At 56.1% G+C, this 57,671-nt stretch carries 41 protein-coding genes and 3 tRNA genes (2 of these 44 cut by a window edge); 19 read left to right on the top strand and 25 right to left on the bottom strand.

The window, feature by feature from the left end; translation table 11 throughout:
* Window positions 1-855 carry the 3' portion of a BBP7 family outer membrane beta-barrel protein gene (locus H0921_RS13100; protein WP_194538851.1) on the top strand. 300 nt of this gene lie to the left of the window's left edge, so the window shows 855 of its 1,155 coding nt (coding positions 301-1,155); its start codon lies off the left edge, out of view; it ends in the stop codon at window positions 853-855.
* Window positions 856-930: 75 nt separating this feature from the next.
* On the opposite strand, the gene H0921_RS13095 is transcribed toward H0921_RS13100, so the two are convergent.
* The 7 genes from H0921_RS13095 to H0921_RS13065 form a co-directional block, all read right to left on the bottom strand.
* On the bottom strand, window positions 931-2,127 hold the full coding sequence (locus tag H0921_RS13095) for a pyridoxal-phosphate-dependent aminotransferase family protein (RefSeq protein WP_194538850.1): 1,197 nt from the start codon (window positions 2,125-2,127) through the stop codon (window positions 931-933).
* A gap of 90 nt (window positions 2,128-2,217) precedes the next feature.
* Window positions 2,218-2,787, bottom strand: coding sequence for a hydrolase (locus H0921_RS13090; protein ID WP_194538849.1), 570 nt, complete (start codon window positions 2,785-2,787; stop codon window positions 2,218-2,220).
* 187 nt (window positions 2,788-2,974) lie between these two features.
* Window positions 2,975-5,248 (bottom strand): transglutaminase-like domain-containing protein, encoded by a 2,274-nt coding sequence (locus H0921_RS13085; RefSeq protein ID WP_194538848.1) that lies wholly within the window; start codon window positions 5,246-5,248, stop codon window positions 2,975-2,977.
* A 36-nt stretch (window positions 5,249-5,284) separates the two neighbouring features.
* A complete protein-coding gene (locus tag H0921_RS13080) occupies window positions 5,285-6,514 on the bottom strand; it encodes a DUF58 domain-containing protein (RefSeq protein WP_194538846.1) in 1,230 nt (409 codons plus the stop codon).
* 140 nt (window positions 6,515-6,654) lie between these two features.
* A complete protein-coding gene (locus tag H0921_RS13075) occupies window positions 6,655-7,611 on the bottom strand; it encodes an AAA family ATPase (protein ID WP_194538844.1) in 957 nt (318 codons plus the stop codon).
* 108 nt (window positions 7,612-7,719) lie between these two features.
* The gene (locus tag H0921_RS13070) at window positions 7,720-9,375 is read right to left on the bottom strand and encodes a 30S ribosomal protein S1 (protein ID WP_194538842.1); all 1,656 of its coding nucleotides are present in this window, start codon (window positions 9,373-9,375) and stop codon (window positions 7,720-7,722) included.
* Window positions 9,376-9,520: 145 nt separating this feature from the next.
* Window positions 9,521-10,276 (bottom strand): class I SAM-dependent methyltransferase, encoded by a 756-nt coding sequence (locus tag H0921_RS13065; RefSeq protein ID WP_194538840.1) that lies wholly within the window; start codon window positions 10,274-10,276, stop codon window positions 9,521-9,523.
* 216 nt (window positions 10,277-10,492) lie between these two features.
* On the opposite strand from H0921_RS13065, the gene lysS reads away from it, so the two are divergent.
* A complete protein-coding gene (lysS, locus tag H0921_RS13060) occupies window positions 10,493-11,971 on the top strand; it encodes a lysine--tRNA ligase (protein ID WP_315851896.1) in 1,479 nt (492 codons plus the stop codon).
* A 38-nt stretch (window positions 11,972-12,009) separates the two neighbouring features.
* Here the strand turns inward: lysS and H0921_RS13055 are convergent, their stop codons facing one another.
* Window positions 12,010-12,528: a PEGA domain-containing protein gene (locus H0921_RS13055; protein ID WP_194538836.1), complete on the bottom strand. Its 519-nt coding sequence runs from the start codon at window positions 12,526-12,528 to the stop codon at window positions 12,010-12,012.
* A 338-nt stretch (window positions 12,529-12,866) separates the two neighbouring features.
* Here H0921_RS13055 and H0921_RS13050 point away from each other — a divergent pair, with 338 nt between their 5' ends.
* Entirely contained in the window at window positions 12,867-14,192 is a 1,326-nt protein-coding gene (locus H0921_RS13050) for a PP2C family protein-serine/threonine phosphatase (protein WP_194538835.1), read from the top strand.
* Between the two features lie 201 nt (window positions 14,193-14,393).
* Here H0921_RS13050 and H0921_RS13045 read toward each other — a convergent pair whose 3' ends face one another.
* The 3 genes from H0921_RS13045 to H0921_RS13035 all read right to left on the bottom strand — a co-directional run bounded on the left by H0921_RS13045 (window position 14,394) and on the right by H0921_RS13035 (window position 16,684).
* Window positions 14,394-15,752 (bottom strand): C39 family peptidase, encoded by a 1,359-nt coding sequence (locus H0921_RS13045; RefSeq protein WP_194538833.1) that lies wholly within the window; start codon window positions 15,750-15,752, stop codon window positions 14,394-14,396.
* A 381-nt stretch (window positions 15,753-16,133) separates the two neighbouring features.
* Window positions 16,134-16,206: transfer RNA gene (locus tag H0921_RS13040), tRNA-Thr, on the bottom strand.
* 274 nt (window positions 16,207-16,480) lie between these two features.
* Window positions 16,481-16,684 (bottom strand): DUF4177 domain-containing protein, encoded by a 204-nt coding sequence (locus tag H0921_RS13035; protein ID WP_194538831.1) that lies wholly within the window; start codon window positions 16,682-16,684, stop codon window positions 16,481-16,483.
* Between the two features lie 2,054 nt (window positions 16,685-18,738).
* Here H0921_RS13035 and H0921_RS13030 point away from each other — a divergent pair.
* The 10 genes from H0921_RS13030 (at window position 18,739) to H0921_RS12990 (ending at window position 27,799) form a co-directional block, all read left to right on the top strand.
* Window positions 18,739-19,278: a hypothetical protein gene (locus H0921_RS13030; protein WP_194538829.1), complete on the top strand. Its 540-nt coding sequence runs from the start codon at window positions 18,739-18,741 to the stop codon at window positions 19,276-19,278.
* Between the two features lie 143 nt (window positions 19,279-19,421).
* A complete protein-coding gene (locus H0921_RS17980; protein WP_315851895.1) occupies window positions 19,422-20,273 on the top strand; it encodes a hypothetical protein in 852 nt (283 codons plus the stop codon).
* Window positions 20,245-20,919, top strand: a complete 675-nt coding sequence (locus tag H0921_RS17975; RefSeq protein ID WP_228499624.1) for an RHS repeat-associated core domain-containing protein — start codon at window positions 20,245-20,247, stop codon at window positions 20,917-20,919. The genes H0921_RS17980 and H0921_RS17975 overlap by 29 nt, the downstream gene beginning before the upstream one ends.
* A 407-nt stretch (window positions 20,920-21,326) precedes the next feature.
* On the top strand, window positions 21,327-21,974 hold the full coding sequence (locus tag H0921_RS13020; protein ID WP_194538828.1) for a hypothetical protein: 648 nt from the start codon (window positions 21,327-21,329) through the stop codon (window positions 21,972-21,974).
* 73 nt (window positions 21,975-22,047) lie between these two features.
* Complete coding sequence (locus tag H0921_RS13015; RefSeq protein WP_194538826.1) at window positions 22,048-22,707, top strand: hypothetical protein; 660 nt, start codon at window positions 22,048-22,050, stop codon at window positions 22,705-22,707.
* Window positions 22,708-22,712: 5 nt separating this feature from the next.
* Window positions 22,713-23,255, top strand: a complete 543-nt coding sequence (locus tag H0921_RS13010; RefSeq protein ID WP_194538824.1) for a hypothetical protein — start codon at window positions 22,713-22,715, stop codon at window positions 23,253-23,255.
* Between the two features lie 989 nt (window positions 23,256-24,244).
* On the top strand, window positions 24,245-24,847 hold the full coding sequence (locus tag H0921_RS13005) for a hypothetical protein (RefSeq protein WP_194538822.1): 603 nt from the start codon (window positions 24,245-24,247) through the stop codon (window positions 24,845-24,847).
* An 812-nt stretch (window positions 24,848-25,659) separates the two neighbouring features.
* On the top strand, window positions 25,660-26,064 hold the full coding sequence (locus tag H0921_RS13000) for a Hint domain-containing protein (protein WP_194538820.1): 405 nt from the start codon (window positions 25,660-25,662) through the stop codon (window positions 26,062-26,064).
* Between the two features lie 540 nt (window positions 26,065-26,604).
* Window positions 26,605-27,024, top strand: a complete 420-nt coding sequence (locus H0921_RS12995) for a hypothetical protein (RefSeq protein WP_194538818.1) — start codon at window positions 26,605-26,607, stop codon at window positions 27,022-27,024.
* Between the two features lie 109 nt (window positions 27,025-27,133).
* A complete protein-coding gene (locus tag H0921_RS12990) occupies window positions 27,134-27,799 on the top strand; it encodes a class I SAM-dependent methyltransferase (RefSeq protein WP_194538816.1) in 666 nt (221 codons plus the stop codon).
* 91 nt (window positions 27,800-27,890) lie between these two features.
* Here H0921_RS12990 and H0921_RS12985 read toward each other — a convergent pair whose 3' ends face one another.
* Entirely contained in the window at window positions 27,891-29,243 is a 1,353-nt protein-coding gene (locus H0921_RS12985; RefSeq protein ID WP_194538814.1) for a Gfo/Idh/MocA family protein, read from the bottom strand.
* Between the two features lie 888 nt (window positions 29,244-30,131).
* On the opposite strand from H0921_RS12985, the gene H0921_RS12980 reads away from it, so the two are divergent.
* Complete coding sequence (locus H0921_RS12980; RefSeq protein ID WP_194538813.1) at window positions 30,132-30,977, top strand: sugar phosphate isomerase/epimerase family protein; 846 nt, start codon at window positions 30,132-30,134, stop codon at window positions 30,975-30,977.
* A 65-nt stretch (window positions 30,978-31,042) separates the two neighbouring features.
* On the top strand, window positions 31,043-31,855 hold the full coding sequence (locus tag H0921_RS12975; protein WP_194538812.1) for an SDR family NAD(P)-dependent oxidoreductase: 813 nt from the start codon (window positions 31,043-31,045) through the stop codon (window positions 31,853-31,855).
* Between the two features lie 63 nt (window positions 31,856-31,918).
* Here the strand turns inward: H0921_RS12975 and H0921_RS12970 are convergent, their stop codons facing one another.
* Window positions 31,919-34,357: a spermine/spermidine synthase domain-containing protein gene (locus H0921_RS12970; RefSeq protein ID WP_194538811.1), complete on the bottom strand. Its 2,439-nt coding sequence runs from the start codon at window positions 34,355-34,357 to the stop codon at window positions 31,919-31,921.
* A 117-nt stretch (window positions 34,358-34,474) separates the two neighbouring features.
* Window positions 34,475-35,719 carry a sulfatase family protein gene (locus H0921_RS12965; RefSeq protein WP_194538810.1) on the bottom strand — a complete coding sequence of 415 codons (1,245 nt, stop codon included), beginning with the start codon at window positions 35,717-35,719 and terminating at the stop codon, window positions 34,475-34,477.
* A 104-nt stretch (window positions 35,720-35,823) separates the two neighbouring features.
* Between H0921_RS12965 and H0921_RS12960 the strand changes: the two genes are divergently transcribed.
* Together H0921_RS12960 and H0921_RS12955 are read left to right on the top strand one after the other, a co-directional pair.
* Window positions 35,824-37,659, top strand: a complete 1,836-nt coding sequence (locus tag H0921_RS12960) for an ABC transporter permease family protein (protein WP_194538808.1) — start codon at window positions 35,824-35,826, stop codon at window positions 37,657-37,659.
* Window positions 37,660-38,092: 433 nt separating this feature from the next.
* Window positions 38,093-38,182 (top strand) — tRNA-Ser (locus H0921_RS12955).
* A 240-nt stretch (window positions 38,183-38,422) separates the two neighbouring features.
* Here H0921_RS12955 and H0921_RS12950 read toward each other — a convergent pair.
* The 3 genes from H0921_RS12950 to H0921_RS12940 form a co-directional block, all read right to left on the bottom strand.
* Window positions 38,423-38,509 (bottom strand) — tRNA-Ser (locus tag H0921_RS12950).
* Window positions 38,510-38,675: 166 nt separating this feature from the next.
* Window positions 38,676-44,666 (bottom strand): tetratricopeptide repeat protein, encoded by a 5,991-nt coding sequence (locus H0921_RS12945; protein WP_194538806.1) that lies wholly within the window; start codon window positions 44,664-44,666, stop codon window positions 38,676-38,678.
* Window positions 44,667-44,949: 283 nt separating this feature from the next.
* Window positions 44,950-45,390, bottom strand: coding sequence for a hypothetical protein (locus H0921_RS12940; RefSeq protein ID WP_194538805.1), 441 nt, complete (start codon window positions 45,388-45,390; stop codon window positions 44,950-44,952).
* A 541-nt stretch (window positions 45,391-45,931) separates the two neighbouring features.
* Between H0921_RS12940 and H0921_RS12935 the strand changes: the two genes are divergently transcribed.
* Window positions 45,932-46,825: a UbiA-like polyprenyltransferase gene (locus H0921_RS12935; protein WP_194538804.1), complete on the top strand. Its 894-nt coding sequence runs from the start codon at window positions 45,932-45,934 to the stop codon at window positions 46,823-46,825.
* 78 nt (window positions 46,826-46,903) lie between these two features.
* Here H0921_RS12935 and H0921_RS12930 read toward each other — a convergent pair whose 3' ends face one another.
* Complete coding sequence (locus H0921_RS12930; RefSeq protein ID WP_194538803.1) at window positions 46,904-48,250, bottom strand: ABC transporter permease subunit; 1,347 nt, start codon at window positions 48,248-48,250, stop codon at window positions 46,904-46,906.
* Window positions 48,251-48,421: 171 nt separating this feature from the next.
* Window positions 48,422-49,945: a histidine ammonia-lyase gene (hutH, locus tag H0921_RS12925; protein ID WP_194538802.1), complete on the bottom strand. Its 1,524-nt coding sequence runs from the start codon at window positions 49,943-49,945 to the stop codon at window positions 48,422-48,424.
* A 318-nt stretch (window positions 49,946-50,263) separates the two neighbouring features.
* Between hutH and H0921_RS12920 the strand changes: the two genes are divergently transcribed.
* Window positions 50,264-51,775, top strand: coding sequence for a N,N-dimethylformamidase beta subunit family domain-containing protein (locus tag H0921_RS12920; RefSeq protein ID WP_194538801.1), 1,512 nt, complete (start codon window positions 50,264-50,266; stop codon window positions 51,773-51,775).
* 18 nt (window positions 51,776-51,793) lie between these two features.
* Here H0921_RS12920 and H0921_RS12915 read toward each other — a convergent pair whose 3' ends face one another.
* The 6 genes from H0921_RS12915 to H0921_RS12890 form a co-directional block, all read right to left on the bottom strand.
* Window positions 51,794-53,239: a sulfatase family protein gene (locus H0921_RS12915; RefSeq protein WP_194538800.1), complete on the bottom strand. Its 1,446-nt coding sequence runs from the start codon at window positions 53,237-53,239 to the stop codon at window positions 51,794-51,796.
* A 31-nt stretch (window positions 53,240-53,270) separates the two neighbouring features.
* A complete protein-coding gene (locus tag H0921_RS12910; RefSeq protein WP_194538798.1) occupies window positions 53,271-53,741 on the bottom strand; it encodes a hypothetical protein in 471 nt (156 codons plus the stop codon).
* Window positions 53,742-53,930: 189 nt separating this feature from the next.
* Entirely contained in the window at window positions 53,931-55,331 is a 1,401-nt protein-coding gene (locus tag H0921_RS12905; protein WP_194538796.1) for a TIGR01777 family oxidoreductase, read from the bottom strand.
* 64 nt (window positions 55,332-55,395) lie between these two features.
* The gene (locus H0921_RS12900) at window positions 55,396-56,346 is read right to left on the bottom strand and encodes an SPFH domain-containing protein (protein ID WP_194538794.1); all 951 of its coding nucleotides are present in this window, start codon (window positions 56,344-56,346) and stop codon (window positions 55,396-55,398) included.
* A gap of 9 nt (window positions 56,347-56,355) precedes the next feature.
* Window positions 56,356-57,432 carry a protease modulator HflC gene (gene hflC / locus H0921_RS12895; RefSeq protein ID WP_194538792.1) on the bottom strand — a complete coding sequence of 359 codons (1,077 nt, stop codon included), beginning with the start codon at window positions 57,430-57,432 and terminating at the stop codon, window positions 56,356-56,358.
* A gap of 102 nt (window positions 57,433-57,534) precedes the next feature.
* A protein-coding gene (locus H0921_RS12890) for an alpha/beta hydrolase family protein (protein ID WP_228499621.1) crosses the window boundary here: on the bottom strand, window positions 57,535-57,671 show its final stretch. It continues 2,065 nt past the right edge of the window; only the last 137 of its 2,202 coding nucleotides appear in the window; the start codon falls outside the window, past its right edge; the stop codon is at window positions 57,535-57,537.

Genomic DNA, 57,671 nt, shown 5'->3' with positions numbered 1-57,671 from the left:
GAGAAACACCACTGGGGCCTGGCGGCACGATACTATTCCCTCTACTCCACGAGTGACCCGCTCACAGTGCTGGGTGATGGTACCAATGTGGTGGTGGTGCCGCAGGTGGTAGATTTGACGGCTCCAAGCTTAGACACCCTCGGCGCCTTGTTCCCCCTCGTGTTCCAGACTGCGGCGTTTCCAGGAACAAATTTGATCAATACAGCCACCAACATCCAATTGCCGTTTTTTGTGAGTTTTCCGGGAGTGGCGGTCGGTTCTGCCGCGGCCTCTGTGCGCACAAGTTTTGTGGGAGGGGATATTCAACTACGACGAGTGTGGATATCAACAGATGATATACGCTGGGAAACATTTGTAGGTTATCGGCAACTCCGTTTGGGAGATGAATTGAGACTGAACTATGTTAGTACTTCCGTACAAACCGCTTTTACAGCAACGGGGGAAGATAATGTCCGTACCAGCAACAACTTCTACGGTGCTCAGATCGGCTCACTCATGTCCTTGGCGGAGGGACCTTGGTCCTTGCAGCTCAGCGGCGCAGTGGCACTGGGTAACAACGCTTGTGACACGGACTTCAGCCGAATCCGCTTGCTCAGTGCCGCGGGAGTAACCCTGCCGCTCGTGTTGAGTGACAGTGGGAATCGCATCAACTACTTTTCCGTCGTGAGCGAAGCCAACGCTCGCGTGGGGTTGCGTGTTTCCCGGCATGTGAAGTTCACCTTTGGCTATACAGGATTGTACTGGTGGAATGTGCAACGAGCACAGCATCAATATAATCTCAGTCAGAGTCTCACGGGGAGGACAACGCAAGTTTACGTATCCATGCTCAACTGGGGCGCAGAGATACGCTACTGATGATTGGCTCATGGGAAGGGTCTAGAGTACCGACTCGCCGGCCGGCCAACACCTGCCTACGCCTGCTCGATCTGTTCAACTGCTGGCATAGAAGGCTTCGGCCGCAGCCACCCCGCTGCCGCGACTGCAATGCACGCCGCAATCGATGAGAACTTTCTCCAAGGCTGCTAAAACCTGGAAGACACAGTTGGTCCGACTGTTGTACCCCATCAGCCCGATACGCCAGACACGACCCTTATATTCGCCCAGTCCGCCGCCGACTTCGATGCCAAACTCTTCCAGGAGCCGTTTGCGCCCCTGAACATCGTTGACGCCATCAGGCAAGAGAACAGCATGAAGTTGGGGAAGCTGGCAAGATTCCTCAGCAAGGGTACGCAAACCTAGAGCCTCCAGTCCCGCTCGCAGGGCACGGGCATGCCGCTGATGACGCTCAAAACGGGCTTCCAGTCCTTCCTCCAGAACCAGACGAAGTCCTTCGCGTAGGGCGTAAATCATGGTGATCGGGGCTGTGTGGTGATAGACCCGCTCTGTGCCCCAATAGCTCCGCAAGGCAGTCAGGTCGAAATACCAGCTCCGGACGGGGCTTTTGCGGCGGTAGAGAGCTTCCAGCGCTCGTGGGCCGAATGTCAGCGGAGCCAAACCAGGAGGACAGCTCAAACCTTTCTGAGAGCAACTGAACGCCGCATCGATTTGCCACGTATCTATGGCGACAGGGGTACAACCCAGGGACGTGACACAATCGACGACCGCAAGAGCGTCAAATTCCCGGCAAAGGGCACCCAGGAAAGAAATATCCTGCCAGGCCCCGGTCGATGTTTCGGCATTGACAATTCCCAGGACTTTCGGTCGGACTCGGCGGAGTGCTTCCCGGAGCCGATCTGGCGAAAAAGTCTTGCCCCAGCTTTCTTGTTCTACGTGGACCTCCGCGCCGCACCGCCGGGCCATCTCGGCCATCCGCTCGCCAAAGTAGCCAGCGACGCAAATCAAGGCCCGATCCCCCGGTTCCAATAGATTGACCAAACAGGCCTCCATACCGCCAGAACCAGTGGCGGAAATCGGCAAGGTCAATTCATTGCGGGTCTGGAATACGGCCCGGAGCATCTCCTGGGTTTCCGACATCAGCAGAAGAAACTGCGGGTCCAGATGACCCAGGAGGGGAGTGGTCATGGCTGCGACCACGCGGGGGTGCAAATCACTGGGTCCAGGCCCTAGCAGCAAACGGGGCGTCGGATTGAGCTGACCAGGTAACGAGGGTGTTGAGGCCGAGGTCATAAGTTTTCGCACACTCCGGAGGATGTTCCCTTAAGCAACGGGATTGCAAAGGGAAATCGTGATGATTTTCCCCCACCGATGAAGATTGGCTTAGGATGCGCTGCGGGCAATGACCAGTTGACGAAACGAAGCGAATTGCGGATGGGCGGCATCTCGGAGCCACTCAAAGGCGATCGCCTCGACTGTCGTCAGGATGGCTCCTGCCCGTTCCAGCCGGCGCAGGGCGGTTTCATGATCGATGGCAAAGCGCGCGCCGAGGGCATCCACCGGTAAATAAACCTGAAGGCCGGCCTGGAGCAGATCGAAAGCGGTCTGGCTGACACACACGTGGGTTTCCATGCCTGTCAGCACGATCTGCGGGCGGCGCAATATCTCCAGCTCTTCGAGAAATGTCCCGGCTCCGCAACAACTGAAAGCAGTCTTGGCCACCGGTGGACGTGGCAAGCGGCGGGCTAACTCCGCAGTCGTAGTTCCCAAACCCTGGGGATATTGTTCCGTGGCCCGCACCGGTACGTCCAGCAGTTGGGCCACGTCCAGGAGAAAAGCGATGTTCTTCACCAAACTAGGCGCTGTTGGGATACGGGACAGCAGCTTATCTTGCACGTCGATGACCACGAGAACGCTGTCGTGGCTTTGTAAACATCGAACCTGGCTGCTCATGGGGTTTGCACCTCGGACGAGCCGGTCGATTGGGAAAACATCCTTTTGGGCTTGAAATCTCCTGTTCCTGCCTACCTCTCGTCCGCCTCCCTTGCGCTTGGCTTCAATAAATCTTCCGGGAAATCACAAAAAGAACGAGAATGCGGCACAGAGTCAGCAACGCCCTGTCGAAGGTCACACGGTTAATCTAGGAGGTGGGCGAGTTCGCGGTGATGGCAGGCCGTTGCCGGAGCTGGTGGCTCAGGTCCTGGAGGCGTTGCCGCAGGGCAGTCCAGTGTTCGATGCTGAAGCTCCGTCCGCCAAAACGTTCGGCGTAGTAAGTGTGGACCCAAGTCAAGGGCAAGTCGGCATAAGGGGCGAGGCAGTTGTCCTGGAGCATGCGAGCGGTGATACGTTCGGCCCACGCGGCTATCGTCTCGCCGGGAAGAGGTACGATACCCAAAGGTTTCAGACATGCCAACAATTCAGCACAGGGTTGGCGGGATGGGGGCGTTGCAGGCCGCCTTCGGTGTTGCCAGAGACGGTAGAGAGTGGAACCGGCCAGAGCCATTCCAAGTGCTACGCCGATCCAAGGCGCCAGCCAGCCCAGATACGATCTCAAGACGATCCAGGCCTGCCGCTGTTGCTCAGGCGTGAACTCGACCAGGTAGTCGCGGAGCCATTGCTGAACCTCCCGATGTGTGCGCTGGAGCCAGTAATTGCCGGGTGGGGAAACAGAGGGATCAGCAGAAGGTGTGGGGTCCAGGCTGAGCCATCGGCTGACGGGTCGCATACCGGGTCGCAAAGGGGGTTGAAATTCCTCCAACAGGCATTCGACCCAAGCATGAGCATGCTCATGGCGGACCAGATAACGTCCCGGTTGGTCCAAGGGTTCCCATCCTTTACAACCGAGGATCAGTTGAGCCGGAATGCCCTGAGAGCGTAACAGGAGCACCAGAGCGCTGGCAAAGCGTTCGCAGTGACCGGCCTGGCTGTGGAACAGGAAATCCTCGATCGGATCCAGGTCTGAACGAGTGATCCGCAAGTTGGTAGTGTATTGAAGCCCCGCTTCGCTGCGGAGATATTCACACAAGAGTCGAGCGAGTTGGCCATGATACTGCCGGCGCGGCCGCTGGAGGACAGGGTCGATCAGGTCCGCGGGTAGACGCCCTGTTCGGATCCACTGGCGGATGAGGTCATCCGCGTACTCCTGCAAGCGGGGCAGAGGGTTTTGGGTCAAGGCGCGCAGCAAGGGAGCTGGGTCTGGCTCCACGATGACAAAAGGAGGACTCAAATCAGGTAAATCGGCGGGGTGCCAGTACTGCTGATAAGGGAACCGTTCCGCTTCCTCCAAATCAGCATAAAAAGTGCCATCGCCGAGCCATTGCCACGGTAGAGGGGGGCGGCCTTGCTGCAAGCTGACAATAGGGGTGGGCTGATTGGCTCGCCAGGCCACAGGATCGGCCAGGAAAAAGGAACGGTTCCCAGGCCGGAGATGAAAGGTTAAAAGCAGTTGCTGCGGTCCAAGCTGCGGGGACTGCCAGGGCAGAGATGTCTGGGTGCTAGGCACAATGGTGGGCAGGCGGGTATTGCCGGCTTCCCAGCGACCGGAGTTGTACAAACGCAACTCTCTCCCCCGCCACCTTTGTTCCGGTGAGAGTTGGCCCGGTGAACCGTCCGGCCGTTGCACAGTGACTTCAAACAACGGCGTCCGATTGCTGTGCAGATAGCCTGTTTGTGTCAGGTCTAGCATCTGGTCTGCGGCGTAACCGATCTCAATGCGGGGCTTTCCAAACGTGGCAGGCGGTATGGGAGAACGAGGGGTCAGCAAATAGAGGGGAAGGGCTAGGAAGAGGGCTGCTATCACGAGGAGGAGGCCGTGGGCCACTCCCCAACGGATGCTCGGAGTCGTCATCATATACCGGACTCGATGGAAGGGCTGCCCTGGCAGCGGCGGCAGCCAACCTATCCGGTGCGCCACATGAAGCAAACGCAAGTTGCTAACAGCGAGAGTCACATATAGCAGGAGGAAAACGAAACCGAAAACATCTTCCGTCATCGCGGCGGCTAGAGTGGCAGCAGCCAAAGCCAAGCCGTGCAACCACCAGTAATCCCCAACGTGCTTGTCCCGCCGCAGAAGTTTGGCAGGCAGCAATACCATCGTAAGCGGACCGAGCAATGCCACAAGCAGTAAGGACCAATCGGTGTTGAGCAACTGAGGTTGAGTCCATTCGCGTCCCATACGCCAGGCGGCCCAGAACAGGGTGAGCACGCCGACCAGCGCACCCAGGCGATTAGCTGCCGGGATGGATAAAACCGCCCATCGGGATTCCCGAAAGTACAAACCCACCAGTGACACAAGGACCATCGCGGCGACGAGAGAGGATTCCGGGAGGAGGGCGTACTCGGCGTAACCCAAAGCTAGACAGGCACTGCCTAACGTGGCGTAGAAACTTCGGCGAAAGGCAGTGTACCAGAACATGACAACTCTCCCCTCGTGGTTTGGGCCTAAACCTAACTACCCCTCTATTGCTGGAGCTAACGTTCCTGGCGGAGTGTACCAGGACGGGAGTTGCTCCAGGGTCAGCGGGATGAGCAATTGTCCTGGGGGGACGAAGGGCAACTCTTCCGGAGACGGATCAGGGAGCATTGTGTTGGGGGTGAGCACCAGATGAACGCAACGGCCGATACGACGAAGAAGTGTCGGTGGCGGCGGATCTGGAGTGAACGCTGTGGGGTCAGCCAGCGGACGGAGGATGTGCCTTATTCCTTGACCAGAGGGAGGCAAATAGAGGATATGGGGGGAAGCTCCAGCAATCACGAGGACGAACGGGGTGTGTTCTGCTGTCTGCGGCCAGTAGTAGGCCATGGTTGCGGCAAATGATAGGGTAGCTTCCCATCGCTCAGTCACTTCCTTGGGGCCAGGAGAGGCCGGAGGCAAAAGTGTCAGCACGACGGGCATACCGCAGGCGGTGTCGTATTCGCGAACCATCAGGCGCCGCCTCCGGGCCGTGGTGCGCCAATGGATGGCTCGGAGCGAATCCCCCGGACGATAGGGACGTATGCCCCGGACTTCGATCGGCTCCAGAGTGATCCGCCGCTGAGAGGGCCGCGTGATCATGGCGCCGGGAATCTGGTGATCCAACCAGCGGCGCAGCTTCGGTATGTCAATATCCCCCACCGCAGGAAGGACAATCACCTCGCCGCCGGGAATCGCGGTGCGCCTGTGGAACCAGCCGAATCCGTCACTCTCGCTGAGATGCAGTTGTATGGGGAAACGGCCTCGCTGCCGCAGAATAGCCGTCCAGGAAATGCTCTGCTGTTGGCCTGGTGGGGCTGCCTCCAAGTACCAGCGGAAGGTTTGCGGTCCGATCTGTATCTCGGCAACACAATCAGCACGCATGTGGGCCGAATTTGTGACCACGATCTGTCCTAGAACACGTTCCCCAGCAAAGAGGGTGGGAAGTGCCGACATATGGGCCTGCCAACCCTGCCGGCGGCGCCACAGCGTATAAAGCTGCCCTCCGAGCAATCCTGTCATGACATAGGCCAGCAGCAATACGGCATTGAAACTTTTCCACCACCCAACTAGTCCCACGACCAGACAAATGCCGATCCAAGTGGCACCTTCCGCACTCAGTCGCCAACGCGGTTGTTGTCCTCGAACGGGGGAGGAGGGCGTATAATCACCGCTCCCCGGTGATGCATCCCTGTTAGGAGGGAGTTCCTGAGCTAGGAGGATAGACATAGCAGTTTACCCTATCGAAGTTGGGAGATTATATTCTCCCTGAAGCTATTGTAACCGGGCTTTTCCGTTGAGGTGGCACCATCGCCGGGGAGAGAGTGCCGTGGGAAATAGGGATCGGTTTTGAACCGGCTCGTCGCTTCTCACGACGGAACGGGCAAGGTGCGGAGAATTTGTTGTACCAGTGTTTCGGCGGTGGTGGCCGAGACTCCGGTACTGCTACGAAGGATGAGGCGGTGGGCGAGCACAGGCACGGCCAGGCGCTGAACATCATCGGGGATCACGTAGTCTCTTTGGTGGATGACGGCCCAGGCTTGAGCGGCACGGTATAAGGCCAGTGCCGCCCGTGTGCTCGCTCCGAGAATGATTTCCCGATGCTGTCGCGTGGCCTCGACAATGTCCAGAATGTACTCGACGATATCGTGTTCCACCTGTACCGCACGGGTCACCGCTTGCAAGTGCCGTACCTGCTCGGCTGTCAGAACAGCGGGGAGGTCCTCGCCCGGTTCTCCACTCCGGTGCTGGTGCAGGATCGCTCGTTCTGTAGCGCGGTCATGGTAGCCGATGCGCAGTCGCAGTAAAAAGCGATCCAGTTGGCTTTCTGGAAGAAGGAAGGTCCCTTCGAATTCGTAAGGGTTCTGGGTCGCAATGACTAGAAAAGGAGGACCGAGGCGGTGAGTTACCCCATCGACCGTGACTTGGCGTTCATTCATGGCTTCCAACAAAGCGGATTGGGTGCGGGGAGTGGCACGATTGATTTCGTCTGCCAAGAGCACCTCGGTGAACAAGGGGCCGGGCTGAAAGACAAATTCGCCGTTATGTTCTCGATAAAGCGTGACTCCGATGAGATCGCTAGGGAGCAGGTCCGGAGTGAATTGGATGCGGCGGAAGCGGCATCCTAGGCTGCGAGCCAGGCTTTTTGCGAGCAAGGTTTTACCCACCCCTGGCACATCTTCCAGGAGCACGTGGCCATCCGCCAAGAGAGCCGCCACGGTCAGCCGGACTATCTCGGGCTTGCCGAGAAAAACTGTGCCTACATTGGCAAACAGGCGGTCCAGAAGATGGGCGACTGATAGGGATGTGTCCCCAGTTTCACCCATGCCTACCTCGTTGCTGCAGTCGATCCTGCAACGACACGTTCCCTGTTTCTACGCTCGTCGACATCCTGGAGTTCTGCGTGCGCGGGGGGAATAAGTATCCGGCGAGTTTCATTCCAGAGGAGGCAATGGTTCCGAACCGATGCCGCCTCGCAGACCAGGCCGGCTGGGCTTACGTTGGGCCAGGCGTTCCATCGCCTCCTGGAGATTTACCCGCTCCTCTTCGGCCTGGGCTGCTGCTGTGGCTTCTGCTTGTCGTTGGGCGATACTCCGCATACTCAGGGAGAGACGGCGATTTTCCGGTTCGATAGTCAGCACTTCGACATTGACCTTTTGACCCGGCTGAACTACTTCGCTGACCCGCCGTACCCGGTGGGGAGCCAGTTCGGAGATGTGGACCAAACCCTCAATGCCCGGCGCCACTTCCACGAATGCGCCAAAATCGGTCAAGCGAGTCACCACCCCGCTGAGCACGGTGCCAGGCCGGATCGTGGAAGCGAATTCGGCCCAGGGGTCTGTGGTCAGGCGCTTCAGACTCAAGGTCAATTTGCGTTGTTCCCGATCCAGGCGCACTACTGCGACTTCCACTTCCTGCCCTACCCGCAAAACGTCCTCGATCTTCTCCACCCGCTGCCAGGCCAGCTCCGAGGCGGGCAACAATCCATCTGCCCCTCCCAGGTCGATGAATGCGCCAAACGGCCGGATCGCCCGGACCGTTCCTCGAAGAATCTGCCCTTCTTGAATCTGGGACCAGAACTGCTCGGCTTGTTGCTGCCGCTCCCGTTCCAGGACCGCGCGCCGGCTCACGACCAGGTTGCGTTCCGCAGGGCGTACCTCGATGATCTCTACCTTGAGACGCTGATTGACCCACGCCTCCAGGTCCTCGACGCGGTGCAGATCGATTTGGCTGGCCGGTAGAAACCCGCGAACTCCCGCAACTTCTACCAGCAATCCACTCCGTTGTTTGTTGACGCCGACAACCCGCGCCTCCACTACCATATGAGGTTGTAACTGGGACCAGTCGCTAACTTGTTGAGCAGCTCCCTGGCGGGACAGTTGCCACAAGCCCTGAATAGAATCGTAATTTTCCAGCCGGCACAGGACGGTCTCGCCCACTCGAGGGACTTGTCCTTCAAACTGTTCCAAAGGAAGCACGCCCTGGCTCCGTTCGCCGGGAATATCCACGAACACATCCCGGCCGTGAATGGCGACGATACGTCCTTCAATGCGTTGACCGGGTTTGAGGCTGGCTTCAGTCGATACACGGGATGGGCCGGCCTGAGTGCTTCCTGGAGCGCTCAAGCTCTTTTCCAGGTCCACTCCGGCTAGAGCAGCTTGTAGTTCGGCTTCGATGAGTGCATCCAATTCCCGGCGATTGAGCGGTGTGGTGGTGGGGGAAGTGGTTCCGGGGAAGGACACCTGCTTCGCTGAACGGGGCGCCTCGGATATCCCTGGGGATGGCGATGAGGTTTCGTCTCCACTCTCGCCGATTGTTGTTCTTTGCCGGTGAGGCAGAGAGGGGCGGGTCACATGACGCCGCGGCGGACCAGGCTTCGGTGGCGGCAGCTTTTTCACCCGTTCTACGGCACGGGAGCTGTTGGCCGTTGTTTCAGGAGTCGGAGTTGCTGACGGCCTCGTACCACCGCTTCCTTCTTCTGTCGGGTCGGTGGGAGCTGGGGTTGGCGGTCCAGCTTGATGGCTCCCCATTTCTCGAGGATTGGATGAAACCGTTCCCTGTAACGCTTGTCCTGCTTCGGCTTCGTTCATAACACTGCTCCTCTGGCAGTGAGACTAGAAGTTCTGTCGAACTCCGACAATGTTCGGAGGCCCCCAGTCCACCGGTCCGAGTTCTTGGGGTGGAAGCTGTCTCGAGCACACGCCAATCGTTCGTCCCGTAACTGTTCTACTGCGGCTAGTTGGCCTTGCGGCATGTGATGACTACGTAACGACACCATTGCCATAGCGCGGGCCAATGCCGAAGCAATCCTTGTTCTAGACGTTGCAGCCATTCTATGCCCTTGCGCCAACCCAGTCGCCGGACCAAGGCCAGCAATTGGAATCCCTCGACGTGGATGTTCGCGAAGTAGGGGCGCAGGTGGGCCAAGCGGCCCGATGTCAAGGGGCGCTCCTCGGGGGTCCGTTCCTTGCCGGGGTAGGGCAGGTAGCGCCGGGCGATTTCCAATAACGGATTCCCACCCCAGGGTTCGCAGAATACCGCCACGCCTCCAGGGCGCAAGATGCGTGCCACCTCGGCAGCGGCGCGCTTCACGCAGAGGTGATGCACGATGGCGTGCCCCCAGACGCGGTCAAAACTGGCACTGGGGAACGGTAGGACCTCGCCATCGGCTTGCAAGCATCGTACCACGACACCATTGAAGGCGGCGCGGCGACTCGCCTCCGATATGTAGCCCGCCGAAATGTCCACAGCAAACACTTCCGCGCCCCGCCGGGCTAATATCACAGCGGCCATCCCGTGGCCACAGCCATAATCCAGGACTTTGTGTCCCGCCTTCGGTTCGAGACGTGCCCAGGCCGAACGCAGCCAAGTCTCATGGTCGAAGTAGGCATCCTCGTCTACCCACCACTTTCGGGAATCATCTCCCAGCGCCGCTGCTCGGCGGGCCGCTTGCCGATCATGGAATTGCTGCTCTTCCCATCCCCGATCCATTTCGTCCCTTTGCTTCCTAAGATTTTTCCCATCAACTTCCCTTTTAGGACGGTCTGATGAACCTGGCTGTAAAACTTCGATCGAAGTTCTATCCTCCCACTCCGCTTTCATACCCTAAAATGATCAGTCCCGAAAAGAGAGAATGCTGTTTGAGGGGAATTCGTACTGGGGTCAACAACACAGGGATGATACCCCAGATCTATGGGAAGACCAGCCGTGACCGAGACAAACCCGGAATTGCTCCAAGCGCGCCTGGACAAACTTCGCCAGTTGCAAGCCCTGGGTATCGATCCGTGGGGCGGTCGTTTCGACAACACCCAGCCCATTGCTGAGATTCGCCGACTGCCTGCGGATTATTTCCGGGAGGACCAGCCGGGACCCACTGTTCGTGCTGCCGGACGTGTCCTGCGGTACCGCAGTGCGGGGCGACTCCTGTTCCTGGAGTTGTGGGATCAAACAGGCCGCATCCAATTGATGATCCGGGTCAATAAAGTCAGCGAAACCGAGTGGAAGGTCGCCCAACTGATTGATCTGGGTGACATCATCGGCGTGGATGGCGAGCTGGGCAAGACGAAAACCGATGAACTCACCATTCAGGTCACCCGTCTGACCTATCTCACCAAGTCTCTGGAGCCGCATCCTAAGGATGTTTTCGGTTTGGAGGATATCGAATACCGCCTCCGCCATCGTTACTTAGATATGATCTACACGCCGGATACGCTGCGGCGTGCCCAACAACGTGTCACAATCATCCGGACCATCCGCAGCTATCTGGATCGCTTGGGATACATGGAAGTGGAAACGCCGACTCTCCAGGCTGTGGCCGGGGGAGCAGCCGCCCGGCCTTTTATCACGCATCATAACGCCCTCAATATCGATCTGTATCTCCGCATCGCTTTGGAATTGCATCTCAAGCGCCTTCTGGTGGGAGGATTAGAAAAAATCTACGAAATCGGTCGTGTCTTCCGGAATGAAGGGATCAGCCCCCGGCACAACCCCGAATTCACCATGCTGGAACTGTACCATGCCTACAGCGACTATCGCGGCATGATGGACTTAACGGAAGGACTAATCCTAGCGTGTGTGGATGCCCTCTATCCCACTCGGATCATCCCTTATGGCGACAAGACTCTCGACCTGACTCCTCCTTGGAAGCGGGTCAGCTATGCTGAGCTATTCCGTGAATATGTGGGCTGCGATATGGCCGATGAGGTGAAGGTGGCCGCTGCTGCCCGGGCGGAAGGAATTGACACCACCGGCAAGGAACACGCCGTTCTGGTTCACGAATTGTTTGAGGATGTTGTCGAAGAGAAACTGGTCGGTCCGGTCTTCGTTTACGACTACCCGGCTCCTCTCTGTCCTCTGACCAAACGCAAACGGGACAACCCCGCGATTGCCGAACGTTTCGAGCTGTACATTCACGGCATGGAGCTTGCTAATGCCTACACCGAACTGAATGATCCTATCACGCAGGAGGAAACGTTTAGCAAACAGCTCGCTGGTCTGAGTGAGGAGGAATCCATGGCTCGGATGGATCGCGACTTCATCCGGGCCTTACGCTTCGGGATGCCTCCGGCAGGGGGGCTGGGTATCGGCATCGATCGCCTCGTGATGCTTCTGACTAATACGCCGACCATCCGTGATGTCATCCTCTTTCCCCTCCTACGTCCTGAAGGTGCTCCACCTGGCCGATAGGTACGCGCGTGGGGCGTCTGTATTGCTAGTCGCCCAAGTCAGGAAGAGGGGGGCACTGGACCCACCGGGGGGATCAGGGGATCGGTACTTGGAGAAGGTGGCGGCGTGTGAGGCGGAGCATCGGGGCTGACATCGCGAGGTGTAGCCGGTCGGGCAGGAGGAGGCAGATTCTGACCCCGCTGACGCAATTCTTCCGCACGTTGCAATAACTCCTCCCGATTGGGTTGCCGGGCAGGTTGTAACTCGAAGTAATACCTTCGCACATCACGAATGGGGAAGGGCCAGAGCACCTCGGTTAGAAAATCGAAAGGGGGATAGGCATACCAGGGGGCGACGACGTGGACGCGTTGGCGTAAGGTTTCATAGCCGGGATGAGACAGGGTGATCGTATAGTATCCGTAATATTCAAACAGCATGTGAGCGGGGGCGGCTCCAATCGGCTGTTCGTTAATGTAGACTTGCGCATTAGGAACGTTGGCTTCGATAACAAATCGCCGCTCGACGCAGCCGCAGAGGGCTAGACTCAAACCGAGCATCGTGGCCGTTCTGCGACGCATCTGCTCTAGCTCTCCCCTGGTTCCGTATTCGTGGAGGTGCCCCCACTGGACGCCGCTTTACCAGGGAAACCATGCAGAATCAAGCCAGTTTTTCCATGTGGCCATTGACGCAGAGCAGGAAGGCAGGTAGGTTGCCATACTATGGGTAGTAGGTGGCCATGAGTGTTTGGGATAAGCTAGAGAAAAATGGAGGCATCAGGTCCGGAGCGATGCACTCCTCCCATCTGTAACGTTAAGATTTTCCGCGGAGGAGGTTTTTCGGGTATTTTGCTCACGCAGACCGCGGCTTCATAGCGTATGATGACAACAACAGGGAATTGGAAGATCGAGGGTTGTCCGTGTCGGCTTTCGAACCGCCTCGTTATGCGACTCTGACGGATGTGGGGGTGAAGCGCAGCCACAATCAGGACGCCTGCGCCGCCAAGCCGGCCGTCGATGCCGCCACGTTTGCCAGTTGTGGGCACATTTTCATTGTCGCGGATGGAATGGGAGGCCATGCGGTTGGTGAGAAGGCTAGTGTCAAGGCTGTGCGGGACATTCCCCATCTGTACCAAAAGCATGTCCACGAAGGGGTGATTGCTGCTCTGCGCCGGGCTTTTGCCGAAACGAACACTGGAATCCATGAGATCGGCCAGCAGAACCCCGAATTCCGCGGTATGGGTACTACCAGTACCGCTCTCATTCTTCGCCCGGAGGGAGCTTGGATCGGCCACGTCGGCGACAGCCGGGCATATCGAATCCGGGGCAACACCGTCGAACAACTCACCTTCGACCACTCTTGGGTCTGGGAAATTGCCCGGCGCACAGGTGTCGATCCGGACGAACTGGGCGATTTCAAGAAAAATGTGATCATTCGCTCTCTGGGACCGGACCCCGAAGTCGAAGTGGATATCGAAGGTCCTCATCCGGTCCAGCCTGGGGATATCTTCTTGCTGTGTAGCGACGGCCTGACCGGTCTAGTCAAACCTGAGGAAATCGGGGCTATCGTAAATGTTTTGTCCTTGGAGTCCGCCGTCCGCCTTCTGGTTCATCTGGCCAATCTCCGCGGCGGACCAGACAATATCACGGTGATCCTAGTTCGTGTTCCGGGGGGACCTCACGATCCCGGTGCACCACGCTACTCCTCTTCGTCCTTCACGCGCCTACGAGAGACCCTCTCCCGCCACTGGCCGGTCTGGACTATCCTTACGGGATCGGTGTGTGCGCTACTTTCCCTCTTCCTCCACCTCCAGGAACTCAAAACGCTGTCGCTTCCCCTCTTTCTCTTGGGAGCACTCATTATCCTGGTAGGCATCATCGGTTTGGTCCATTCCCTACTCCGTACCCCCTCCGACACCGGTGAGGCGAACGTTCCGCTCACGGACCCAGAACTGGAACAGCCCCGCTCCCTTAACATCTACCGCCAACATGATTGCACGATCACGCCGGAACGCCTCAGCCAATTCGCCGAGACCGAACAACAGCTCATAACCGCTCTCAAGGAACATAACATACCGGTGGATTGGGAGGCCCATGCGCAGCTCGCTGGAGCTGAGGATGGCGACCTTCGGGATGCCTTCCGCCTCCGCTGCGAAGCCATTCTGCTCCTGGCGGATGCCTTCCACAAAGCCCGGCACAAACAAGAATCCTTCCAACCCTCTTGGACCTCGCCCCAACAACGTTGAAAGCTCAGACAACGGTTTTCACCGATGTCTGAGCAAGGGGACTGTTCCCAAGGCTTTGTCAGGGTGCTGCAGGTTCCTCAGCCATTCTCAGGCACAACGCGATTGGCATGCACGTTTCTCTCTGCTGTCGCTCCGCCATCATCACGCCTAGGCAAAGACCTAAACTGGGAAGCATCTTCGGGGGCTTGGTTTCCTCCTGTCTCAGAAGATGATCGTGCGCTCATGCACACCGAGGCTGTTGAGGAACCCCTGAGCTGCATCTCCCGCTAGGCCCGTAAACCAACTGCCGCCCCAATTCCAGCGGTCTTGGAACTCCGCATAGGACCAACTCCTTTGCACGCCATCCGTATCCATGTAGTAGAGTGTTTGCGTGGCTTCATCGATACCGTTGAGGACCACGTAGTGGAGAATGCCAACTTTGCCCAAGAAGTCGCTTAGGATGCCAGAAGCCACCAGAGCGATGACGGGTCGGCCTTGACGGAGCAGATTCACAACAGTCTCAAAACTTGCCCCTGTGGCCAGTTGGGTTTCAGGGCGGTAGTTAGCGATCATATCTCGCAACGATCCAGGCCGCGTGCCAAGGTTGGATTGGGAAACCAGGTCCGGCCAGCTTGCGGCCACCGATCGCAGAGTTTCGTAGGAAACTTCGATGCCATAGGCTCGCAGGAAACGCGAGGCGGAGTTCGGACCGCAACTCCAGTTATCGGTTTGAGGGCTTCCTCCAGGCACGGAAATCCAAACGACTTCGCAGTGTCTCACGAAGGTGTTAGCTAGCAGATTAGCGCTGTCGTGACCTGCGTTGCCGAATAGGAAGTCATTCCGGCTCCGGGAAACCAAGCGGTCGTTTCCTGAGCCACCACTCAGAACGCTGCCCAACAGGTTGGAGTTCGGCCCACTTTGCAGGAAATCGTTTCCGTTTTCTCCGCGGAGCACGTCGCTACCGCCTCCGCCGTAGAGCCGATCGTCGCCGTCCCCGCCGTATAATTCGTCGTTTCCTTCGCCGCCGAAGAGTACATCGTTACCTTCTCTCCCATATATATCATCCATGTCACGTCCACCCACGATCAGATCATTCCCGGCCTGACCGTCCAGCACATTATCACCATTTTCGCCCGATATGATGTCGTTTCCAGCACCACCTAAGATGTAGTCGTCGCCATTTCCACCGTTGAGAACGTCGTTATTGCGTGTGCCAATCAATTGGTCGTTCCCATCGCCCCCGTTCACAGTACCGCGTAATGAACGGAGAAGGTTGAGTCGGATCTCATCGTGGCCGGCATATCCCTCAATTTGAACTCGGCCCGCTGTGACTCGAGACTTGCTGAATCTGCGGTTGTAATATTCTTCGTTGTTCCAAATGATAACTTGGTAGTCTGCCTCAGTTTCAATGACTCGGATGATATCATTCGCAGCGGTTCCGTGTACATGTAGAATCCCATCTCGTATGAAGGCGGATGGAACCGTGCGGTCTTCCAGAGCTTCGACCTTAAGCATAGGCGTGGCTGGACTTGACTGATTCGGATTGCTTTGTTTCAGCCATTGGCGCAGTGCTCGAAACATGGCTCTGCCTCCTTATTAGGGTGTTAGGATTTGGTGAGAAAGTCTCCTTTTTGTATTGCCTCCTCTGCCTTGCCTTTCGCTGGGGTGTCCGTTCACTCCTCTCATGCAAAGGCAGCGATGTTGCCGGACAACATTTCGAAAAAAAGCAAGAGAGACCGGCGACGATACGATCGTGGACGGATGACGACAGGAAGGTGTGTCGGATTTGGGGCGTCAAGAAGCAGCGTTGGTGAGAGAATCACACACCCAGAACGGGTAGGGAGATAACGAGGGCGCCGTTATGAGAAAGAGGCGAGACGATATTAGAGATCGGTCTAAACAGGAGTGGTTGATGACTCGATTCAGTCGGACTGAGTGCTAAACCTGATGAAGGGGGGTGAGAGCCGACTGTGGGATTCGAACCCACGACCTGCGCTTTACGAAAGCGCCGCTCTACCGGCTGAGCTAAGTCGGCCTGCGACGAGGAGGGATCCATCGAGTTAAGCAAGTCGATGCGAGCGGTTCCCCTTAGAAAATTCCGCTTACCAATCCGTGAACCCGTCCACACCTCCGTCGCAAGGGGTCCATTCTTCCCAGCTATTGCAGGACTTAGAGAAACCAGTGTTGTTGGATTTTACTACTTCATCCGGGAGGGGACAAGATACGGGAGACCCTCCCAATGGGGGACCTGACGCTAATGAGCAACCCAGGGGAGGATTTTTTAGGAGAATCCAGGGGATACTCTGGACTTAGAGGGAACGAGGGCGTTCCAGTATCACCACGACTTGCCGCGTTCCACTATAGTGTTGTTGGGTGGTGAATATGGATAATACCCGCCAACCTTCTTCGGCCCATTCGTTGAGAACTTGTTCCATCTTGTCTGTATCCAACTTACTCCCCAGCAGTAAGCCGCGAGGATAAAAGGTGAGAACCTTGTACTCGTAACGGAGCATGGTTGCTCTCCTAATGGCGGTGGATTCTGCGGCGATCCACTCACGCCCCCTGTCTTGCCCTCTCGACTGATTCCCAGCGACTCCTCTTGCGCAGGAACGAACCGGCGCTAGGCTACCTCTGTATCAAACACTCCCGTATCCCCACCGTTGGGAGCGGTCCCACTGCTTGTCCCCAAAGAGGGAGACAGGCGGCGATTTCCTGCCTCGCTGCATTATCATTCCCGATGCGTAGGTCTGCGAGTTGACGTCACTAGCTATAGGTAATGTCCTAGTGCCCGGCAGCAGCGTACCCTTATAAGCTGCCACGCCGTCAGTGGTCGCCAGACACCTCGTGCCAGCAGGGAATGGCGGCAGGACTGGCCTCCCTCTCTCTAGCCCCTTGCGGGAAGGCCCATGAGCGACTGACTCCCTCCCTGACGCTGAGTTATCAGAAAGAGACTTCCTACGTCGAAGCCGGCGGAAACGCTGGCTGGCAGTGTCGGGCCGCAGGTTACGTCACCGAACAGCCCCGCTGCCCGGATTCGACGGCGACCCCGCGACCATCACCTTCGGTGCCTATAACGCCAATGGCACTGCCAGAACCTTTTTCAAGCCAAAACCAGGTTAGCGTACTGGGAACGACAGCCTGCTGTGCCACCCATTTTGTGCTTGGGAGGTAAAGAGCATGGCTCACGGCTTACCAGACTTCGGAGCATTTACGTGCCCCGTTTGTGGCTTTCCGGGGTTGTGTGAACCGCCGCGCAGTGCGAAGACGGGTGGCCCTTCCTATGAAATCTGCCCGTCGTGCTGGTTTCAGTTCGACGTTACAGACGATGATCTTGGATATACTTACGAGCAATGGCGAGCCAAGTGGATTGCAGAAGGCATGCCGTGGAGCGATGGAAGCACGCCACCGCCACCAGGATGGAACCCTGTCGAGCAGTTGAAAAAGCTCACTGAACGATCAGCTTGATACGATGGCCCACAGCGATAGCTTCCCCGCCTGCCAAGTTGAACCTGCACGATTTTTACCAATCGAAGAAAGACAGTCTGCTTTTTGGGGCGGGTTGTTTCGATTACCGTTGGTAGGCGCTCGACGATATGTCTCCAAAGCCTCGGCCGCTGGACGAGCCTTGATCCCCTTGGGTTTGACGCGGGCGATCCCAACCTCTATCGGTTCGTCTTCAACGTCCCGACGGTTTATGCTGATCCGAGCGGACTGATCCTTCCCTACGTCATCGGTGGACTCCTGAGCTGTGCAGGGCTGTACATCGGCGGAAAGTCCTACCAGAGCACTGGGACTCCCTTCAGCAGCGAGATCTGGGGTGCAGCGGCAGAGGGGGTTGTATGTGTCGATCCGCGAGTCATCGTGAACAGCGTCTCCGATACGGTCGTCTCGGCTGTGGCGCTGGGTGGCGTCGATAGATTGGAATTGTGGCCGGTGCCTCCTGAGTATCGTGATGCCTATGAATGGGGTTATGCTGGGTCCCGTCCGTTATGGGAAGTGGAGGCGGCACTGCTGACGCGGAAGCTGCCGACCAAGCTGCAACCTTATGGGCTGGCCTTGGACACAATCCAAAACGGAGTGTTAGTGAGCCGGGGTTTGCTGGACGTTCCACAGATCCCGCGGCATCGCGGCAGGCCAGTACGCTGGGAATGGTCGGAAGGTATGCTGCTGCACGGCCCGACTTGGACCAACAGCAACGGACCTTGCCGGTGGCCTGCTCGGCCTGGGCGGTGGTTGGGTCGTGCGCCGACGGCCGGGGGTCGCTCCACGAACCGTGGAAGATATCCTAGCTGGTGCAACCCCAGGCCGCGTGACGTAGGGTAAGACGACCCTGTACATTAAACCGGGAGGATTTGATCAAGCCAATGCCGACTTTGATGCTCTTGACCTTACAAATGTGAGAAACATCAATACAAGGTATGGTCCTGGGCGAACAGGAACTTTACCCGATGGTCGCTCCATCACAGTTCGGCCAGGGAGTACTGATGGGCGACCGACACTTGAAATCCGCAGGCCGGAGGGTCGAGGCATTGATATCCGGTACGATGACTGACATGGGGATAATTCGATGGACTTTGGTAAGAGCGATTGGAAAGACTGGGGACGTGAGCTTATACGTCGATGGCTAGACTCAGATCACCAAGTCTCTCTGGAGACTCTAAAAGCAAAAAAATGGCTGGCTCTACCAGTGGCCGACATCTTGAATCCGATGGAAGCCGAGTGGTTGGCTGATGCCATTCACAGCCTGGGTGTCGAGGAGGCCATTGGTGTAGCTTTTGAATACAATGGAGATCCAAACGTCGAGACCGTCCCAGTCAGCAGAGATCACATCCTGACCTACAATGGAAGCAACAGTTGGCGGTATGTAATCATTACCTCATCTGCGGAATTGTTTCTCTATTTCAAGGATGAAGCGAATCGGTTCTATCTTGTCTGCGGTCCTGCAGACTTTGTTTCTCAAGCATATAAAGCCCGTTGGGAGACGGCCAAGATCATGTATTTTGAATGGGTCAACCTTGACCATCACAATGACCAAGAAAAACGCTTCCTAACAGAGGTATGGAACAAATACGCCACTTTGACACCGGACTCCCAATCAAGCACATAGGCTGGGGTAGTTAGCGCGCCGGCCTGACCACCTTTCCTGGCAGCTTTTTTCACTTGCAATTCCCAGTTCTTAATTCTGCAACATGACCTGCGCCGGGATCGTCTGCCCGATGGCCGTAGCTGGCGGCGACCTGCTTCACGGGCGTGGACCTGACCTACGTCAAACGGGCTGGCGAGGCGAACGGCGACGCCGGCGACCCGTATGTCGGACTGGACCGCTTCGGCCGCATCGTCGATCAACGCTGGCTGCGGAGCGGCGACGGCTCGGCGGTGGAGCACCTGCAGTACACCTACGACCGCAATGGCAATCGGCTGTCACGAGTGAACCTGCTCAACTCTGAACTGAGCGAAAGCCACAGTCATGACAATTTGAACCAGTTGATCGGTTTCGCGCGGGGTGAGCACAGCCGATCTTGGGACTATGACGCTCAGGGGAACTGGCAGAGCGTGGTCACCGATGGGAGTGTGCAGACACGGACGCACAATGCCCAGAATGAGATCACCGGCATCAGTGGGGCGATGATACCGACCTATGATGCGAATGGCAATCTGACGCGGGATGAAGTGGGGCGGCAGTTTGTCTACGATGCCTGGAATCGGTTGGTGGAGGTGCGGGATGACAGCGGTGAGACGGTGAAGCGGTATGCCTACGATGGCATGCAGCGGCGGGTGCAGGAGACTGCGGCCGGGACGACCACCGAGCTGTACTACTCCGATTCCTGGCAGGTGTTGGAGGAAGGGGTGGGTGGTCAGACCACGGTGCAGTATGTGTGGAGTCCGGTGTACGTCGATGCGATGGTGCTGCGGGATCGGGACAGTGACGGTGATGGGACACTGGACGATCGCCTGTGGGTGGTGCAGGATGCCAACTTCAACGTGACGGCGGTGGTGGATGACAGTGGGGAGGTAGTCGAACGCTACATTTACGACCCGTTCGGCCAGGCGACGGTGTTGGATGCGGAGTGGAATGTTCGCTCAGGTGGCAGTGGCCTATGATTGGCTCCATCTGCATCAGGGTGGACGGTACGATGTCACGAGTGGTCTGTACCACTTCCGTCACCGCGACTATTCCCCCACCCTCGGCCGCTGGACGAGCCTTGATCCGCTCTCCTACGCCGCCGGAGATGTCAACCTCTACCGCACCGTCGGCAACAACCCCTTCAACTCCCTCGATCCCAACGGGCTACAAGATCTAGGGGAGCGAGCCTATCATGCGGGAAAAGCGTTCGCGGGAATTACAGACAAGGAAAAGAAAATTCCAGGTAAGGATACAGTAATAAGAGACTTCAAAGCAGCAGCTGCGAGGAACAAGATCGACCCAAAAATCGTGCAACAAATTCTCGACGCGACCACTAGTACACCTAAACCCCGGTGGTATAATCCATGCAAGATATGGGCTGAAACTGCTTTCGCGAAGATGCCACCCATGAAACCTACGGGGGAGGTCATAGGTGCTGAAAAAGTTTATGTTAGTATAGTTGCATGGACTTTTGTACCTTGTTCTGAAAATCTATGGTGTTTACTTGCTGACGGACATTTTGCTATTCAAGTTAAGTTCCCTGATGGCAGTGTATTCTATTTTGATGATGGTGATTGGGGAGGCGTATTCACTAAAAGAGATATACCCAAGTACGCAAAATGAGATGATATTTTATCAACGATATATTAATTTATTTCACTACAATTATCGCAGTTATATTATATGTCTTTAGAGTATAACTTATGATGATATTATTTCGCAAATTGATCATGGTATCAAAACTTTTAGTCATTTGTATCAGCATTGGGTCTTTAGTTAGTATAGTATATTGGTTGATATGGCTTATCCATGATGGTAAGAGCTTCAGAGATGCAGTGAAGGGAGAAGTAGAAGATGCTGTAGGAGTCCTGCAAGGGACGATACTCATAGGATGCCTTATTGGTTGCTTTGTCGGAATTTTGTTTGGTCTTAGAGAGTCCATGAAAAAGTAAACACGGCTAACCTCTCCTGTACTGTCGATATAACCCCCCAACTCCCTTGATCCGAGTGGACTTGCAGGGGATGACCCTTTGACTCAAGGACCTTATGGGATCATTGGGAGACTCGCACTTTGGTGGTATTCTAAAGGTGATGAGGACAAACCAATTCCACGAAACTTTGATCCTAATCAACCAATGCCAGGTCTGCGAATAGGTGACGGCATCGATCGTGACAACAAGATGTGGTACGACCGAACACTAAATGCGGCCCCTAAGGTGTTGATGGTGGCCGGCTTTGTTTTGCTAGGCATGGTAGTCCCTGGCCCTGAAGACGTCTTTATCGGATGGTCAGTGAGTCGAGGTTATACTGTTGTCAAAAGTGGTACACAATTTATAATCAAAATTAAAGGTGAAAACAGGGTACTCTCTGAAACAGAAGTAATGAGATTAATAGGACAGTATCGAGAATGGGTGGGTAGAGTGAGGGAGCTTGAAGTCGAAAAACTGTCCGGTGGCAAAGTGACGCCACATCTCGTAAGAAAGACACGGTGGGGTTCTGTGCAAATTGATGTGGAAGTTCCTGGAACGGCATATATCAGCGTTGGAGGGCCCGCTAAAGCTGCAGATCTTGCTGGACTTGGATTTCATCTAAAAAAACTCAAAGCTGCGGCCGACGAGCAGAATGTTCGCGCAATGATGTATTCGAAGAGGGCACTCCTGAAGCCGTGGTTAATTTAGCGAAAAAATGGCTAGGTAAAGAGAATGTCATTATGTTCCAAGTTAACTACAGAGCTTATTATGGAGTCGTTCCATGAAAATCTTTTTTAGTCGTTCAAGCCGATACGCTGCACTATACCTGAAGGCCGATGCTAGTTCTCAAGTGTTCGATCTGTTGTCACGCTTCGCTTCGACGGCCAACATATCCCTTGTTGACCCAAGGACAGGGCTTGTGAACGTAATTGATGAAACAGGGGAACCCATTCCGCTTTCCGTGACTGAGTTTGAAACCCGCATTCGCAGAAATGATGAAAAGATGACTTTTCAGATTTGGTGGAATCCATTTGACTATAGTGATCTTATCATTTTTGTTAAACCAATACTGGCTGCAGTAAAAATACATTTATACATGGACAATCAATCCGATAATCAAATGCAAAAAATTGCAGACACTCTTAAGTCGATATTTGTTCCACTAGCTCGAGAGAAAGCAGTGTGGGCGCTAATTATAGATCAGTTGGGGATCTCTGCGGAGAATCCTTGGTGGGACGAGATTGTCATCGGTCGAGTAAAGCTTCAATTCCCTTTCCCACAAGAACTTTGGCTACCCGTGGATTCTCCGTGTCTTAAATCAGTGGATAAGCGTTTGTGTTGGGTGACACGACCTGATCCAGCGGTAGTCAGGCTTTGTTATCTATACTTGAATCTGCCTGATGGATCTGGAGTCTACCTTGTTGAATGGAATAACATATAGGCGGAGTGGCAATTTGTGTACAATGCCTCGACCGGTTGGTGGAGGTGCGGGATGACAGCGGTGAGACGGTGAAGCGGTACGCCTACGACGGTTTGCATCGGCGAATCAGCGAGATAGCAGATGGTGTGACGACGGACTTCTACTACTCCTCCTCGTGGCAGGTGTTGGAGGAGCGGGTCGGCGGCCAGACCACGGTGCAGTACGTCTGGAGTCCGGTCTACGTCGATGCCCTGATCCTGCGGGATCGGGACAGTGACGGTGATTGGACACTGGAGGAGCGCTTGTGGGTGGTGCAGGATGCGAATTTCAACGTGACGGCATTGATGGATAACAGTGGGGAGGTGGTCGAGCGTTACGTCTACGACCCGTTCGGTCTGGCGACGGTGCTCGACGCCAGCTGGAACATCCTGGCCGGCAGCGCCTTCGCCTGGGTCTACCTGCACCAGGGCGGCCGGTTCGACGCCACGAGTCGTCGCGATATCCATGATACCGCTTTTGCCCCTGCCCCATCATGTTCCCCCAGTGCCCGGCCTCAGCAGCTACAATAGGCCACCACGCCGAACCCCTTGGTACGATGTCGTTGCAAACTGGATCGGTCCAGAAAACATCCTGGCGATGGACTCGGTCCTCGGCCACCCCCGCACCGGCTGGTTCGCCCAAGTCAGTAACGGCTTTGCGGGGTTCAGTGATGCCGCCACAGGAGGAATGGCTGGCTACTTCCGCCGTGGCTTAGGCTACGACGATGTCATCGATCGCAGTTCGTGGGCTTATCAGGAACGTATTTTCAGAGGCGCAATTGTCAGCATCGCCACAAGTGCTGGTCTAGGCAGCGGGTTGAATGGCGTACCCATTGTGGCTGCTGTCACTCCTCTGTTGGCTCAGGCCGGCCTACCTCCCCCTTCCGGTCCCGCCCCTGGACCACCAAGGGGCAACCGCATTCCCATTATAGCTGGTGTCGCTCCCCTCCTTCCCCTGTTAGCTCAGGCCCAGCTACCTCCTGGCCCTGGTCCCGCCCCTGGACCACCACCTCCCGCTCTTCCTTGGGGGATCCCCGGGTACATTGATATTAACGTGGGTTTTATTATTGGCGGTGGCGTTCAAATTGGAGCCGGCCCACCGGGTCCATTTGGCTTTGCTCCGTCTGTTCATCCTTATGTAGGCCTCCAAGATCCCGGGGTTAGTGTGAACTGGGCGCCCACCGGCACCATCTGCCCGGGTATTAACGTAGGAACAAGTGCTTACTTACCAATAAAATTACCTTTGGGCTTCCAGATCGGTGTGTGCGGGGCCGGTCCATTTTGGGAGGTGGGCGTCGGGTCGCCCGGCGTGAGTGGGGGGGTGGTGGGTCTGGTGAGAGACCTGGCATAGATTGAAGTTGGTGATAAGCTCCGGATCACTATATGATTCTCTGTCATACATACTTTGATGCCGAACAACTTGGTGCCTTGTCCCTTGTGTTGCTGGCCAAGGGCGTTGTACAATGCTCCTACAAGACCGCCCACATCGTGCCGAGTGTTTGTTAACGGGAGAGTCTTCCATGCCAGGGTGGCGTGATACGTTAGATCTCATTGCAGGAATCGGTTTCTTGATCATTTCCCTTCGCGTGGTAATTACGTATAAGCGCGTGGCACGCTGTACCGCCGATTATTGGAGGCGGTCGGCCACCTGGCTGGAAAAGCAACCGTGGATTGCCCTGCTTCTAGGGTTCCTAATGGGTGGGATTAGCTCCTTAGTAGCGACTAGTGCCACCCTTGAGATTACGGGAAAATTCTTCATATTGGGGTGGCGTGATATGTTAATAAACCTCATTGCAGGAGTCGTTAGCATATTCATATTTCTTTACATGGTCATGATGATCGTTCAGTATAAGCAATTCGCACGTTATTTAGCCGACTCGTGTAGGTATTGGGCTACCTGGCGGGAAAAGCAACCGTGGCTTACCCTAACTTTAGGTCTTCTGGCGTGCGTCATGAGTGTCTTGCTGGCGGTTAGCGTAGCTTTTAATATGGGAAAGTTTTTCATGGTGGCATGGGTTGATACATTACTAAATCTCTTTGTAGTTATCTTTTTCTTGATCATCTCACTTTCCATTTTCATTAAGTATAAACAAGTTCGCAAGGAAGCCAGCCGAGATGGATAAGCTTTGCCATGCTTGGCTGGAACAGCGACCGTGGATTTTACTAGTCGTAGGGCTTGTGTTTTCTGTTATATGTGTTATATGTGTGATTAGTACATCCTTTGAGATTATAAGAAAGGTAACTACCTCGAAGATTTAGTAGAACAGGATGCTACCCATTCTTGTAATTCTTTCCTCAGTCATGCATTTTGCTCCGTGAATGTTAGGATTCTTGTTCAGGATATTGATAATGTTTATCCTTGGAGGTACGTGATCATGATTAAAAGACACAATCTTCATCATGGGAATATCAAAAAGATTATACTAATATCTATCTTGGTTTTAGTGCCTTTGTGTGGATGGCTTATCGTTCAGATTGTGCGAATAGTCAGTTATGAAATGCTTTCTGCTCAGGAAGCCGCTGAGGCGTTCCTCGACGATCTCGCAAGTAACCGTATGAAGTCGGCGTACGCACGCACGTCGGCAACCTTACAAACAAAATACGGTTTTGAAGAGTGGTCCCAACGGGTCGAGCTTTGCCCCATTTTGAAGACCCACACAAGCAGGTCCGTGAGGGGCGTACGCTTGACCTATCAACCCGATGGCCTCGTAGCATCAGTTCAGTTGGTGGTGAACGATCCAACCATTTCATTGTCATGCACGGTGATCCTTCGGAAAGAAGAACAAGAATGGAAAGTGGAACACCTAACTGTACCTTGAAAACGCATGGGTGTTCAATGAGGTTCAAATGAGAGGGGGTCAGCCGTTTTTTAGAGGCGAAGGCAAGGGTCCAAAGCTTTTCGACCAACTTGGCCGCCCAAGGTGTCAGCGGGCTGTTGAGTGCCCAGGAGCAATGGGAGCAGGGGAATTATCTCGCAGCGGCGTTGGATGCCACCGGTTCGGTCCTTAACTTCACTCAGCTTTTCAAGGCCTGTTTCACCGGGGATGTCAGGCTGTTGGCGCGGGGGTCGTGGGGTGAGGGGTGGCGGCGGATTGATGAGATCACGATTGATGACGAGGTGTTGTCACGAGATGAGCATGATCCGAGCGGGCCGTTGGCGTGGAAGAAAGTGGAGGAGACGTTCGAGCGGGTGGGGTTGGTGCTGGAACTGGAGGCGGGCGGCCGGACCATCGATAGAATACCCTCAATCACATCATATTGTTTGCGTTGGTTCCCGAACGATGACATCATTGCGCGAAACTGTACCTGTGACTCAAAAAATGTGGTTCCCATCCCGTAATTGTTCGATGGTTCACTTCGTTTCAGCACAAGAGGGCGCGCCGATAACTTGGAGACGAGGAAGGGCGATGAACAGGCCTAAATGAGTACGAGGAGAGCATGGTATTTGCTAGGTTTTATCTTTTTGAATTGTACTGGGATAGTGTTCTCCTATACTTTTCGCGTCATTTTTTGTTCTGTGAATCTAGCGAGGGGCTAAGATAAAGTTGCTACAAAGTTGTGTTCAGTGAGAATGCCGTAAGTTATTTTACGGTAAGAAACTATGAGCATATCGTTCGGTGCAACTTGGAAGAGAGGGCAGGTGTACTGAGCGATCCCCTTGACGATTTGCATTGGGGACACCTAGGATTTCCCCGCATTCGGATCGCCGCCGTTGGCCGCCCTGTCATAGCCGGTGGAGTTCGTCACGGCGGGTTCATCGCAGCGGTAGCAAGTACGCTTCTTTTAGTACGGAGAGCACGAACCGATTTCGCGGCTATTGATCCGTTGGCCTCCAGGGTCGGTTACGCTTGTTTCGGCAGGATGGGGGAGGATGCAACTCATGACCCGCCATGAGGCCCGTGACGAATTTGTCCGCCATTGGCTGCCCCATGTCACAGACGCAGGTTTACTGCACCTGATTACCCTATTGGAGCAAGGCAGTCCGCTGTTGATTCATGGACAGTTCACCGCCGACTTTCCACGCGGCTGCTTGGCCAGCCAGATTGCCTGGCATCATCCACGAACTGCCAACCTTGATACGGAAGATGCAGGAGTTGTCTGGCTCACGAAAGTTGCGGGTCTCAATCCGGCCACCTCGATCCTTCTGACATGGTGGGATCAGAATGGATTGGCTGACAGAGAACTGTGTCATTTGCTCCTGGAAGCGTGCTATCAGGAGTGTGGACGACGACAGCTAGTGAAGGGGGGTTCGGGGGAAATTACGTCAACGCCGGCGCGATGTTCGAGTTTCCGGCTCTAGTCTCAGAGGGTTCCCCCTTCTGCATGTGCTTCAGTGCAGCAGAACCACCCACTTCGGGAGTACGGTGTGTTTGGCTGATGAAGGATTTCTCGTGACGGAGATAGTTGCGATGCTACCTCGCGTGCTCGAAGAGGAAGTCATGGATACGCCCGAAGAGGCCCGCGATTACGACGCCATGGATCACAAGGCGGTCAACACCCTATTTGTGGATGATTTTCTCCATCACTGGGACGGTCGATCGCCGGTGTTGGATGTGGGGACGGGGACAGCGCAGATTCCGATCGAGTTAGCCCGCCGTTGTCCGCAAGTTCGCATCGTGGCTGTGGACCTTGCTCAGCAGATGCTGTTGCTGGCCGATCGCAATGTGGCTCAGGCCCAGCTCCAAGAGTGTATTCGATTGGAGCGAATCGATGCCAAGAAAATGCCCTATGCGGAAAACACTTTTGCCGCCGTGATGTCCAATAGCATCATTCACCATCTGCCGCAGCCGGAAAGGGGGTTTGCTGAGATGCATCGGGTGTGTCAGAGGGGTGGATTGTTATTTGTACGTGATTTGCTGCGTCCATCATCCTGGGCAGCTTTGCAAGAGTTGGTCGATCTTTACGCGGGGGGAGCCAACGCGCATCAACGGGCGATGTTTGCTGCCTCCTTGCATGCTGCACTGACGGTGGAGGAAGTACGGGATTGTGTGAAGCAATTAGGCTATTCACCGGAAACTGTCCAGCAAACCAGTGACCGCCACTGGACTTGGGTGGCTTACAAACAACACCTCTAGCGTCCTGGAGCCAGCACTGAACGCCGGAGACAGCGGAGCGAATCCAGATGTCAGGGCATTGTCGTCGATCTTGAGATCGATCCCAAATGTGTTATCCCACCTTCGGCAGTTCCCAGCCTTTGCGATAGTTTCGTCCCAACAGGCCATCCGCGGTGGAATCGCCCGTCGTTCCTTTCTCGTGATTCCAGGAAATGGCTTTTCCTGCCCGATAGGCGACATTGCCCAGCAGGACTGTCTCCGTAAGCGGTCCTGCATAACCAAAATGGCAACTCGGAAGAGAGCCTTGGCGAATGGCGTCACACCATTCTCGATGGTGGCCAACGGATGGAGGAATAGAGCGGGGTGGGGGAGTTGCGGAGCGGGCCAGTTCATCCGGCAACAACTGATGCTTGCTGTAGTCGGCCACGAGACGTCCTTTCTCGCCGACAAACAACACACCGGCCGGATAACCTTTGTACGTTTCTTTGCCTTCCAGGTCCGGTCCGGGGACGCCGTGGTACCACGTGAGATGCACTGCGGGCTGCTGGCCTCGAGGGGGAAAATAATAATCCACCTGCATGACATCGGGTACGTTGTTGTCGCCGGAATAGGTTTTGCGTCCGCAGGCTTCAATGCGGGTCGGGGCTGAAAGATCCAGTGCCCAGAAGGGCAGGTCCAGGTAATGGCAACCTAAATCCGCCAGAGTTCCCCCGCCATATTCCCACCACCAGCGCCAGTGGAAGTGCGGCCAAGGGAATTTCCAGCCAGAGGGGAGCATCTCGGCCTCAAAAAAGGCATTTTCATTAGGTCCCAACCACAAATCGCGGTTCACTTTTGTTACCGGTGGTTTGTTCACGCGACGGCCCCCGACAGGCTTGCTGGAGTTCCAGACCAGGACGCGCTGGACCGGACCGAGCACCCCGCTGCGGACCCATTCGACTACCCGACGGTAATTCTCTCCGGCGTGGATTTGTGTTCCCATTTGGGTTATGCATTTCTTCACTGCCGCGAGTTGGCGAAGATGCCGCGCTTCTTGAACTGTGAGTGTCAGGGGTTTTTCACAGTACACATGCTTGCCGAGAGATAACGCGATCGCTGCCGGCAAAGCATGCTGGTGATCGGGAGTACTGATGATGACAGCATCGATCTTCTGATGAAGCTGATCGAACATGCGACGGTAGTCCGTGAAAAAGGCAGCTTGAGGGAAGCGGGAACGTTGCTGGGCCGACCATTCCTCGTCCACATCGCATAGCGCCACGATGTTTTCTTGGGCAACGGCGGCGAGATTAGCTGCTCCGCGATTGTTCACACCGATAATCGCGAGATTCAGTTTGTTGGTCGAGTCCCGACTTCGCAATACACTGGGTGCTCCTTGCACGGCATTGTGGAACCCCCGCCATCCTGCCGCTAATGCCAGCGCCGCTTGTAGCACTTCTCGACGATTCCAGCCCAGATCGTGGCTCATGTCAGTCCCTCCACCTCGCACTGAATATCGACCAAGTTTAGGCACTCTTCCTCTATCACCACTTTTCGCATTTCTGGCATTATCGACGGTTACTGGAACACGCCAAGAGCGAACCCCCTGTTTCCCACTTATAACTCCAGGAACCCATGACCGACGATCTTTTCAGGAATCGCAAGACAAATGGGCGCAGCAAGAGAGGCGGAATTGGTACTGAATGGACACCAGAAGACAAGAGCGGAGTAATACTGTCCGACTGCCTCATCTGAAGTTGAGGACAGCCTATCCTTGGATATGAGAGGACACCGCAATTATTCTGGCGGGGGAGGACAACTGGCTCCCGGGCGTCAGTTGCCCTCAACCTCGCGCCGCGCTCCTTGGGCGAAAGCGGAGCATGATTTGGGTATCATCTCCTTGACAATTGATATTTCCGTCTGTTCCAGGAGAACCGTGTCGTTCCGCGCCTATCCTGCTGTAACGGCATTGCCTACGTATCCGCCATCACGTTTGGGTGGGAAGCTGTTCCCAGCCTATGGAGGCTCTCACTCCCTTGCACAACGTCCCCGCCAGCATTGACTCCTCGCAGTGTGATAGAAGACAGAGTGGGATATAGCACTCGGCATGCCAATCGCTGTTTCCATTCTTTCAAGCCGGTTTTTCCCGCGGAAAATAGGGGGAAAACACTGTTGAACCGAAAGGTAACCCGGAACTGCTAATGACTCTGGACGCGAAAAGTATCGACATTTTCCGTGGAACTCCGACGGTACTTTCCGACAGTAGCCAGAATCGACAGGGTGTCACCGTTTTTGGCACCTCGCTTTCAGTTACAGGGTTGGTTACAATTTTCCTGCGGCATCCTGGAGCGTTGCTTGGATGAAGGAGGGGCTGCTCATGAGCATCGAACCGTTGGCCATCGGTGTGTGTAGCTGGTCGTTGCAGGTGTCGAGCATTCCGGAGCTGAAGGGTTTTCTAGATCGTTTGGGAGTAGATGTGGTGCAGATTGCCTGTGGCGACCCGCACCATGCGAGCTGGGTAGAAGGGGACAATATGCCCACAGTGGCACGTGCGGCGGGGTTCCGGATGTGGGGCACCATGTTGGGGTTTCCGGGAGAAGATTACACCACTCCCCAAACCATCGAAAAAACCGGCGGCTTTGGTGATCCAGCTCTTCGACCGGAGCGGATCGAGCGCTTCCGCTGGGGACTAGCTCGCACCCGCGAATTGGGACTATCCGACATGATGCTCCATGCGGGTTTTATCCCCGAAGTGGGCGACCCTGGCCGCAAGTCCTTCCTGGATACTCTTGCTCAGGTGGCGGATCTAGCACGACAGGCTGGTGTCACCATCGCGTTTGAAACAGGTCAGGAAACGGCTGCCTTGCTACGCCGCACTCTCGACGAGTTGCAATGTCCTAATCTCAGGGTAAACTTTGATCCGGCAAATATGCTCCTGTATGACAAAGATGATCCCCTCCAGGCTTTAGACCTGATCGCTCCCTATCTCCGCAGCGTGCACATGAAAGATGCCTGCCGGCCGACCGTTCCGCGGACCTGGGGAACCGAGGTGCCTCTCGGACAAGGTCAAACCAATACGCGGGCCATCGTCCGTAAACTCTGGCAGTTGGGATACACCGGTCCTTTGTTGATTGAACGCGAGGTCGGAACACAAGAGGAGCGTTTCCGGGACATAGAATATGGTGTCCGCTATCTGCGCCAATGCTTAGCGGAGTTGAATTAAGCGCCAGGACGTTGGGTGAGTAAAAGCCGCTGGGTACAACGTGGCGATCCACAGCGGAGGGGACGATGAAAGACAGCCCGTCTGTGGCTCTGGTGACAGGGGCGTCCAGTGGTATCGGTTGGGAGCTGGCGCGCCAACTTGCTCTGCAAGGTTGGAAGGTGGCTTTGGTGGCTCGCCGGAAGGAGCGGCTCGAAGAGTTGGCCCAGAAGATCGCCGCGGCGGGGGGGCAAACGCTGGTTGTACCTGCTGACGTTGGACAGCGCGAACAAGCCGAGCGAGCCTATCGCATGGCGCGCGAAGAACTTGGTATGCCTGAGCTGATTATCGCCAATGCCGGCGTTGGACGGCCCACGTTAGTGGAGCCGGCTGTCAACCTCGATGATGTAGAGGAAATGATCCGCACTAACCTCCTCGGCGTCATTTACACACTCTCTGTCGCTATACCTGACATGGTAGCCCGCCGCCGTGGGCATCTCGTAGCTATCTCTAGTCTCGCAGGTTACCGCGGTTTGCCGGGTGAGTCGGCTTACTGCGCGAGTAAAGCCGCGGTCAATGTTTATCTCGACGGCTTACGCATCCATCTCCGTGGTACCGGAGTACGCGTCACAACGGTCTGCCCCGGCTTCATCAAGACGCCGATGACGGAGAACAACACATTTTACATGCCTGGCTTGCTCGATGCTTCGGAAGCGGCCCGGAGGATCCTCCGCGCTATCGAGAGAGGAAAGAAGGTTTACAACTTTCCCTGGCATGTTCATCTCATGGTCAAACTCAGCCGGTGGGTTCCCGATAGGCTCATGCAACGTTTTCTCAGCAAATACAATGAGGACGCACGACTTTCAGCCACGAGAACAAACTTGTCAAACGATGCCAAATAACGAAATATCCCGCAAAAAGCACCTCAACCTATTATCACGAAATACCATTATGTCCGTTCAATATCATGGCTGCTCTATTTTTGATCGAGTATACTTTCCCAACATAGAGATCATATAGAATCCACAAGCTACTATGAGTAATCCAGAAAAGCCCCAGATCACGGAGGTGTTTTCACTCAAGCCGCCGAGAATCGCTCCGGCGATGTTGGCGCCGATGAGGCGATCCGGCTGCTCCGTGCGTCGGAGCGTAGTAGCAAAGATGACACCTGCAAAAGCAATCGGCAGGAAAGCTAACAGACATGCCGCTAGTACTTGGACACCTCCCGGCCAGCCTAAAAATACTGCCGGTGTGATCCATAAACCTGCTAACAAACTCAGCATTAATCCGCCATAGTATATTTCCAAGCGTTTTGGCTGAGCCCAGATAACATATAGGTTACTGAGTAAGCTCATCAGCAATATCGCTGCGAAGACAGCCGTGTTGACCATCCACGTCCCGCCAAAGAGTAGGGCCATCTGGACCACAGCTTTCGTTTCGAGGAGCATGAAACCGGCGCCGAGAAAAAATGAGCGAGCGAGTAATCCCCATTCAACACGCATAGCGTCTTGAATTCTGGAGTCGGGGCTTTCCGACCGCCACATTTGCCAGCCACCATAGAGCCACCACAAGACAACAGAAAGCCCAGCGATTAATATCATGCTGCGTAATGTCAGGTTAGGAATTGCTGGAAAACGTGTATAAAGAAAAGGCCAGTCATCTGTAGCAAGCCTCAATGATCCATTACTATCTTCTACAATGGCAGGATAAAGACCAATCCATGTCGGGCTTTTATTAGATTTGTCGTCTAGTTGAGAGTCGGCGATTTCTTCCCCTATTGGTGGCATCGAGGGAGGCGTTGCTCCGAATTGCGCTTTGCGGGTGCGAGGCACATTGGGATCAACTTCTGCCTGAATTCCCACATTCCAAGGATACCAGAAACGTACCGCTTGGTTTGGGCCGGGAGCAAAGGCCTCCCGCAAAGGAGCTAGGACCTCTTCTCGCCCGGCGAAGAAGCTGATGCCTGTATGAGGCAGGAAATGGCTCAGACGGATTTCGCTTCGCGGAGGTGTGGCGATAACCACCGGCTCGGACCCATCAAAGGCTAACCGCAACTGTTCCCGTAAGCGGGCTGCAATCCAGCCTTGACGAAATACATTGTATATTACAGCTATACCTTGAGGTTTTAGTACCCTTCTTACATCTCGAAAGCTTTCTAATGTAAATAGATAACTTTCCAGTCTCAAACTAGTATAACCCGATTGTAATACCAAGGAGTCTACTAATGCAAATATAACTAGATCGTAAGTTGCATCGGGTGCTTGACGCAAGAAATTCCGACCGTCATTGATTGTGACATGTACACGCGGATCGCTGTAGGGTTTATCTGTATGATACCGCACTCCAAGTTGTTGAATGACGGGATCAATCTCAACCGCATCGATGTGTAGATCAGTATGATTAGAGGTGAAGAGCAAGGCTCTAGCCACATCATTGCCACAGCCTGCTCCTATGATGAGGATGCGGTGAAAGTCTGGCCAAGCCGGTGTGCCGTTTTGGTGACGCAATTCTCGTTGCAGTAAATATGGCAGAGCATAGGGAATGGCAGCCTCGGGAGGTCTGGATTGCGGTTCGATCAATTGATGTGCAATCAAATTGGTCACAATCATTTGATTGGCAGGGATGTAATCAACTCTATAATATTCACTCCATGTAGTCAACCTTTCCTGATTGTTCAGTATACCAGATGTGGGAATAGTCAGCAGAACCGAAAAGACAAGAAATAATGTTCTGATAATCCGACGCGGTAAATAATTTTTTGTTATCTGTATATTATTTGATAAATTTTTCTCTGAACTACAACATTGTATCCATATCCAACGAAGAATAATGATGGAAGCTATGCCAAACCACGCAGGAGGCGGAATGCGGAAGTAGGAACAAACAGCAAATGCGATAATTCCCGCCAAACTGCCGAGTAGATTAGCGGAGTATGCCGTTGTTCGTTCAGGAATACGGTTGAAAGCACGCCCCATCTCCTGCCCAGGTCCTACGAAAATTGCCACAATCAAAGCGAAGTACACCGCCGCAAATGCTTCGATGGGTATTGCAAAAGGCAAGCGATTCCTGGGTGAGGCTGCTGCTTCGGCACCAAAATATACAACATCGGTCTGGCTTTGATCACCCATCAATATGTTAAATATGAGCAGACCGGAATATCTATCAATCACCAAAGCAAGAATCAATGACAATGTCAACCAGTATGGTGTACTATAAATGTGATTGATGGAAGATTTTGCCAATAGACATCCGATTGACATGCCAACAAAGCATGCAATGAGTACTAGATTCACGAAGAAAGTCAAAAATAACACATGTGCTGGAAACCAACGAATACATACTAGTTCCAAAAATAGAACTAAAAATGAGATAATAAATAACTCCCATGTATGACGCTTGAACATAATCATTATCACCCCATAGGGTTACTTTTGGTGGTATATTCCAGCAATTCACAAGATGATATTTTTGACCACTATAGCATACAATTGACAAATTGCCAATTGTACGACAATTTTGCGCTATGCCAAGTGCGGCATGTGTTCCTGAATCCATTCTCGTAATCGGGCTTCGTAAATCTCAGCCTGAGTCAGTTGCCGGGATCGTAAGTCGTTGACTTCCCAGCGATCTTCTGGTTTGGCGTATAATTGAGGCCAGCGCTCTTCTCCCGCAGGCGTCCTGATTGGCCATAGAAAGGACCATGTATCTGTACGCAGGGCCACCTCAGCGGCGCATTCCATTTCCCAATAACTGATCACTTCTTGTCGGCCCGAGAACGCCTGACGCTGCAACAGAGGAAGCAAGGACTGTCCTTCAAGGGACGGCTGCACCAAACCCAGAAAGGCATCTGCTAAAGTGGCTAACAGGTCCGCTGATTGCGTCAATGCGGAGACACGGCGACCTCCCTGATCCGCTCCAGGAAGGCGTATGATCAGCGGCAGGTGGACAACCTCTTCGTAAAGCCAGGGACGATCCCAACCCACCCGTCCATGCTCTCCTAGAGGAAAACCGAGGTCGGAGGTAAGAATCCAAAGAGCTTCTTGCTGGAGCGGATGCTGGCGCAGATAGTCCCAAGCTGCTCCGATTTCGGCATCCCAAGTGGTTACCACGGCGGCAAAAGAGGCATGCAGCCACTGCCAAGCTGCTTCATCCGTGGTGTCAAACGGACCTACTGGGGGTTCCGTACACGGTGAAATATCTTCCACTCTTGCAGCATCGTCATGTTCTTGAGGGGGAGAAGTGGATGAAGGAACATCTTCTCCGGCTGCAGCTTGCTCGGCCTCATCTCGCACGTCCGCGGCTGCAGCTTCTTCCAGATCTAGATATGCCGTGAAGACGTCGAGGGGGACTTCCCAAGGAGGCAGTAATCGCCCTAGATCGACACAAAGAAAGAAGTGACGGTCATTGGCCAGTTGGTTTAAAATGCTGGGCCAGTGTTCTACAAAGGGCCGTAAGGGGGAATGGCCAACCTCCGGCCGAGCATCGAACAGATACTCCCACGGTTCGTAGAATGAGGCAGGGAAGTCATGGACCGGGGCATGTGCGCGGACGAGTGCTGTAGTAACTCCGCCGGTTCGCAAGGTTCGGACCAAGGAGATCAATCGCTGTCGCTGGTGCAAAGGGTCTACCTGATCGGCATAGTAACGATCCCACACGATACCCTCATAAGCCAAGCGGTCGCAGTGGGGAGTACCAACCCACTCGTTTCCGTAAGTGCCCAGCCAGCCGGCATGGCAGCCCCGCAGTAGGAAAAGAATGACTTTCATAAAGGCCCATTATACATTCTGCAGGTATTTCGGGGTGGGATACATCGCTCGAATGAACGATATCGGGAAGCGGAGTGGGAACAAACGGGGAGGGAAGAACTAGCGTGCTGGGACCTATCTTTCGTCGTGAAGTGGTAACGGTGCCTCGCCGCAGTGGTCACTATGCCAGCCGAGCGGCTATGATCGGGCTGCTAGTTGTGCTTGGTATTACCACTTGGCAGGCGAGTATCGGTTTTACCCGGGAAGCCTCGCTCGGCGAGACGGCTGCCTTCGGATTGCTGCTGTATCAGATCGTATCTTACGTTTTGCTGTTGTTGACTCTTTTTTTTGCCACGCTGTCGGCTGCGGGGGCTGTGGCTCAGGAAAAAGATCGTCGGACCTTCGTCCTGCTCCTGATCACCGACATGCGAGACTACGAAATTGTGTTAGGAAAGATGCTCGGTGCCTTGTTACCGATCACGATCCAACTGGCCATCACCGCGCCAGTCCTAGCGTTGCTCCTTTTGCTGGGCGGAATAGCGCCACAACAGGTGCTTCAGACGCTGGTGATCCTTGCTGCAACGGCTATAGCCGCTGGTTCTCTCGGAGCTTTGGTCGCTCTGTGGCGCGAGCGGACCTTTCAAGCCTTGGCTTTGTCCGTCTTATTTCTGGCCTTGTACTTGGGTTTAGTCCAGGCCGTCGGTTTATTGGTTCCCAAAAGTCCGGTTTCTGCTTCGGCGGGTCATGTGCAGGCATGGCTGGACCCATTTGCTGCTCTACAAACGGTTCTGGCGCCGCCGAGTGCGGGTTGGAACGGTGTGGCACCGGCTTATGGCTTTGCAGTAGTTATGCTGGCTTGGACGGTGTTGCTCAACACGATAGGTATTTGGGGACTGCGCCGCTGGAATCCGAGTGGCGAGCCGATCGTTCCCCGAGAAGCACCCGACACTGTGCAAGAACTGGACGAGTCCGAGGAACTGGAGAAACGAGCGCAAGCACATGCTGCCCCTGGTCCGGTTCGCCACGTCTGGCATAATCCGATTCTCTGGCGCGAGATTCGCACTCTGGCTTATGGACGACGCCCCCTCCTTGTCAAATTCGCCTTTGCAGTGGTTTTGTTGCTTATTCTCTATTTTGCCTATGCGGAGTTGGTTCGACCGGGGGGCCGGCCTGCCTTCGCCGCGGCATACGGACTCGTCCCTCTGACCATCCTCAGCCTGCTCCTCGTCGCTGCCCAAGCTGTCACTGCTATCACATCCGAACGGGATGGAGGGACGTTGGATATCCTGCTTGTCACAGATATTTCTCCCTATGAATTCGTTTTTGGCAAAATTCTGGGTGCTCTCTACAATTGCAAAGAGTATATACTTCCTCCGCTTCTGCTAACCCTTTACTACGCGATAGTCGGAGCATTAGCTCCCCCTTCTCCCGCCCACGACTGGCGAACTGTACTGGAGCTAAACTTCGGTCCCTTCTTGGCTATCTCCGGAGCGATATCGATCCTGTTCGCATTTGTTGTGGTTCTGGGGTTGCATGTGGCCCTCCGTATTCCGAATAGCCGGCAAGCGATTGTCCAAACATTAGGAACCGTGTTTTTCCTTTCCGTAGGTACTTTGATCGCCATTTACCTCATCATCATCAACGGCGGTAGCTTCGCAAACCAGTGGCTGAGCTTCGTGGCCTTTCTGGCGGTCGGGATCGGCGGGCTTTTGTATGTCTTCAGTGCGGACCGCCCCTCGGCAGCCCTGAGCCTAGCCAGTGTCGCATGTCCCTTGGCGATGTTCTACGCCGTGGTCACCGTGTTGATCGGTAAACCCGGTACGCAGGAATCCGCAGAACCTCTGATGCCGTTCCTCGCACTAGCTGGAGCGTTCGGATTAGCAATTGCTGCTATGCTGGTACCACTGCTGAGTGAATTTGACGTTGCATTAGGCAGAACTGTTGCCCCGAATGAGTCCTGACAAACAATCTGCCGCACGAGTAACTCCCTTTCGCACCGTAGACTGACATTCCACTCGTGGGTTGCTACGCTCAGTCGGCGTAAACCCGCACTGATTACTGACGAATAACCTCAATTCGGTCTCATCGCAGAATGCAGCACGTATTGATCCTGATGAGTTGCAATTCCTTCATTTATGGGGATTCCAGGCTACGACGATCCTTGCCTTCTGTGCTGCTTTGGGTTACTTGGCTAGGACATTTACCTGCGGGCAGGCCGGTGATATCTCCGATCCACGAAGGGAATGTCACCCGTTTCGACCTTGTCCTTACGGCATCCTGAAGGTAAAAATATGGTATAGTACACGGAGTTATTCTTCCTTCGAATTGCAGCGAGGGCAGAGGTTGGTAGAACTGCTGAGCTGGCTTATCGGAAGGAAGGCTAGAAAGGGTTCCGGAGAGGTGGCTGAGTGGTTGAAAGCACCGCTTTGCTAAAGCGGCGAGGGGCCTAAAACCCCTCCGCGGGTTCGAATCCCGCCCTCTCCGCTGAGTGAATGGAAGACGCAAACCTCGCTCAAGTAGCAAACTGCAAACACCGAATTATTGCCCACCTTACCTTCCCAGAGGCGATTCCTTCCCCTGCTGCAACTCCACACATACCTCGTGCTCGGTCGCATTGCCAAGCGGGAGGCTTTGCCAGCCAGAGAAGTTGATGCCTAAGGCGGAGGAAAGAAAGAGTAAGATGTTGTGGCTAATCAACTAAACGATTTTGCCCCGTCCTATGAGCGGAGAGGGAGGGATTCGAACCCTCGGTACCCTTGCGGGTACAACGGTTTTCGAGACCGTCCCGATCAACCACTCCGGCACCTCTCCGAATTCCAGTCATCTGGCCGGTATGTGTCAAACCATCCTGTCCACTGTATGCCATCTTAATCTTCGCTGCGGGATTTGGAAAGAGGCGAGCGCTACTGAAGGGAGCAGGAACAGAGCCTGGGAGGTAGAAAGAAACTTTTTGGGTCGCAACGGTGGCAGAAAGAACTCAGCGCAGGTAACTGCGCAGCAGCAGGTAGAGTCCCCAACAACGAGCTGAGAACGAGCCTGTGGCCTGGGAGAGCAAGCGAACCACCTTGCGGTAGGCGCGGAGCAAGCCGGGGATCTGGGCATGGAAGGGAATCGTGGCACGGAGGAGTTGCCGGGCTTCGCGGAAGGCGACAGATCGTCCTTGTTCTCCCGCTGTCAGCACGAGTAGTAGCGCGCGGGTGAGTTGAGTCAACGGTAACACTTCCGCGGGTAGGAAGCCGGCTTCAAGGCGGGCTAGAAGTTGAGCGGCTTCGTCGGTCCGCTTGGCCAGCGCGGCGTCCAATGCGGCCCAGGCGCGGAAATGGACCAGTTCGTGATCGGAAGCGGGGAGTTGCAAAGCGGCGTAACAGACGTCAGCGGCACGCTGGTCCTGATCGAGGAGGCGATAGGCCCAGGCCAAGGGAGTGAGCATTTGGGGGGTTAGACCCGGACGGGAGCGCCAGTCCGCAAGCCAAGCCGCAGCATGGGCAAACTGCCCGGTGCTAGCCAAGGCATGGCCGGCAATGGCCCATGCTTCGGTATCAGCTCGCAACAGGTCGGCATGATGCGTGATCAATCCCTGGACAGGCTGTCCCCGCTGGGAGAGGGTGATGAGCAAGGCCAATAAGGCGGCACGGGCTGCAGAGGGATGTGACGTTCGCAGGTGAGGAATCGCTTCGATTGCCCGTTGCGGTTGGCCCAGATCGACCAGTCGTTCGACCCAAAGCGTAGCGGCTGCGGGAACGGACGCAGGGTCCGAGACGATCTCTTTCAGTTCGGCGGTCAAGGTTTGATTCCATTGCTGTTGATCGAAGCTCTGGGCGGCCTCCCGAAGGATATCGAGGGTGACTTCTGGATCACGAGCCAAAGCATGGAAGCGGGTAAGGGCGACTTCACGGTTTCCCTGATGGCAGGCAATTTGCAATGCACGCAGGCGGACCCAAGGGGTGTCATGATGTTCCGCCAAGGTGGCATGGACTCGGACGGCGGCTTCGATTTCGTTGTCAGCCAGTAGGGCCGGGATCAGCAAGACTCCTGCTCCTTCGAGCGTCGGGTCGAGGTTCCAGGCTTGTTGATAGTCGCTGCGAGCGCCCCGGGCATCTCCTAAGCGCTGGCGAGCTTCTCCGCGCAGGAGGTACGAAAGGGGATGTTTCGGTTCCAAGCGGACCAGTTGTTCGGCGGCTTCCAGGGCTTCCCGATAGCGCCCTGTGGTGTTATACCACATGGTCAGGTGGCGCCAGGCCGGGGCGAATTCTGGATGTTCATTGGCTAGTTGCCGCATGCGTGTGATCGCTTCCTGCCAGCGCATCCGCTGGGCTTCGATCCAAGCAGCCCGGGCTTGTAGTTCTACGGGGAGCGGTTTGATTTCGGAGGGCTGGCAAGCGGCGAGCGCCTCTTCATAACGGCCTAGCAAAGCCAGTTGTTCCGCCTTGGCGTCGTAACCGGGAGCGAATTTGGGATAGGCTTTGATAAGTGTTTCAACAGCCCGCAGGCGATCCGCCGGATCCGCAGCTTGACCCTCCGGCGATTCGATCCACAGGATTGGTACCCAAGGGTGGAACGGTCCTCCCCCTTGCCAGGCTTGCCGGAGCAAGGGGAGGGCTTGCGGCTCCCAGCCGGCGTTTCTCAACTCTTGCAGGGCCAGTTGCAAGGGGTAGGCGGATTGACCGGTCCCTTCGCAGATTTCCCCGAAGGCTTTCAATGCGGTATCCTGATCGCGTAGACGGACGGCCAATTGCAGTTGCTTGACGGCGACTTCGGGACCGGCCAGATGCTCCTGCAACAGAGCCAGGGCTTGGCGGGCCTCACGAATCTCGTCGTCGGCCAAGCAGGCATCGAAAAGCAAACTGGCCGCGTAGGAGTAGCCAGGAGCGATACGCAAAGCCTCGCGCAGGTCTTCCTTGCCACCGTCGCGGTCGCCTGTTTTGAGACGAGCTTCCCCTCGCATGGCCAAATGCATCGGATGGCCCGGTTGCAACCGCACGAGTTCCCCTGCGGCTTCTAAATAATGCTCGTTCTGTCCGGTAGCACTGTACCACTCTGCCAATTGGTACCATCCCCACACGTAGGTTGGCTCGATGGCAACCAGGGCTTGCATGGGAGGAATGGCAGCCGCATAATTGCCACGGCGGGCTTCGATCCAGGCAACCCGTCCTTGAAGCACCAGCGGGAGATTGCCCGCCAGAAGGGGAGGCTGAGCCGCAGCAAGCGCTTCTTCGTAGCGACCCATTTCGGCCAAACGTTCCGCCTTCAGATCATAGGCTTCGACACGGTAAGGATCGAGCACCAAAGCACGGTCCAGCGCCTCTAGGGCTTCCGCGTGATGTTGGGGATGAGTCAGCAAGCGGGCCAGGCGTAACCAAACTTCGGGATTGCCGCTGCGCAGGCGAGTCAACTCCCGGGCGAACTGAATGGGGATTTCCGGCTGATCCAGGCGTTCGGACCAAACTTGCAAGACATTCCAGGCCCAATCATAATCTGGGTCGTGCTGGAGAGCGAGTTGGACGCGCTGCAAAGCCTCTTCGGCTCGTCCAGCTTCCCAGAGACAGTTGGCCAGCATGCCGTGAACTGCTCCCTCCAATGGATTGCGCGGCACCGCCAACTTCCAGATGGTCACAGCTTCTTCATGCTCTCCTTGTTCCGCCAGTGCCTCGGTCAGAGCCTGGGCAGCCATTGGCCAACCGGGAGCCAGCATGAAGGCGCGGCGTAGCGCTTCCAGGCGTTCTTCACTCTTATGCAATCCCTGGCAGACCTGGGCGTAATCTAACCACAATTTGCCGACCAACGGGAAGCGGTGGAGTGCAATGCGAACCAGACTCTCGGCTTCTTCCAGCCGTCCCAAACCAGCCATCTGGTGGATCACGGTAGACCAGGCGTACCATAAATCCGGGCGCCATTCTAAGATTTCCTGAAGTGTTTCCAACAGGTGCTGATGTTCGTCAGGGTCGGGTTCTTCGCGTGCGGCGATAAGCTGGTGGGATTGCTGCAAGAACGCCACCAAACCCTCGCCGGTGTGCGGTTGCCGCCGCAGTTGTTCCGCGATGAAATCTAGAGCGGCCTGTTTTTCTTCGCGGCCCCGGCTCAACTCCAACAGCTCTCCGATGAGCGACTCCTGATCGATGTCGCGGCGCAGAGCTTGCCGCAACGTATCCAGAGCTTCTTCCACCCGATCCATGCGCTTGAGCACCTGCACGCGCGTGGCATAATACCAGCGGTGGTTCGGTTCGAGTTGGGCAGCTCGCTCCAGAGCTTGTTCCGCTTCGGTGAAGCGTTTGCGTTCTGCGAGCAGTAGGGCCAGTTGCCGCCAAGCCCAGGCATCCTGTTGGGACTGTTCCAGGAGGACCTGCACCGCCTCGATTCCGCCTCCTTCCGGATCGTTGCTCAGAAACTCTGCCCGGAGCTTGTGCAGGGGATAGTGATGAGGGAACTGTTGGCATTGTTGAGCCAAGTAAGCCCGCACGGCACCCCGCCCCTCTGTTTCCTGGAGGACGCTGATCAGGAACTGCTGGCCTTCCATGTCGAACGGCCAGCGGCGCGTCCATTCCCGCAGGAAGGTGAGGGCTTCGGCGAAGTTCGGCCGGCACCGTGCGACGCGCGCGGCGGTGCGAAGCCATTGCTTGGGATTGGTAAGGGGGCGTGCCGCCTCCAGATCCTGGCGGGCTGCGTCACCTTGTCCAGCGGCGGCATGCTGTTCGGCCCGGAAGAGCAACAATTCCCCTAGGGCTTCCGCGGCGGGAGACTTAGGAAAAGGTGGGGCTGCTTCTTGGGGCCTCGGAGAGCGATCGGCATCGCTGGCGCCTGATAGCCGAAAAGCCATCTTGGATTCATCACTACCCGCCTCGGAAATGGCGGACACATACTTGCCCGTTGAATTATCCCATGACCGGTGACACAGCTCCGTCAATTTGCGGATAGCCTGGTCCAAGGCAACCAGCCCATGATCCCGTTCTCCCCGATCCCAAAGGAGGTAGTAGAGGGCGCGGACGGCTACCGGCTGAGGCATCTCCGCGCGCGGGCCTTTATTCTGAAACAAGCGCAAGGCTTCCGGGGCTTGATTTTGGGCCAACGTGGTGCGAGCATAAGCCTCGGCGAATTGTTCCTCACGGTCATCTAAGGTGCAGGCGAAGCGGTAGCATTCAACGGCTTCAGCAAACCGCTGCCGATCCCAAGCCAACGCTCCTGAGAGGAAGTGCCCCGCAGGTGCCAGAGGGCGTAGGCGCAAGGCTCGGCGTACCAGCCAGGCGGCACACTCGCGTTCCGGGGCACGAACCATCAAAGTCTGCGCCAGATTCAACAGGATCAGTGGATCGACATCTGCTTGCTGCGCTTGTTGGATGAGAAAACTCTCGCGTTCCTCCCATCGATGCAATTCCCTTAGCACACCCGCTTTTCCCAGTATCCACGTCGTCTCACGGGGATGGCGCGCCAGCAGCTTTTCATAGCAATCCAGCAGCCGCAACGGGTGGGCATCGTAGTGAGCCAAAGCCAGGGCGGCAAACAGGGTTACCTGATGATCTGGATGCTCCGCCTGAAGACGCTGATAAGCTCTAGTAGCCGAGAAACGATCATGCTCCAGCAATGCTTGCTGAATAGCTGCGAGAGCATCATAAAGCTCTGCATCAGGAAGCAGGAGAGAATCCAGGCGATCCGCTGCCGCTTGAGGCACATAGACCGTGGCTCGCGGTCCGAAAGCTGCTTGGCGCTCGAGAATCGCCTCCAGGGGTGTTTCCCCTATCAGTCGTTCGTCGGCATCTCCCCACAGGAGGGTGTTGCGCAGCGGATCATAGCCGATAGCGAGGCGGGGCTGCGTATAGCCAGCTTCGACAAAATGAACGATGAAAGGGCATCCGCGCGCGATCAGGCCTGCGACAGATTCGGCCGTGAGACGGAAGTCCCGGACCCGCCAATGGGCCGCCTGCCAGCGCAGACGATCCTCGATGTTGGGTAATCCATCGAGCGGCGGCGGCGAGGCATCCCAGGAAGCTACGGGCGGCGGCTGCTGCCACCACTGTTCCAAATACCGGTCCCATGGCCGGCCTTGCCAGCGTGTTCCTTCTGATAACAGTAGCTTCCGGGGCTGGGGCATCGTTTCCGCAAGCGTGGATACCCGATCAGCTAGTGCCGTGTAGAAATCTTCCTTGACGGAACGGGCTACAGGCACAGCCTCCTGATACCGCCCCAAGCGCAAGAGCATGTCGGTCCGCCGAGCGGCCAACCATTGCCGCGACTCATCCTCCATCAGGGGGGAAAGAGCTTCGAAGCGCTCCAAAGCCGCCAGACCCTCGGTGTACTGCTCCTGTTCGTAATGGATGACGGCGGCTTGAGCAGCGAGGAGGCCGCATTCCAGATGCTCCATCCCTTCGTAGAGCAATTCCAGAGCGGCTTGCGAGCGTCCCAAACGGAACAAAAGGTGGGCGGCGGCCTGTACGGCCGGTCGATACCAGGGACGCAACTCCAAAGCGCGCTGGGCGGCTTCCAGGCCCTGTTCGTATTTCTCAGCCATCTCATAAACACCGGCGCGCTCGACGAACGTCCACGGGTGATCCGGGGCCAGGTTTTCGGCTTTTTGGAACAACCGCTCGGCGCGTTCCCAATCCCGAAAGCGGCCCGCTAGGAAACCCAGCAGGCTCCACCAGTCAGCCTGCAATTCTGGTGAGGCATCGGACCAATCCGGATGCCGCCGGGCGAAGCGCCAGGCCGACACCGGTCCGAAGCGTTCCAGAAGATACCGGGCTTGGTAGTAGATGGCTTCCAGATGGGCCGGAGCGTGACGCCAGGCCAAGAGATGCAGTTGCCGTCCCAGCTTCGGCGCCCCAAGCTGCATGGCCAGCCGGCCCCCGATCAAACGGGCTGAGGTCCCGCGCCAGGATCGCAAGGGAGCAAACTGCTGCACCAGCGCCCAGGCCTGCATGTACCGGCCTTGGGAATACAATTCCCTCAGTTGGGCAATTTCGGCAGCACTGGGTTCCATGCCTAATCCTTCCGCTGCTTGGATATTTCCTCAACCGCTTCCCGCACCTTCATCCCGTGCAAGCCCCCCTAAGGGGAACCTCTCAAAAGAATCATCAGGTTCCATCTACCACCCTGCACCGGCCCAATTCCACATAAACGCAATTTCGACCCGGCATAGCCTACCGTTCGTTCATTACGCCCCCTAACTCCCGGCCACCACTACCGGCGATGAGCTTTTGGAAACAGTAACGCGAGTCTGAAGATCACCACCTTCTTTATGATGTTTTACCCAGACCGGCGGTTCAATTCCCCCCATTTCCAGAGGCCGTGTTAGCCGCTTCGGCCAGCGGTGCAACCTGACTGACGATGTTCCCCAACTGACTTAATCGCATCCCATAGCGATCGATGAACTCGCTGAGCCAGAATTCATCGCAGACTTCATCCGCTTCCATGTTGCCGATCTGCTCGGCCATCTCCCGCAGAAGATGGACATAGGCCCGCTCCAGAAGCGGCAACGCTCGTTTGCAGGCGGCCCCCAAATCGGGATAGTCTCCTTCCCACCGTTGCAGGAAGGCGCGGCATCTAGCCACGTGATCTTGGGCTGCCAGTTGGACTTTCATCAGGTGTAACTGCTCCTGCTGGACCTGAAGCATCTGCCGCAACAACTCCACACTATCCCGCGCTGGATTCGGTTCGGGCAACGTGATCGGCGCCGCTGGAGTTACGTAGAGCGAGGTATTCATACGCGGTCCCGGATCTTGGCTCCATCATGCCTCGATGGCATTATACGTTTTCCTGATCCTCTCGCGAGGCGGTCTATTTTCCACTTCGATTACTCTCCGGTCTGGGTAAATACTCTCTGAATGTTTTTCCGCAGAACCGGCGATTCTACTGCTACCCATCCCGTACATCGACATTGTTCCTCGAAGAGGATGATCGTGATTGGAACCCTGCGACATTCCTCAACCCGCTTATATTCCAATTTTTCCGCAGACCTTTCCACGGCGGTACACGGCCTCTACCTCTCGGGAGTTTTCCCAGACTGCTTGATCGGCGGGCGTTCGTTCCAAAGGAGTTCCGGCGATAGACTGGGGTCATTCTGTCCTTCGAGGTGCGGACCTCTTCCGGCATTTTCTAGCAAGGGTGCTGGAGTTACACCTGAAGCTGACAACTCCAGCGGTAATACAACAACAGACAGCGAATGGTACGAGACAACAACGCAAAATAAGGACAAGAAGATACACGAGTGGGATTAGACCCCTCCCTCTGGGGGGAAGATATCTCATGGGACAGTTGGTTCGCCGATTGCTGGAGTTGATCCGGTTCAGCCATACGGTGTTTGCATTACCCTTTGCTTTGACGGCAGCAGTCTTGGCCTGGACGGAGGAGCCGTTCCGGCTTCTGGACTTGGCGGGCATTCTCTGGTGTATGGTGAGTGCCCGCAGCGCAGCGATGGCGTTCAACCGGATTGTGGACCGGCATTACGATGCGGCGAATCCGCGCACTGCCCAACGACATCTTCCCGCCGGCCAATTGTCCCTACGCACCGTGGTTCTCTTCTGTTTGCTCTGCTGTCTAGCTTTTGTCGCAGGAACGCTGTTGTTTCTCTGGAGGGAGCCGCCAAATCCCTGGCCGTTATACCTGAGCGGACCGGTGCTCATGTGGATTCTCGGCTACTCGTATGCTAAGCGTTTCACCTCACTGGCACACTTTTGGCTAGGCTCAGCGTTGATGCTGGCACCCCTGGCCAGTTGGATCGCGTTGCGAGGGTTGACAGCTCTGTACGCCCCTCTTTTGCTCGGAGCCGCTGTCGCCTTCTGGGTCGCGGGCTTCGACATTCTCTATGCCTGTCAAGACGCAGAATTTGATCGCCGTACTGGCTTGCAGAGTCTGCCCGCTCGCTTGGGTGTGGCCGCTGCCCTGCGCGTGGCAGCCCTGTGTCATTTGATCATGCTCGTATTACTGGCCCTGCTCCCGTTGGCGGCTCCACCCCTAGGGACTATTTACTACCTCGGCTTGCTCCTGGTCGGCTCTTTGCTCGCCTATGAACACTACCTCGTCCGGCCGGAGGACCTCAGCCGCGTCCAGCAGGCCTTCTTCCAGGTCAATGGCGTCATTAGTATCGGATTTTTCCTACTAGTCTTGGTACAAGTGCTGTTTGCGGCGTGGCCCTCCTGACGAGGCCCGATGCGGCTCCTCTGATCCCCCTGCATCTCACCCCGCTGCCTCACGCCAGAGGCGCTGGCTTTTCAGCAACTAATCAGGTGAAGGTGCATTTTTTCGGAACCAACCCCGAGCAGGAGCTTGGGCATCTCGGAATAGTACCTCTTCCCGATGGAATTGTGCAATGGCCACCGCCAGGAGTAGGGTGATGCAGATAATCAAAGAGATTACAATCACGGGTACAGTTGCCCAAGGGAATGGGTCCGGCCGGGTAGCTAACAGACGTTGTTGCAATAACAGCACGTTGACGACGGGCACCCAGGCCGTTTGTCCATTGAGTTCGTTTCCGGGCGTCATGCTCCAGTACGCCAGGGGAAGTAACACGAGGAACATCGGTACCATGTAGTAATTCCCCTCACGCGTGCTGCGGGCGAAGATTCCCAAAGAGAGGGCAGCAGCAGAAATCAGGATGGCCAAGGGGATGGCTGTCAGCATGCCGGCGATGAGGCCCGGCATCGAGAGCAACTCGTGGGGGAAAAACATCTGCGCGACCAGGACTGCCCCGACCATTAGGATCACGTTCCACACCGCCGTTGCATAACCCATCACAGCTACGGCAATAAACTTACCCGTGACGATCTCACTGCGCGAAGCCGGGCTGATCAGCAGCGTCTCCATGGTGCCGCGCTCCTTTTCGCCCGCCGTCATATCGATGGCTGGATAAAGCGACCCTGTGAGCATCCACATGATCAGCAGGAAGGGAATCACTTTAACCAGCGTGTCGCGCAACTCATCGAACAAGCGCTTTTCCAGGGGTTTGTCCGATAGAGGATTGTGGACGCGGACAGGTTCGTCGAAATCTGGCGGCAGATTATGGCGGGCGAAGCGGACTTTTTTGACATCCTCCTGCCATTGATTCAAGACATCGGCCAATCGCCGGACAGCCAGTTTGGAGTTTTCCTCGCCTTCGCGGGCCAGAATGCGCAAAACCGGTTGCCCGCCGCGCTCGAGTTCCTCAGCGCAGTTTCCTTCCACAATTAGCAGAGCATCGATGGCCCGTTGGGCCAAGAGTTCCTCATCCGCTTCACTCAGAAAGCGCAGGAGCAGGTCTCCACCGCCATTGCTAGTCAGGGGGAGATACCGTGGATGGAACCGCCCGGCTTGAATCAAGGCGGGGTAGACCTGACGGGCATACATCGCCTCCGCTGCCATTCCCGCCGCAGCCCCTAGTGGAGCCGCTCCGGTGGGAAGGCGCTCAGCCCCCACCACGCCGATAACATACTGCTTGTCTTGCAATGCAGCCCAGAACAGCAAGCCCACGCCCACAAACAGAGGATACATCAACAGCGGCAGACCGAAGATGAGGAACAACGTCCGCCGATCCCGCCATTGATCGCGCAGTTCTCGCCGCGCTACCAGACTGGCAATGGTGACACGCATATTGTCTCCTGCCCAGCCGCTACCACGAAATCCTTCCCGATGGCTGCTCACCTTGTCCCCTTTCTCCGGCTGCCTGCTGACACGAACGATGCCAGACTTTCCCACAGGGCCGACTGTCAGAAACCGGTGCCGCGACCATCGGAATGATCAAAGTATTCACCCTATCCCACCTTACGGATTCTCATGGGACGGTCGATGCCTGTCGCGTAACCCGCTGGCCAACAGCAACTCGTCACTGCGGATCAGACGGAACATCGGCTGCAAGTCTTCGTGGAACAGGTAGTCGGCTTCGCGATGGGGGATATGGGAACGAATCCTTTGGTGGGCTGCTTCTACCCCGCGTCCGGGCCGCAAGGGATGGCGGTAATCCAAGGCCTGGGCGGCGGTGAGAAGCTCGATCGCCAATACGGTCTCCACGTTGTCATACACTTGGAGCAGTTTCAGCGCTGCCACGCTTCCCATGCTGACGTGATCTTCTTGGCCTAGGCTCGTGGGGATGGAATCGACGCAGGCGGGGTGGCAGAGAACCTTATTTTCGCTGACGAGAGCAGCGGCGGTGTACTGCGGGATCATGAAGCCCGAATTGAGGCCGGTCTGCCGCATGAGCAAACGGGGCAGTCCATCGTGGCCTTCCAGAAGCAGATAGATTCGGCGTTCCGCGATACAGGCCAGTGTGGCCAGCGCCATGGCTGCTGTGTCTAGGGCAATTGACAACGGCTGACCGTGAAAGTGACCCGCGCTGAGAATATCGCCATCGGACAAGACAAGTGGATTGTCCGTGATGCTGTTGAGTTCGGTCTCCACAATCGTGCTAGCCCAGGTCAAGGCATCTCGGCTGGCACCATGCACTTGAGGAACGCAGCGGAGGCAGTAAGGGTCCTGGACTTTACCGCAGTGACGGTGGGACTCCAGAATCTGGCTTTCTTGCAGCAGGAAACGAATGTGAGCCGCCACCTGTATGGCTCCCGCATACGGACGCAATTCCATCACCCGGCTATCGAACGGCTTGATACTCCCTTGTAAGGCTTCCAGGGACATGGCAGCGGCCAAATCGTATAGGTCCAAGAGACGCTGGGCTTTCTCGAGTACGTAGGCTCCGCACGCACTCATGAATTGGGTTCCGTTGATCAAGGCCAGGCCGTCCTTAGCGGCCAGTTCCAGAGGTTCCCAACCTTCCTCGGCCAGCACTTCGGCGGCGGGCCGGCAGCGCGTGCCCGTTTCGTCCCAGAAAGCCCCCTGACCGATCAAGGGCAAGCACAGATGCGCCAGAGGTGCCAGGTCTCCTGAAGCGCCGACACTGCCGCGGCTGGGCACCACAGGAATCCGTCCGCGCCGATCGAAATCTAGCAGCCGCCGGAACGTCGGCAGAGACACGCCGGAATACCCCTGACCTAAAGCGTGGAGCTTCAAGCGGAGCATCAAGCGGGAGATCGCCGGCGGCAAAGGTTCGCCTACTCCCACCGCGTGACTGAGCAGGAGATTCCGCTGTAACAACTGCTGATGTTCCGCGGCTATGCGCGTGCGTGCAAGCGCGCCAAAACCAGTGTTGACGCCGTAGATCGTCCCCCCGCTCGCCAAGGCGGTTTCCAGACGAGCACGGCTCGCGGCTACAGCACTGTCATCCTGACAGAGTTGAGCCATGCTGACTTCCAGATCTTCGTACAACTGAGCCAAGCGTAGTCGGGGCAAGGGCATGGCTCCTGATCCCCTTTCTCACACCTAAGACCATCGATTGTGCGGATGGCCGGAAATTCATCCTACCACATCCTGTGCCTGCATATCCCCGCCATCAGCTCTGCTTCTCGGCTGGTGCGATCGGCCACCATCTTGAGGAGCGTTGAACATCTCGGGGGAAAAGCTTATTTCCGACGGTCTAACCGTCCTGGAGGGAGGTCAGACACACTTTTCCGCCTCCTGCTTGTATCTGTAGCAGAAATATGCGAAGGTAAAATCCGCCGAACGATCAATCGTTCGGTCCGGAAATCACGGACCAGGCACACGGTCAGAGAGGGCATGCCAATGTCGAATCAACCCACACGCCGGGACATTCTCCTCGGCAGTATTGCAACGACCGCGTTCGCTTCTGGCACGCACCTTTTTGTTCATGCTGCCGCCCCGCGCGCCAATCCGATTATCGAGGAGAATCAGCGGCCTGGCACCAACCAGTGGCAACTCACCTACATCAAGTTTGATGCCGGCAATCGCCTGCGCCAATCTCTGATCGAGGGGTATTGCACCCGCACCTCGGTGGCAGCGGGGGAAACGATTGGGTTTTGCGTTAGCACCAACCCACCTACTCCTTTCCATATCGCCATTTACCGGCTCGGTTATTATGGTGGCAGCGGGGGACGCTTAGTGGCCACTCTAGGGCCGTTCGAGGGTCGGAGTCAGGAGATCCCACCACGAGGGGACAAACGGCTACGGGAATGCCAATGGAAACCCGCCGTGGAGATCACCATTCCCCCCGATTGGCTCAGCGGAGTGTATTTGGCTCAATTGAACGCCAAGAACCATCGTTACCAAAGCTATTGCATCTTTATCGTTCGAGATAACCGCCGGGCGGACCTACTGTTTCAATGCAGCACCAACACCTGGCAAGCCTACAACAAATGGCCCGCCGCCGACTCACTCTACGACAACGACCGTCCTGATCGCAAACCGCTGGTTTCAGGGGTCCGCGTCAGCTTTGATCGGCCTTACGCCCGCTATTGGCAAGTTACGGATAATCCCTTGTCCCTTGGTTCCGGCGAATTCCTTCTCTTCGAGTTTCCCTTCTCTTACTGGCTGGAACAGCACGGTTATGACGTGACCTACTGTGCCAACGAAGATGTAGATCGCTCTCTCGATAATTTGCTCCGCTGCAAAGCCTTCCTTTCCGTAGGACACGACGAGTATTGGACGCGGCGGCAATTCGACCACTGTTTGGAAGCGGTCCGACGGGGGGTTCATTTTGGCTTCTTTTCCGGCAACACCTGCTGCTTTGTCCTAGAAGCTAGCGCGGGAAAAAGTGGTCAGCCGCATCGGGTCATCGAACGGGTGGGGCGCTACGGTGGCATCCGTCCCGGAGAAGAAAAATATATGGCCGATCTGCCTGTGCAGGCACCCAATGAAGCAACGCTCATTGGTGCTCAGACCGTCTCTCCATTCAACGGTTCCGGCGATTGGATCTGCCGCTTGCCTCAGCATTGGATTTTCGAGGGGACCGGGATGCGAGCCGGCGAGGCTATCCCCGGTCTGGTAGGATGGGAGTTCCACGGGGACCCCGCTGACATTCCGGGTTTGCAAGTGGTCGCTTCGGGTAAAACCTGGACGGCCGGTGAAGCGGAGAGCCACTACGAAGCCACGATTTATTCCGGCCCCAAAGGGAACATCGTCTTCAATGCCTCCACGATCTTTTGGGCACAAGGGTTGAGCAGTCCTCCGGGACATTGGTTGCCTTACGTGCACAATGGCCGGCCTCACGGACCGGATCCCCGCGTCCAACGAATCACCCACAACCTGCTGCGCCGTTGGCGGGAGGGTTGAACTCCGCTACCTTGGTTCCTAATCCTCGGGAGGAACCGGCGGGGTCCGAGGATGCAATTTCCGTCGGGCTTCGTACTCTTGGCTGAGCACATCGTGCACGATTCCGCGGCGGATCAACTCCGCCTCCGGAATCTCCCCCAGGTCTTTTGTCTCCCGAATCCAGCGTTCCAGTGCTTCCCGCATCCGCCGCACAACCTCCTGATGTTCTGGAGATTGGGCCAGGTTCTTAATTTCGTAGGGATCATTGCTGATATCGTATAATTCCTCCTGGGGTTTAGTACGAGCCATAAAGAGTTTTTGAGTTGCATTGAGACGTCCTTCAAAGGCCAGACGGCGCCAATCGCGCATTATAGGCATTTCATCCATATAATTGATATATTGCATGTAAGGCAAATCGGGATGAAAATTACGGATGTAGCGGTACCTCTTGTCGCGAACAGAACGGATGCGATCATAGGCCTCATCCATGCGATCGCGGGCTGCAAAGAGGAACTCTGGCGGCGATTGTGTCTTGGGACCGAGGAACACCCGGCCTTGCATGTGGGTGGGGATATCGACTCCCGCTAGGGCCAATAGTGTAGGCGCCAGGTCGAGTAAAGCAACCAGATCGTCACGCACACTGCCGGCAGGAATGACTCCTGGCCAGCGAACAATCAGGGGAACCCGCAGGCCGCTGTCGTATGGCCAGCGCTTCGCACGCGGCAGACCCGCTCCGTGATCACTGTAGAATATCACTATGGTATTCTGACTGAGACATTTCTCATCCAGCAGTTTAAGTATATCGCCGACAATATAATCCATTGCAGTGATATTATCATGATAAACTGCCATGCAATCCCGTACCGCCCAAGTATCCGGATAGTATGGCGGTATTCGCACTTTGTTCGGATCGTGACGCTGCTGAGGAGTTAGCCGTGCTGTATTACGGACATACTGATAGCGAGAGGCGCGGACCTGACTTTCATGTGTCACCGTGATGTTGTAGATGGCGAAAAAGGGAGGGCGCAACACCTCAGGCTTGGCCGTCCAATCCACCCGCAGGTCGACCCAACCTTTCGGAACGTCAAAGTTGAAATCTGTCTTGCCGATACCGCCGGCGGCGGGAGGCCAAACGACTTGGTAGCCTGCTTTGCGGAGATAATCCGTAAACAACGGAGGTGTTTTTACCAATTTGGATCGCATATGATGCGTTCCTAATGTTGTAGGATACATACCAGTAATGATGCCTGATCGAGACGGTGCACAAACGGGAGCATGAGTGAATGCCTGGGTAAAACGCACCCCCTGAGAAGCCAGGCGGTCCAAATGTGGCGTGATAGCATCTGGATCACCGTAGCAACCCAAATGCGGGGATATATCCTCGCAGGTGATGAGGACGAAATTCGGCTTTTCTGACGCGAGTAGCGGACATGTGCAGACCCACAACACCGCTCCCACAAGCCAGTACAATTGGGGAAACTTCATAGCGATGCCCTCCTCATCACTATCAACACGATCATGCTTTTCGGTCTTCAACATATTTCCAAGCCATAATGGTCAGAAATAGCCAGACAGATATGACTATCCATTGAATTGTGGATGTCCATAAATATAATTGATGTATGGGATAAAAGGGAGGATGGATGACAACATAGCGGCGCTGAGGGTCCATAAAATTGAGTAGCAGAAAATGGAAGTAGAGTAGCAGGCCGTGGGAGATTGCTGCGATCAGCCAGCCGATCCAGCGGGCTAAGCGGCGGGAGAGGATGGGGTCCTCGCCTGCGAGCATATCCCAGAGCAGCAGTGCCAAAGAAACAACACCCAGGAGATGCAAAGCCTCCACCACCCGTGCCGTAATGGCACCCTGTGCAGCGGCAGACCCCAAGGTGGCTGTTCCGACAGGCACCACGATCGCACTGTAAAACACAAATCCCCCCTGCCATAGCATCAGGGAATACACAACCAGATAGCGGCGGAACAGGGTCATAGATGCAGAATGTTCCAGTGGGCCACATGGGGTGATGCAATCAGCCAGATAGCGCAGAATCGTTATCTCAAGGTGGTGTACAGAACCGCGCCGGTTCCGTCCTTTTCTCCCCATCCCATCATCTGAGCTATCCCTCTATGCCTAGGAATTACTTGTTGCCACAAGTCAGGGGAATACTGCGGGGTGGAATCAGCGTCCCAGCAGGAATCGCAGCGCACTCTCTAGATCGGGATAGTCAAAGGTAAAGCCGGTAGCGAGGAGTTTTCCAGGCCGCGCCCGGGTACTCACCAGCAGAGCGTGGTCAGCCAATTCCCCGAAAAGGCAGCGTACAACGGGTGCCGGTAACCACGCACAGGCGGGTCGGCGCAGCACTCGGCCCAACGTCTTAGCGAAGGTGCGCTGCGGCACAGGCTCAGGAGCGACGATGTTAACTGGACCTTGAATGGACGGCTCCATCAGGCAGTGATAGATGGCAGCGATAGCATCTTCGATACTGATCCAGGAGAACCATTGCTGGCCACTGCCCAGCACTGCGCCCAACCCCCAGCGAAAGGCAGGCAGTTGTTTGGCCAGTGCTCCACCTCGTGGACTGAGCACAGCGCCGAAGCGTAAGTGCACGGTACGGATACCGGCCTGTCGGGCCGGCTCCGTGGCCGCCTCCCATTGCTGGCAAACCTCCGGGAAAAAGCCCTCGCCAGCGGGCGAGTCTTCCAACAACTCCTCCTCTCCCCTATGGCCATAAAAGCCCACAGCGGAGGCACAGAGTAACGTATGCGGACGTTGACCCGATGGGAGAGCGGCGAGGGCTTCCGCCAGACGGCGCGTCGGCCCCACGCGGCTCTCGCGGATCCGCTGCTTCTTTTGCGCATTCCACCGCCCAATAGCGATATTCTCGCCCGCCAGATGAATGACGGCATCAACTTGGGTCAGTTGGGCGTTTGGCGCTGGTTCCTCTGCGGGCCACACGTGCCAGAGAGTACCGTCGTCATAAGCTGGTGTCGCGGGACGGCTCAATAACCGGATGACCTCATGACCTCCCGCTGTCAAAAAAGGAACTAACGCAGAACCAATCAACCCGCGGGAACCCGTGATGGCAATCCGCTGCCGTGGCAGATGGCGATACTTCCGATGGCGGTGAAGGTCCGACGCTGTCACCTGATGACGATAGCGGAATATACGATCCAGACGCTTCCTTACTGTTCGATTGGCGAGACCACGGAGTAGAAAACCGCCCGGCAAGCGAAAGCTGACTTCATCCTGGAGCAGCGCCCGTTCTTCGTCTTGAGGGATGAAACGATGGACGTGCCTCCACTCGGCAAAAGGGCCGCGAAGCTGCACATCCACAAATCCTTGACCGCGTTGATAGTTAGAAGCTTCCGCTTCCCAGCGGATGGGGACTATCCCCCCCAGAACCAAGCGAAAGACAACCCGCTGCTGTCCTGTGGACAGTCGGCCTTGGATATTCAAAATCTGCACGCGTTCCCAGGGTGGCAGTAAGCGCTGCAAGGCGCCTGGACGGTCATGCCAATCGGAAAGTTCCTCAGCGCTCACCGGCATCGGCGACCGCCAAAGGGATGTCGTCACAGTCATATCTGGATCATCACTCCAGGAACAGTGGAGGGAATACCTGAAAGCAGAGGAAGGCACAAGACTTTCATCGGCTTGGGTTGTCTCGCAGGCGCAGGAGATGTGTCAGGTCCAAGCCCTGCGGATGGGCTTGAGCGTCGATCGGTTCAACGCGTCCCCCGCGGATTTTCAGGTCCGTGAGACACCGCTGCATTTCCTGCCACCAGAACAGAACGAGTTGGTCCGGAGAGCGGCCGAGAGCCTGTTGCAGTGTTTGGAACTGTTCGATCTCGGCACCGGTTTGCTGGAGGAGGCTCTGGCGAAAAGCCTCCGCCTGCTGATCCAGCCGGTAGGCTAATGCTCGCGCCTGGCGCTGGCGCTGTTCGGCTTGTTGCTGAGCTTTCAAAAGTTGCATGCCGATGGCGGTCTGAGCCTGCGTCACAGCAGCGAAGGCAGGACGCACCTCTTCCGGCGGTGTCAGCCAGACGACATGTATCTGCTGAATGTGGATGCCGAGCTGATAGGCCGGCAAATGCTGTTGCAAGCGTTGGTGGGTCCAAATCGGCAAGGCGGCATTTCCTGTCAGTAAGACCTCGTCCACATTGTGGGTGCTAACCCATTCCGCAACTGCAGCTTCGCACAGTCGCTCCAAAACTCCCTCCACTTGCGTGCGCTGAGCCAGGTAGGCATCCAGTTCTCTATCGCTTTCGCCGATCACATAATGGACAGCCAGTTGGAGCTGGACCAGATTTTGGTCTGCAGTGAGGAACTGACCGAGAAAGGGTTCATCGCGCGCGGGATCATAGCCGACTGCAATCTGGCGAACCACCTGAACGGAGAAACGCTCCACACGGTCGATTCCCCATGGCAAGCCGAGCCATAGGCCGGGATAGGGGTGTGCGACGATAGCGCCGAAGCGTTGCACTACAGCTCGTTCACCGGGACGAATGATGGTAATCCCACTGCCCAGCCACAACACCACGGCTGCCAGGAGGAGAAAGCGGAGCGAGAGCATGGCCGTGTAGGTCTCCAGAAGCACACGTGGAATTCATTTCCGGTCCTGGGGTATCATCGGGGATGGAGGGGGAGTGCCCATGTCATTAGACCGGGAGGTTTGTGGAGGTCCCGCCAGTGGCCGGAGCAAAGGATGCCGGGTGCTTAACAGCAGCAGATCACGGGTTTGGGAGAGAGCGGATTGGAAGGCGCGGAGATTCTCCAGGAACAGGTAGAAATCGGGGTCGTGCGCATAGGCTTGAGCGCGGAGGCGGGCGGCCTCGGCTTGGGCCTGAGTTTCGATGAGGGTTTTGCGAGCTTGGGCTTGGCTTTCGATGGTACGGGCTTGACGTTCCGCTTCGGCGATGATGGCTGATGCCTGTTGCCGACCCTGCGTTTCGTAATCGGCAGCTTTTCGTGCCCGCTCGCTGCGAATACGTTCGGCAATGCTGCTGCGCACCGCTTCTGGATAGTAGTATCGCCGCAGTCGGACATCGAGCAACTCGACCCCGTAGGTTTGCAACACCTGTTGGGTTAGGTCTTGGCCATCCGCCTGAAGCCAGCGCTGGCGCAACCGTTCACTCCGCCGATCCATGACTTGGAGATCCTGTTGAGCCAATCTCTCTGTCCCAGGGATAGTGGCCGGCCAGCCGATCAGAGCAGCGGCGGCGGTTTGCGTATCGACCACGCCAATCCATTCCTGCATTGGTACAGCGCTAATGGCGGCGGCTAATCGGCCATTGAGCAATGGCGCCAGCACATTGCGTGCCTGTTCCGGCGTCCGCAGGGTGCGGAAGAAACGGTCCGCGGCGGCGGCATCTGGAATGCGCCAGGCTACAAATGCCTCGACCGTCAGGGTGGTATCCACAGCTCCACTAAGAGGGTCCCGCGTGAGGGACTCCACGGCGGGTAGATCGAACACTTGCAGCCGGCGGTCCAGCCGTTGCACAGCATCCACCGGCCAAGGTGCCTTCAGATGCAGCCCAGCTTCCTGACCTCCATCCCGCACGACCCGTAACTGGCCAAACCGTGTCACCAGGACGTACTCGGTCGGTTCCACGATGTAAAAGCAACTGCTTCCCCACACTAAACCCGCGAGTGTTATGAGACCACCTGTTAGCCACCGTCCCATGATGTTCTCGCCCTCCAGCGTATGAGCTAGCCGCGCTGGGGAATCTCCTTCACTCCGCGATCACGGCTTACCCTCGGCAATGCCATCTTCCTGATGGGGTGATCAACTCCCTTGCAAGAGCCAGCGGACAACCTCATGCGCTGGGAGAGGCCCCGCTAGCCGATGCAACTGGTGCGACGCATGAGCGGTTCGATAAGCGTTTTCCGGCCAGGGATCGCGGGCTAGTTCGCGGTGATTGT

This window comes from Thermogemmata fonticola (assembly GCF_013694095.1).
Taxonomy (GTDB): Bacteria; Planctomycetota; Planctomycetia; order Gemmatales; family Gemmataceae; genus Thermogemmata; species Thermogemmata fonticola.
Note: the sequence above shows the minus strand (reverse complement) of the source record. Positions and strands in the feature narration are given on the sequence as shown.

What these genes read in the sequence shown, in the direction of transcription:
- H0921_RS13095 (WP_194538850.1), bottom strand. Translation starts at nt 2,127, where the DNA reads ATGACCTCGGCCTCAACACCCTCGTTACCTGGTCAGCTCAATCCGACG.
- H0921_RS13090 (WP_194538849.1), bottom strand. Translation starts at nt 2,787, where the DNA reads ATGAGCAGCCAGGTTCGATGTTTACAAAGCCACGACAGCGTTCTCGTG.
- H0921_RS13085 (WP_194538848.1), bottom strand. Translation starts at nt 5,248, where the DNA reads ATGTTCTGGTACACTGCCTTTCGCCGAAGTTTCTACGCCACGTTAGGC.
- H0921_RS13080 (WP_194538846.1), bottom strand. Translation starts at nt 6,514, where the DNA reads ATGTCTATCCTCCTAGCTCAGGAACTCCCTCCTAACAGGGATGCATCA.
- H0921_RS13075 (WP_194538844.1), bottom strand. Translation starts at nt 7,611, where the DNA reads ATGGGTGAAACTGGGGACACATCCCTATCAGTCGCCCATCTTCTGGAC.
- H0921_RS13070 (WP_194538842.1), bottom strand. Translation starts at nt 9,375, where the DNA reads ATGAACGAAGCCGAAGCAGGACAAGCGTTACAGGGAACGGTTTCATCC.
- H0921_RS13065 (WP_194538840.1), bottom strand. Translation starts at nt 10,276, where the DNA reads ATGGATCGGGGATGGGAAGAGCAGCAATTCCATGATCGGCAAGCGGCC.
- H0921_RS13055 (WP_194538836.1), bottom strand. Translation starts at nt 12,528, where the DNA reads ATGCGTCGCAGAACGGCCACGATGCTCGGTTTGAGTCTAGCCCTCTGC.
- H0921_RS13045 (WP_194538833.1), bottom strand. Translation starts at nt 15,752, where the DNA reads ATGTTTCGAGCACTGCGCCAATGGCTGAAACAAAGCAATCCGAATCAG.
- H0921_RS13035 (WP_194538831.1), bottom strand. Translation starts at nt 16,684, where the DNA reads ATGCTCCGTTACGAGTACAAGGTTCTCACCTTTTATCCTCGCGGCTTA.
- H0921_RS13030 (WP_194538829.1), top strand. Translation starts at nt 18,739, where the DNA reads ATGGACTTTGGTAAGAGCGATTGGAAAGACTGGGGACGTGAGCTTATA.
- H0921_RS17975 (WP_228499624.1), top strand. Translation starts at nt 20,245, where the DNA reads ATGTTCGCTCAGGTGGCAGTGGCCTATGATTGGCTCCATCTGCATCAG.
- H0921_RS13015 (WP_194538826.1), top strand. Translation starts at nt 22,048, where the DNA reads ATGAAAATCTTTTTTAGTCGTTCAAGCCGATACGCTGCACTATACCTG.
- H0921_RS13005 (WP_194538822.1), top strand. Translation starts at nt 24,245, where the DNA reads ATGCCAGGGTGGCGTGATACGTTAGATCTCATTGCAGGAATCGGTTTC.
- H0921_RS12995 (WP_194538818.1), top strand. Translation starts at nt 26,605, where the DNA reads ATGACCCGCCATGAGGCCCGTGACGAATTTGTCCGCCATTGGCTGCCC.
- H0921_RS12990 (WP_194538816.1), top strand. Translation starts at nt 27,134, where the DNA reads ATGCTACCTCGCGTGCTCGAAGAGGAAGTCATGGATACGCCCGAAGAG.
- H0921_RS12985 (WP_194538814.1), bottom strand. Translation starts at nt 29,243, where the DNA reads ATGAGCCACGATCTGGGCTGGAATCGTCGAGAAGTGCTACAAGCGGCG.
- H0921_RS12980 (WP_194538813.1), top strand. Translation starts at nt 30,132, where the DNA reads ATGAGCATCGAACCGTTGGCCATCGGTGTGTGTAGCTGGTCGTTGCAG.
- H0921_RS12975 (WP_194538812.1), top strand. Translation starts at nt 31,043, where the DNA reads ATGAAAGACAGCCCGTCTGTGGCTCTGGTGACAGGGGCGTCCAGTGGT.
- H0921_RS12970 (WP_194538811.1), bottom strand. Translation starts at nt 34,357, where the DNA reads ATGTTCAAGCGTCATACATGGGAGTTATTTATTATCTCATTTTTAGTT.
- H0921_RS12965 (WP_194538810.1), bottom strand. Translation starts at nt 35,719, where the DNA reads ATGAAAGTCATTCTTTTCCTACTGCGGGGCTGCCATGCCGGCTGGCTG.
- H0921_RS12945 (WP_194538806.1), bottom strand. Translation starts at nt 44,666, where the DNA reads ATGGAACCCAGTGCTGCCGAAATTGCCCAACTGAGGGAATTGTATTCC.
- H0921_RS12940 (WP_194538805.1), bottom strand. Translation starts at nt 45,390, where the DNA reads ATGAATACCTCGCTCTACGTAACTCCAGCGGCGCCGATCACGTTGCCC.
- H0921_RS12935 (WP_194538804.1), top strand. Translation starts at nt 45,932, where the DNA reads ATGGGACAGTTGGTTCGCCGATTGCTGGAGTTGATCCGGTTCAGCCAT.
- H0921_RS12930 (WP_194538803.1), bottom strand. Translation starts at nt 48,250, where the DNA reads ATGCGTGTCACCATTGCCAGTCTGGTAGCGCGGCGAGAACTGCGCGAT.
- hutH (WP_194538802.1), bottom strand. Translation starts at nt 49,945, where the DNA reads ATGCCCTTGCCCCGACTACGCTTGGCTCAGTTGTACGAAGATCTGGAA.
- H0921_RS12920 (WP_194538801.1), top strand. Translation starts at nt 50,264, where the DNA reads ATGCCAATGTCGAATCAACCCACACGCCGGGACATTCTCCTCGGCAGT.
- H0921_RS12915 (WP_194538800.1), bottom strand. Translation starts at nt 53,239, where the DNA reads ATGAAGTTTCCCCAATTGTACTGGCTTGTGGGAGCGGTGTTGTGGGTC.
- H0921_RS12910 (WP_194538798.1), bottom strand. Translation starts at nt 53,741, where the DNA reads ATGACCCTGTTCCGCCGCTATCTGGTTGTGTATTCCCTGATGCTATGG.
- H0921_RS12905 (WP_194538796.1), bottom strand. Translation starts at nt 55,331, where the DNA reads ATGACTGTGACGACATCCCTTTGGCGGTCGCCGATGCCGGTGAGCGCT.
- hflC (WP_194538792.1), bottom strand. Translation starts at nt 57,432, where the DNA reads ATGGGACGGTGGCTAACAGGTGGTCTCATAACACTCGCGGGTTTAGTG.